Source organism: Nioella sp. MMSF_3534 (assembly GCF_030732985.1).
Lineage (GTDB): Bacteria > Pseudomonadota > Alphaproteobacteria > Rhodobacterales > Rhodobacteraceae > Nioella.
The window spans coordinates 1-52,640 of the sequence record NZ_JASHJX010000024.1 but is presented as its reverse complement, the minus strand read 5'-3'; the positions used below and the strand labels follow the sequence as shown (position 1 = coordinate 52,640).

The window sequence follows — 52,640 nt, the reverse complement described above, 5'->3', positions numbered from 1 at the left end:
CCCCGACAAAGCGGGGCAGGCGGATGACCTTGGGGCAATCGGGCGGATCGGCGGGGATCAGCCGTTCTGTTTATCCGCGACCGAGGCGTGGATGAACTTCTTGTCGCAATAGCCGCATTCGACCTCGCCGGTGTCACGGTCCAGCGACAGCCACACGCGCGGGTGACCCAAAGCGCCTTCGCCGCCGTCGCAGGCCACGCGCCAGCTGGTCACAACTTCTGTTTCGGGGGCGTCAATGGTCATGGCTGGCGATCCTTCGCAACAAACGGGGGCTTGCAACGTTTCGACATATGGCAAATCGGCCCGCCCCCGGCAAGGCCGATCACAGTCCCCGCGTCAGTCCGCCTTTTTCACCATCCGGCCAAGGGGGCGACCGCTGAGGATGTGCATGTGATAATGCGGCACCTCCTGCACGCCGGTCTCACCCGCGTTGGAGATCAGGCGATAGCCCTCGCCGCCCTCACCCGGCTGGATGCCAAGCCCCGCGCAGATGGCACCGACAACGCGGGTGAAATCAGCAATCTCGGCGTCGCTGGCCTCTGCCGCGAAATGATCGTGGGTCACATACGGCCCCTTGGGAATGACCAGCACATGATGCGGGGCCTGCGGGGCGATGTCGTTGAAGGCGAGCGTATGCTCGGTTTCCATCACGGTGCTGTTGGGGATCTCGCCGCGCAGGATTTTGGCGAAGATGTTCTGATCGTCATAGGCGTAGGCCATGCGGATATTCCTCAGTCGTCAAACAGATAGGGGGTATTGGCGATTTCTCGGGCGGCGTCCATGTCTAGGTTGAAGAACTCCGCCAGAACGGCGGCGTTGTCCTCGGGGCTGCGATCCTGATGGATGCGGAAATGGTTGCCGAAACCGGCTTCGCGGATACGAACGCCTTCATAGTCGAATTCATGGCGCAGCGTGGGCAGCAGATGTTCCACCACCTCTGGCGGGGTTTCCTCACGCGCCAAGCCGACGCGATGCGCGTGGCCGATCAGGTAGTCATCATCGAAGGTGCACTGGATTTCGAGAATCCGGTTGTTCGACTTGTCCGACATGAAATCGCGCATCAGGTCGACATTGTTGGGGTCAAGGCAGATCATCAGCCGGTCCACCCCGTAATAGTCGAAGAGCAGCTTCATGACGGCGCGGCGGTGACGGTTGCGTTTGTCCAGCGTGCGTTCCAGCCCGCCCAGATGCGGGATCTCGCAGCTGGCTTCGTCGAACATGTATTCCAGCCCGCGGGTGCGGGTAACCCGTTTCGCAGCGGTCAGAAGACGCTTGGCGACATGCCATTTCTTGCAGACCAGCATCAGCAATTCGCGATCCTGCCCAAGCGTGCTTTCGCTTTCCCAAAAGCGCGGCGCGAAGCGGCGGCCAATGCGGCCCCGGCCCGACAGGAATTCAAAGAGCTTCTTGCCCTCGTCCGAGATCGCGAAGTCGCGCCGGTCCGAGGCCCATAGCTCGCCAAGCCGTTCTTTCAGTTCGGTCGACTCGGGGCTGATCTTGCGGGCGAACAGGAAATCCTGGCTCAGCAGCAGGTCGAAATGGTCGTTGTAGAAGGTGACCGGCATCCCGTAATCGGTGAACATCAGGAAGGTCAGCGTGCGCGTCTCGATCTCCCGCACCGCGACCACATGGTTCACGAGGGTCTGGAAAAAGGTCTCATCCGGGATCCATGTGGTGCGAAAGAAGCGGATCACATCGGGGCGGTCCTTGCAGAATTGCAGGATCTTTTCGATCGTTGACCGCCGCAGGCACCACCACTGGCTGCCGATCATGATCTGCACGTCGTCGGGGATCGCGCGCTCCAGGCGCAGCCGCTTCTGCATATCCATCAGCCAGTAGAACAGGCGCTTGTGCTTCCGTTCATTGACGAGGTGGCGATAGACCAGCCGTTCGCCCCGCATGCCGGTCTTGATCCAGCCCGAGGTGAAGAAATCGAAGCTCTCGATATAGTCCTTGTCATGCTGGTCGAGGAAATCATGGGCATAGGCCGCAGATTTGATCGAGTTGCAGTCCCCCGACAGCATGTAGAAATGTGTGGCGTCCGGAAAGGCCTCCACCGCCGCCTGCACCGCGTTCAGCGTCGCCTGAACCAGCGACCACTCCCCCCAACCGCATTTGACCCGGCGTTTGGCGAAGGTGACGGATGGGTTCTGGTCCAGCGCCTCCCGGATGCGGGCATAGCTGTCGGCCCCGGCGCGGGCGTCGAAATGGATGGAAATGCAGTCCCCCGCCGCCGTCAGACGACGCGCCTGCAGGATGATCGCCTCAGGGTCTTTGTGACACAACAGAATGAAGGCAATTTTTGCCATTTGCGAAACAGACGCCTCAAACTTTCCTTATTGTTGTGCCATTACTAGTTGATAGCAGGTAAAGACAGCCTAGAGTTTCATAAAAGCCCGATCAATCCGTGGTTCGGGCAAAAAACCGTCGGAGGAAAGGCAGTATGGGTTTCCCTGGGACCTGGATGACAGAGAGCGAAAGCGTCGTCTATCGGGTGGTTCCGAAATGTGCCTGCTCAACCATCGGGCAGATCATGTATTATTCGGACAACGGTCGGTTTTTTGATGGCGATATTCACGATGCCAAGGATGGCATGCACAAATGGGCCTTCGACGCGTCACAGCCGCTGATCGAGGCCAATGTGCGTGGACATGGCTCCTATGCCTTCACCTGCGTGCGCAACCCCTACACCCGCATCCTCAGCAGCTTTTTCGACAAGATCTGCGGCATTCAGAGGAACGGCAAACGCTATCGCGGCAACCTCGTGCCGCTTCTGATCCAGAAATACGGAATCGAAGTGGGTGGCGATGACGGCAAGCAGGATTTTGACCAGATCGCCAGCTTCCGCCGCTTCCTGCTGTTTGCCCGCGACACCATCCGCTGGCGCCGCCCGATGGACCCGGACATTCACTGGTCGGCCATGTCGGGCCATATCTCGACCTTCATCGTGAACGGCGGGCGCTACGACAAGATCTTCTGGACCGAAAGCTTCAACGACGGGATGCAACAGGTGCTGGACAATATCGAGACGAAGCATTCGCTCGACCTGGCCACGATCCCGCGCTTCAACGAATCCGAGGGTCACGGCCCAAAGCGCGCGCATCCGGTCGAAGACTATTTCGACGACCTGTCGATGCATCTAGTCTACGAAATCTACAAGAAGGACTTCCAGCTCTTCAAATACGATTTCGAGAACCCTGGGAACAAGATGCCGGTAGGTGAGATCGACCTGGACGAGGTTCATGCAAAACTGGGCGACTAGGGCGCTGCTTGCGGTGCTTTTGGTCGGGGCGCTGCCGGTCATGGCAACGCCGCCCCGCACGATCGAGATCCGAGACCGCCTGTTCGCACGCAATGCCGATACGCTGTTTCTGATCCGCGAAACGCGGGACAATCACGGCCTGCACGGGGTGACGCAGACCGATACGCTGCTGGTCTTCCGCAACCTTGCAGGCGGGGACGACCGGGGGTTTCAGGGCGTGGCCCGGGTAGTCGATCTGGGGCCGGACGCCGAACAGCGGGCAGAGGTGTTGCCCCTGTCCTCACGGATCAATCCCTATGACCTGTTCGCCGATTTCGACGCCTGGCCGCTGAATGCCCCGCGCTATGGCGATCCCTCTGCCGTGTCGCTGTCCGGCGACGGGCTGGCGCTGGACGGGTTCGGGTTTTCAGGCCCGGCACGCTATGCCCTGTCGCTGGAAGAGTTGAACCAGCGCATGCGGGACACGCTGATAGCAAGCCTTCAGGTACTGCCGCCCCATACGGTCGGCGGGGGCAGCATTGGTCCGCACCCGTTCGACCCCGTCGCCATCGACATCGACATCGACATCGACATCGACATTTTGCGCGACTGTGTGGTCAGCAACAACATGGTGCCGCGTCATGCCGACAGCGACCCCGCCCTTGTGCAGCTGACTTGTGAAATCGAGGACGGGCTTGGGGGCGTGCAACTTTGGCTCGTCGTACCGCAAGTCTAGCCCCATCTGCTTGGCCCCCGCGCAAGGCTGCGCTAAGACGCGGCAAAACCCCTAGCGGAGCATCCCCATGAAAGCGCGCGTCAAATGGGCCGAGAACCGGACCTTCATCGGCAAATCCGGCACCGGCCACAATTTCGTCTTCGGCACCAAGGAAGAGGACGGCACCACCCCCGGCCCCAGCCCGATGGAGCTGGTGCTGATCGGGACGGGGGGCTGTTCGGCCTATGACGTGGTCTCGATCCTCGAAAAGGGGCGCGAACCCATTGAGGATGTGGTTGTCGAACTGGATGCCGACCGCGCCGAAGGCACCCCCGCCGTCTTCACCCGCATCCACATGCATTTCATCGTGACGGGCCGGGGCGTGAACCCGGTGAAGGTCGAGCGTGCCATTCAGCTGTCGGTGGAGAAATACTGCTCGGCCTCGGCCATGATGGCCAAGACCGCAGAGGTTACCCATGATTTCGAGGTGGTGGACAGCGCCGCCTGAGCGGGCTCAGATCAGCCCCTGTTCCGCGAACACGACTTTCAGCGGGCGCTTGGGACGGGGGCCGATATGGCCGATCACCTCGGCGGCGGCGGCAACGCCCATCTGACCGCAGGTCTTCAGATCCTGACCGGTGGCCAGCCCATAGATGAACCCGGCGGCGAACTGATCGCCCGCGCCGGTAGCATCGACCGGGGTGACTTCCGTGACCGGAACGTGGATTTCCTGATCGTCCGAGCGGATCACGACGGGGTGGCCCGACCGGGTGCACACCACCAGCGGGCAGACCATCGCGGCCTCTTGCAAGGCGGTGGCAAGGTCCTTGGTTTCGTAAAGCGACAGCCACTCTTCCTCGTTCCCGAACACGAAATCCATCTCGTCCTCGATCAGCTGGCGGAAGCTTTCCCGGTGCCGGTCCACGCAGAACGGGTCCGACAGGGTCAGCCCGGCCTGCCCCCCCGCGTGACGGCAGGCGGCGGCAGCGGCGCGGAAGGCGGTCTTGCCCTTGTCCTTGTCGAAGAGATATCCCTCGAGGAACAGGTAACGGGTGTTTTCCATCACCTCCGGGTCCACGTCGTCGGACGAAAACTCCGCCCCCGCGCCCAGATAGGTGTTCATCGACCGCTCACCATCGGGGCTGACGAAGATCATCGAGCGAGAGGTGGGCAGCGGGTCGTCATCCGTGGGCGGGTTCGGGAAGGCGGTGCCTTCCTCGACCATCTGTTCGGCATAGAACTGGCCAAGCGGGTCGTTCTTGACCCGGCCCACGAAGGCCGTTTCCAGCCCAAGCGTGCCGATCCCCGCCAGCGTATTGCCGACCGACCCGCCGGGGGCCTGAACCCGGTCACGCATCGCGGAATAGAGCAGTTCCGCCCGTTCCCGTTCGATCAGCTGCATGATGCCCTTGGTGATGCCCATATTGGCCAGAAAATCGTCGTTGCCGTGGGAAATCACGTCGACAATCGCGTTGCCGATGCCGACCACGTCGTAGGTTTTGCTCATTCGGTTTTGTCCTCGTAGGCGCAAAGGTCATTGATCAGGCAGGTCGCGCAGCCGGGTTTGCGCGCCTTGCATTTATAACGGCCGTGCAGGATCAGCCAGTGATGGGCGTGCTGCTGGAATTCCACCGGGATATTGTCCTCGATGGCGCGTTCCACAGCGTCCACATCCTTGCCGGGGCAGATGCCCGACCGGTTGCCGACACGGAAAATATGGGTGTCTACGGCCTGCGCCGGATATCGCCACCACATGTTCAGCACCACATTGGCGGTCTTGCGCCCCACGCCGGGCAGGCTGACCAAAGCCGCGCGCGAGGACGGGACGACACCGCCATATTCCTCCACCAGGATGCGGCTCAGCTTCATCACGTTCCTGGCCTTGTTGCGGAAAAGGCCGATGGTCTTGATATGCTCGATCAGCCCCTCTTCGCCCAGATCCAGCATCTTCTGGGGCGTATCCGCGATCTCGAACAGCTTTGCTGTGGCCTTGTTCACCCCCACATCCGTCGCCTGCGCCGACAGCGCAACCGCCACCACCAGCGTATAGGCGTTGGTGTGGTTGAGCTCCCCGTCCGGTTCCGGCTCGGCGGCCTGAAACCGGGTGAAGATCTCGTGGATCGTGTGATAGGGCAGTTGCTTGGCCATGAACGCTTAATGCCCGCCATGATCAGAAGGGTAAAGCCCTTCAAAGACGCCTTGCCGCAAACAGATGGGCTTTCTGAGGAACCGCATATCCCTCATCGCTCAGGTATGGGGACAGGCGGTGTTCAATATCAGCAAAGACGATATCGGCCCGTTTCTCGCCCATGGCAGTAATATCCTTGCCCGCTGGCAGCGACATGACCTGATCCTTGGGATTGTCGAACCGACGATGAAGTTCGACCGAGTCCCGCCGTTCCACTACGAAACCCGCCTCTTCCAGCAGGGCCGCAATCATATCCCCGTCGCGAAACGAAAAAGGGGCCCGCGCCTTCCCTGCGGCATCTGCCGCGCCGGCGGCCTCCAGCGCGTCTGCGATTGAACCGTTGAAGGGCGATATCTCGGCCCAACAGGTGATGTAGAGCAGCCCGCCCGGCTTCAAAACGCGTGCGATTTCGGCAAGGGCCGCAGGCTTGTCTGGGAAGAATTGCAGCCCCTGTTGAACGAACGCGATATCAAAGGACTGCGAATCGCAGGGCATATCCACCACATCCGCCGCAAACCAGGTAAACTCATGATGGGCACCGGATGGTTCAGACTGCTTTGCCACCTGGACCATGGCCTCGCTGATATCCGTCCCGACGATACGCCCCGCGCCCGGCAAGTGCTCGGCGATGATACGTGCTGCCACACCCGTCCCACAGGCAATGTCGATCACATGCGCCCCATCAGGCAAGTCTATCCTTGCCATCGTCGCGCGTGCGAGCGGTTCGAACATCGCCGGAACGGCCTTGTTCTGATAGTCGGCGGCAGCCGCAGGGGTGATGTCGAAATTTTTGTTCTGAGCCAAAATGCACATTCCCTATCGTCCGGGCCTCGACGGCAATCCTTGCATGGCATGCTCACCATGGCCAGCTCGGAGAATTGGTCCATCACCCTCAGAACTCAGGGCACTGGAACTCCGGCGGCGGCATATCGGGCAGGTCGCAGCCGCAATGGCCCGCGGGCAGGGTGATCCGGTCCACGTCGATCCCGAGCGCGCGGATCTCGCGGGCGAGGTCGCGCAGCGTGACCGCCTGTTCGGAATACAATGCGTCGATCATCCGGTCATAGGCATCGTAGTACGGGCCTTCCCAGCTATAGGGTTCGTCAATGGCGATCCCCTGTCGGCTGGTGCATTCGACAAGGACAGATCTGGCCTCGGTCTGCCCGTCAACGACGCGTTGCTCGGTAAAATGGACGGCCCCGGCATTGTATCCGTTGAGAAAGGCGATACCGCCGTCGTCCAGAGAACAGTCCGGCAAGGGGATCACGCAGGCAGAGGCCGGTATGGCAGAGCACGCCAGAAGAATCTGGGCACAAAAGGCGGCCACGCGGGGCTGGGTCATGATTGGGTTCCTCCTGCTGAAATACCACATTTTCACTTCGTGACACTGCCCGCCGCGAAGACCTCGGGGGCAATGGAAATGATGATGGTCCTGTCCGTGGCCTCAAGCCCAAGCTTGGTACAGAGTCTTTCGGACAGGGCATTCCCTTCCCTTATCCCGGTAAAGAAGCCGGTCATCCCGTGCCCGTCCACCATTCTCAGCATCGATTCCGCCCCGAGCACCAGCGCAAGCCCCTGACCGCGACAACGATCATCCGTCGCCAGCATCCCCCACCAGAACTCTTTGCCCCTGGGGCTATCCGGGTGGAACTGCGCCACGGCAGCGGATGTGGCCACCACCTCGCCATCATCCGTCTGCGCATAGACGCAAACAGCCGGGCGGGCGATCCCACGCATGAATTGCCCCATGGGAAGCAGCACCTCGCAGGAGGCGGTAACCCGGTCCAGTTGCTGCATGACCTCGGCAGGGGTATCAGCATCGACCTGCCCGATGGACAGGCCCGCAGGCAGGGACCGGCTGGCCAGCACCTCGCGCGCGGCCCGCACCGCCTCGTCCCCGCCTGCCCAACTGACATATTCGTCGAGCGAGAGCCCCGCAGCCTGCAGCGCGTCGCGGCGCGCGGCAACGTCTTGCTCTGACACACCTTCGCAGGACGAAACGCCTTGGAGACGCGCCAGCGAGATCTGTTGTGCAAGAGAGTCCGGTGACGGATCGGTCACGCCGACGGCCCGGCCATGGCAGCAATAGGCGGGATCATCACCAAGCAGCGCCCACATCGCGGCAGCACGCCGTTGAAGCCCCTGTTGAGCGGGCGAACCGAAAAATTCGTCGAGCATATCTGCGTCCTGGAAATGTGAAACTGAGCGATGCTAGCAAGTCCCATCCCCTCTGTCGCGCATCAAAGCAGGAGAGGCCGGGGCAGGCGCAGAAAGATGCGCAAGAAACGGGTCGCGGGGATGTAAGGGGCGCAGTACATCTGGGGACAGGAGATGACCCAGATGACCCCACCCGACGACAGTGCCTACCATTTCAACGTTATCCGCCGCGCGCTCGACGTGATCGACGCGGCCCCGGCGCCCGGCCCCTCGCTGGAGGAGCTGGCCAAGGGCCTCGGGATGAGCCCCGCCCATCTGCAACGGGTGTTTTCGAGGTGGGTCGGCGTCAGCCCCAAGCGCTATCAGCAATACCTGACGCTCGATCACGCAAGGCATCTGCTGCGCGACCGGTTCACCACGCTCGCCACGGCGGACGAGGTTGGGCTGTCCGGGTCTGGCCGGTTGCATGACCTTTTCGTGACATGGGAGGCGATGAGCCCCGGTGACTATGCGCGTGGCGGCGAGGGGCTGGAGATCCACTGGGGCTGGTACGAAAGCCCCTTCGGCCCGGCCCTGATCATGGGCACCGACAAGGGCATCTGCGGCATCGCCTTCGCTGCCGAAACAGGGGCGGAGGCCGCCATGGAGGACATGCTGTCCCGCTGGCCAAACGCCCGGTTCACCGAGGACCCTATGGCGCTGAAACCCTGGGCCGATGCGGCCTTTGGCGCGGCGGGGGGCGAGGCGCGGCTCTACCTCATCGGCGCGCCCTTCCAGATCAAGGTGTGGGAGGCTCTGCTGCGTATCCCCTCGGGCCATGTCACCACCTATTCCGAGATCGCGGGCGCCGTGGGCAACCCCAAGGCCGTGCGCGCCGTGGGCACCGCCGTGGGGCGCAACCCGATCAGCTGGCTGATCCCCTGCCATCGCGCGCTGCGCAAATCGGGCGGACTTGGCGGCTATCACTGGGGCCTGCCGGTGAAACGCGCCATGCTGGCCTGGGAAGCGGCGGAAGAGGACGCCCGCGAAAGCGCCTAGGCGTCGGGCTTGCGCGCAGCGATCGAGAAATAGGTCATTGCAAAGAAGAACCGCCCCTCGGCGGCCAGCCTTCGCTGCTCCTCGGCCCAGGCTTTGGCCATGTCTTCGGCGCCGGGCTCTGTCTGGATCGCATAATTCGTCATCAGGATGATCATCATGTTCGCCAGCCCGTCCGGGCGCAGGGTGGTATCCGCAAAGGTGATGGGCCGCACCGTGTCCACATTGTATCCCACATCGGCCAGGATGGCGGGCAGCCGCGACGGAACGATCCGATCCGCCAGATGACGATCCCAGATCTCCTGCATCCGTGCCATGCGTTCGGGCTGGTCGCTGTACCACGCCAGCATATCCCAATGCGCATCGCCAACCACCAGCCGCCCGCCGGGGCGCAGCACGCGAAGCAGCTCGGCAGATACGCCGGGCAGATCGCTGAGATATTCGAAGACCTGAACCGACACGGCCTTGTCAAAGCTTGCGTCCGCAAACGGCAGGCTTTCCGCTGCGCCATCCCGGAAGGTGACGTTCTGGTGATCGGAACAGCGGCTGAGCGCAAGGGCGCGCATGTCTTCGCTCGGGTCCAGACCTGTCACATGCCCCTCTGGACCGACGGCCCGCGCCAGTTCCTGCGTCAGCAGCCCATTTCCACAACCCAGATCGAGCACGTGATCCCCGCCAATCGGCGCGAGATCGTCGAAGATGGCCCTTCGCCGTTTGGTGACGTCAGCCCCCTGATAGGCGGTTTCGAGCACCTTGGCTGTCTCCGTGTCGAAGTTGAGCATATGGCATCCTCCCGGGCACAACCATAGCGCGAACTGCTCAAAACGAAACCCCTTGTGCTATCCGCCCTCCCTGATCCGGGCCATCTCGGCGCTCAGCGCCTGTTCGAATTCCTCCCGGAATTCGGCCACCCGCGCGATATATTCCTCGTTTTCATGCGGGGGCACGTCCAGCCGGTGGACGTCAGCGACACGGATCATCGCCTCGCGGTCCTGGGCGTTGAACGCCGCAATCATCGCTTCGGACCGCTCTCGGTCGGTCCCGAAGGCTTCGATCATCGAGCGGCCCATGCGCAGGCTGCTGTCATAGGTTTCGCGGATGATATCGCGGCAGCCATGCTGCCAGAGGTCATAGACATGGTCGCGGTCGGTCGCCCGCGCAATCACATGGACATTGGGATAGGTCGAGGTGACATGGTGGACGATCTGGGTGATCCCCTCGCGGTCATCAATGGCCACCACCAGCACCCTGGCCTCGGCGATCCCCGCCGCGTGCAGCAGGTCGGGCCGGGTCGCATCGCCATAGAAAATCCGCGCGCCAAAGCGGGCCATGATGTCGAGCCTGCGGGACGAATAGTCGATCACCGTCGTCTGATAGCCCGCCGCCCGCGCGATCCGGTCCACAAGCCCGCCGATCCGGCCCGCGCCCGCGATGATGACGTTGGAGCCTTCGGGCATCTCGTCCGCGTCCCGTTCGGCTTCATGGGTAAAACGGGGACGGATCACCTTGTCGTAAAGGATGAAAAGCGCCGGGGTCAGCAGCATCGACAGCGCCACCACCAGCAGCAGCTGATCGGCCAGCGGTCCGGGAATGACCGCATTGGCCACGGTGAAGGACAGCAGGACAAAGCCGAACTCCCCCGCCTGCGCCAGCCCGAGCGCGAAGAGCCATTTGTCCGCACCCCGCAGCTTGAAAAGATAGGCCAAAACCAGCAGCACAGCCACTTTCAACGCCATCAGCCCGAGTGTCAGGGCGACCGTGGTGCCGAGGTTCTCCGCCAGCAGAGCAAAATTGATCCCCGCCCCCACGGTCATGAAGAAGAGGCCAAGCAGCAGGCCCCGGAACGGGTCGATATCGCTTTCCAGCTCGTGCCGGTAAGGCGAATTGGCCAGAACAACGCCCGCAAGGAAGGTGCCAAGCGCCGGTGACAGCCCGACCAGCGACATCAGCAGCGCGATGCCGATCACCATCATCAGGGCGGTTGCCGTGAACAGCTCCCGCAGATTGGCGACCGAGATGAAGCGGAAAATCGGCGTGGTCAGGTAGTTGCCGCCCACCACCACCGCCCCGATCGCCCCAAGGGTCACAAGCGCCGTCTGCCAGCCCGAAAGCCCGTCAACAAGGCTGAGGCCCGGACCGTGGCCGTCTTCTGCCCCGTGTCCGGCCCCGTGGCTCAGCGCCTCGACCAGCTCTGGCATCGCCAGCAGCGGGATGAACGCCAGCATGGGGATCACCGCGATATCCTGCGTCAGCAGCACCGCGAAAGAGGATTGCCCGCCATCGGACCGCATCAGCCCCTTTTCGTTCAGCGTTTGCAGAACGATCGCGGTGGAGGACAGCGCGAAGACCAGCCCGATTGCCAGCGCCACCGACCAGGGTTGCCCGAAGGCCAATGCCACGGCCATCACCGCGACCGTCGTCAGCCCGACCTGCCCGCCACCAAGCCCCAGAAGCTGCGCGCGCATGGACCAGAGGTTCTTCGGCTCCAGCTCCAGCCCGACGAGGAACAGCATCATCACCACGCCGAATTCCGCGAAATGCTGGATCGAGATCACATCCACATGCAGCAGCGCCAGAACCGGGCTGATGACGATCCCCGCAATCAGGTAGCCCAGAACCGACCCAAGCCCGAGCCGCGACGCAATGGGAACGGCGACGACACCGGCCACAAGGAAGATGAAGGCGAGAAGCAGAAAATCGGTCATGGAGGTTCCCCGTCTGACGACTCCCACGTTAGGGCCACCCTGAGCGAATGCAACTGGCGACTGCCGATTCCATCATTCGTATCCAGCCAGATCGAACCGCCAGATGTGCGCGGGTTTCCGCCACACGGCAGTTTAGCGCTGCCACGGCGAAAAACCGCTGCTATAGTCTTGCCGAAACCCCGCATCAGACCGGGTCCGACCTATTGGGAAAGGCAGCCATATGAACACCCCCTTCCGCATTCTCACTCTCAGCCTTGTATCGGCCATGGGCCTAGCCGCCTGTGAACCGGCCTATCTTCAGGACCCGAACCAGAACCGCACCCGTGACGGGGCCATCATCGGCGGGATGCTGGGGGCCTTTCTCGGGGCGGCGGCGGATGATGACAACCGGGGCCGCAATGCCGTGCTCGGCGCTGCGGCGGGGGCGGCTCTCGGCGGGGCAATCGGCTATTCGCTGGATCAGCAGGCCGCCGATCTGCGCGCCTCGATGGCCAATGAGAACATCGTCATCGACAACCGGGGCGATCACCTGATGGTCACCATGCCCGATGGTATCCTCTTTGACACCGACAGCGCCGCGATCCGGGCGGGCCTTCAGGCCGACCTGCGCGCCATGGCCCGCAACCTGCAGCAATACCCCGCCTCGACCGTGGACGTGATCGGCCATACCGACAACACCGGGTCCGCCGAATACAACCAGGATCTTTCGGCCCGCCGCGCCAGCGCCGTGGCCGGGGTGCTTCTGGAACAGGGCGTCGATCCGGCCCGCGTGCGCAGCTTTGGCCGGGGCGAGAACGAACCGGTGGCGACGAACCTGACACCCGAGGGCCGTCAGCAGAACCGCCGGGTCGAGATCATCATCCGCCCGACCAGCTAAGCAGACGCTTTTTCTGGACTTCCCTCGATCTGGTCATTTAACCTGACCAATCAGAGGGAGGTCCACCATGCCATTCCAGCGCATCGACGCAGAGAAGCTGTCGCAATCCGTTGTTCGCCAGATCGAGCAGCTGATCCTGCGGGGTATCCTGCGCCCCGGTGAACGCCTGCCATCCGAGCGGGAACTGTCGGAACGGCTCGGCGTGTCGCGCCCCAGTCTGCGCGAGGCGATTGCCGAATTGCAGGACCGTGGCCTGCTGGCGACCCGTGCCGGGGCTGGCATCTATGTGGCCGATGTTCTGGGCAGCGCCTTCTCCCCCGCCCTGATCCGCCTCTTCGCGTCCCATGATCAGGCGGTTCTGGACTATATCGGCTTCCGCCGCGACCTGGAGGGTGTCGCCGCCGCCCGCGCCGCCGAGGCGGGCACCGATACCGATCTCAAGGTCATCGACACGATCTTTCATAAGATGGAACAGGCCCACAGCAAGCGGAACCCGTCCGACGAGGCCGAATTGGATGCGCAGTTCCACCTCGCCATCATCGAGGCCAGCCATAACGTGATCATGCTGCACATGATGCGGTCTATGTTCGACCTGCTGAAAGAGGGCGTGTTCTACAACCGGCAGGTCATGTTCAAACAGCGCAACACCCGCGATATCCTGCTGGAACACCACCGCGCCATCAACGACGCCATCCAGGCCCGCGACCCCGACGCCGCGCGAGAGGCGGTGAACATCCACCTGACCTTTGTCGAAGACGCGCTGGACCTGCAAAACAAGATCGCCAAGAACGAAGAAATCGCCAAACTGCGCTACGCGCATGAAAAGGATCGGTAGGGCCAGCGACAGTTTGGTGGCGAGACCCTCGAAACGTGGAGTCGGAGAGGTAACAAGTGACTTGGGTTTTTAATCGTTCCGTGAACGATAATGTGTTGATTGCCGGTGGTTTTTTTGAGGCAAGGAAGCCTCATCCGGATTGGTTAAGATATAACAAAGTTTCCATTGTTCTCGGCGAAGGTTCCCGGCCACTTTCCGAAGAAGAAATGCCACGACAATTTCGCATCGAAGAAAAACGCGAGCTTCCCGACATGTTTATGGCCAGTAGCGGGAAATGGGTTGTGTCAGATGCCGCCCGCCAGATCATCGAAGAGCTCGACCCAGGGCTTCACCAGTTCTTTTCCATCGATGTCCAGTTCCGGGATGGAACCGCACCCGACGGCGCGTGGTACGCGATGAATATCACCACGCTCAAGAAGGAAATGATCGATTCGGAGTCGGCGATCAAGCACATCGTCACAAAAGATCAAACATTCACGAGCAAGAGCGGAGTCACCAAGACCTACAAGGGCCATGAGATGTTTCTCGTAGACTTCGACGCCAAACGCATCACCGTTGGACCAGACGCTGATGACGGCGCAAATCTATGGCGGGAGAAGGGTCATCAGAGAGACCTCATCCTGTTTTCAGACAAGCTTTACGATGCCTTGCAAGAGGCCGGCCTGACGACAGCAAAGAAATTCCGCGCGCGGCTCTCCTCCGAACCCTGAAGCGGTCTCCGGTGCCCCACGCCAGCGAACTGCCCGCATATTCGCTCCCCTTCAGCCCGTCGCAGGACTTGGCGCGGGCGAACGCCTCGTCCCTCTCGTGAAGCCTCGCGAACGGAAGCGAACCTGCATGACGCGTTTCAAGGGCGGTGGCGACGCGGTTTCGAAACCGCGTAAAAAGGGCTTTCGAAAGGGGTCTATATACTTAACTAGCCAAAAAGCACTTGCGCCACGTGGCTAGTTAAGCTACAAGGGTTTTGCAAGGAGCGAAGCCCATGACCAAAGACAAGCCTGAAACCATTTCCACTTTCGAGTTCTTCCAGAAGTTCCCGAATGAGGAAGCCGCCCGCAAGTTCTTCGAGGGCAAGCGTTGGGGCGAAGAGCCTGTTTGCGGTCATTGCGGTTCGGCCAACGCGGTTGAGTGCAAAGACCACAAGCCCATGCCCTACCGCTGCAAGGACTGTCGGAAGCATTTCAGCGTCCGCACGGGCACCGTTCTTGCAGAAAGCCGCCTTCCCCTGCAGAAATGGCTTCTGGCGATCTACATGCTCACCAGCGCCCGCAAGGGCATCCCCAGCACTCAGATGGCCCGCGAATTGGGTGTAACCCAGAAAACCGCATGGTTTCTTGCACAGCGCATCCGCGAAACTTGGCTCAAGGATCGTGACGACCACATGGATGGTCAGATGCAGGTTGATGAAACCTATGTCGGTGGCAAGGAGAAGAACCGCCACGCCAGCAAGAAACTCAAGGCTGGCCGTGGTACGGCTGGCAAAACTGCGGTTGTAGGCGCGCGGTCTGAGAGTGGAGAGGTTCGCGCCAAAGTAATTCAGGACACCAAGGCAGTTACGCTACAGGGCTTCATTCAAGAACACGCTGAACCCGGCGCGACCGTTGTCACCGATTGGAATGGTGGCTACATCGGGCTTGAACGCCACGGCTTTGAGCATATCCGCGTCAATCATTCGGCTGGCGAGTACATCAAAGACATGGCGCACACCAACGGCATCGAAAGCTTCTGGTCGCTCCTGAAGCGCGGCTACGTCGGCATCTATCACTACATGAGCGTGAAGCACCTGCATCGCTATGTGAAGGAATACCAGTTCCGCCACAACACCGCCCACGTGGGCACCATGGACTTCATCGGAATGACTATCGAGCGCATGGCCGAAAAACGCCTGACCTACAAAGGACTGATCAATGGCTGACAAGAAAGACACAGTCCACCCTATCGACGCGACCTTTGACGAGGTTGCCGATGCGGTAATTTCCCCATCTGAGGTAACGATACCTCGACACGATTTGCCGTTCGCAAAGTGGAGAGGGAAGATAGACCTCGGCGGTGATGAACTGGATGTGTACGTTCTTAATACCGAAGACCGTGTGTTGGCGCTTCGTAGTGCGGTCAAATCAATAGCAAATGCCGACAGCGGTGACCTGGCCAAATTCACGGGGGTTTCAAGCCTAAAACCATATATTAACAACGACTTAATCCTGGCCGAACTTAGGGAATTTTCGATACCTGGGACGCAGTTTACTGGTCGGGGAATGACCACGGAACATTTTGAGATGATTGTTCGCGGTTACGTGCAGGCATTGTACGAGGGCGCCAATTTAACGGATCGCCAAAGGGAGATCGCTATCAAGTGCGCAGTTCTCACCGCAGGCCTTACCAGAACGGGTTTAGATGCCCTTATAGACGAAGCCACCGGCTACCAATACGAACGCGCAGAAGACGCCCTGCAGGTCAAACTCAGGGCCTTCATCGCCGATGAGTTGCGGGATTGGGAAAAGACATTCCCCGACGAGCTTTGGGAAGAATTTGGTCGCCTGACTGGCTGGGAAACCCCCCTTCAATCTCGGCCAAAATGGTGGGGCAAATTGGTCATCGAAATGATATATGACACTCTTGATCCAGACGTTGCAGAGTACTTGAAAGAAAACAAACCACCACCGGGCATTCACTGGCACCGCCAACTGACCGAGAATATTGGTGTAAGGCAGCTTGTGTCGCGTTGTTGGGAGGTCATTGGTATGGCAAAGACTTGTGACGACATTCACGAATTGCGCCAGCGCGTTGCCCAACACTATGGAAAAAAGCCGATGCAGTATGTGATGTACTTGAAGCCGCCGCAGGGCTGAGAGGGATTCGACTGTTTTGGCAAAGAAATACCTTTTTGCGGATGAGGCCGGATGCTTCACGTTTAAGCGCGGCCCGAACATATCCGACTACTTTATCATCTGCACCGTCACTTTATCCGATCTGAGTGTCGCTGCGGACTTGGTTAAATTGCGGCGCAAGATGGTATGGGGCAAGGAACCTGTCTCAGATTATTTCCACGCCACCACAGACAAGCAGGAAGTCCGAGATCAGGTATTCGATGTGATCATGGGGCATGACGTAAGGATACAAGCTACAATATGTGAAAAGGCCAAAGCGCAGCCGAAAATCACAACCAGCAAATCGCGATTTTACAAGTACCCATGGTTCTACCAGTTCAAGCACGCCATTGCCCCGCACCTAAGCAGCGGTGATGATCTTCTTGTTACAGCGGCATCCATCGGCACGAAGAAAGAGCGGATGACATTCTGCAAGGAGCTAGACGATGTGATGTCGCAGACCGTCAGAGCGAACTGGGCGGTAGATTTCAGGCCATCCCAGTGTGACCCATGCCTCCAGGTTGCTGACTACTGCGCATGGGCCATACAGAGGAAATGGGAGCGCGGCGACACTCGGTCTTACGACCTGATTAAGCATCAGATCACATATGAGTACGATCTGTGGAAGAAAGGCACGACTAAGTACTATTAAGGTGAGCAGCCCGCCATATCGGCGATCTTGGCTATCACGAGGAGGCCCAGGGGCCGTTCACCAAGCAAGGGCTGCACACGTGAGGTAGCACGTCAGTGTTACCTTTTCAAGAATCCTCGTGCTGGCTAGCTAAGTATATAGGCCCCTTTCGAAAGCCCTTCCCCGCGCCTCCGGCGACCCGCCCGCAAAGCCGCTGCCGGTCTGCCAATCGCAAGGCGCGCCCTTCAGGTCCAGCTACAGCCCGGTGCGGTCGCGGCAAGGGGCGCGGGAGAGGCCCTTGAACTGGGTCGCCCGCCCGGCCCCGCCTTCTCGGCAACAGAGCCGATCCTCCCAGAGCCGCGCGAGCAGGCCCTCTTGCCTATCGGGCCCGCCTGTTGCGCAGGAATTCCCCGAACCAGCGAAGGGCATCGCGGGCCTCTTCCATCGGGCCGACCGGGGCGGACAGGGCATATCCCATGCGCGCCATGAACCGGTGCAGCCTGCGTTCGATGCAGCGCTGATCCTCTGCCGACAACTGGTCCCGCGCGATAGCGCTGTTGCGGAACACGCGGTCTTTCACAACCCCGCGCGAGGAGTTTCCAAGCCACGGCTGGCCGTTCTTCGTCGGCTCCAGCATAGACGCATGAAAGGGGACGCCGATGAACTCCGCCAACTGCTGCATCACCGCCTCGGTATCCGCCGTCAACCTGTCATAATCCAGAACGAACAACTGATCCGCCGGGTAAATCGCCCACAGGCGCAGCCGCTTGCGGACAGTGCGCGCGAAGGCCCCCGCGGATTGCGGCCTGTGGTCATACATCCGGGCGACATTCAGAAGCGACAGGTAATGTTCCATCGGGTCACGGGTGCACTGGATGAACCGCCCCCGCGGGCCAAGCATCCGGCGCCATTTTCGCGCGAACCGTTCATTATGCGGGGCCTTGCAGACGAAGTGGAGCCGCCCCTCCGGGATCGCCCGGCCCATGGCCAGCAGATAGGCGCCGATCACGACCCGAAACCGGGACAACGGCACCGAATGGGCGGCAAACCCATCGACGATCAGCCGTTCGAACAGGTCCCAGTCGAACATGGAATAATCCATGCTGCCAAATCCGGTGCCGCCATGCGCGGTATAGTCGGTCAGGCTGTAATCGGTCTTGCCGCTGGCCAGCCGCCGGGTGTTTTCATTGTCCAGGAACTTGCGGGCCGCGCGGGCTGCATCCCGCCTGTCGGCCTTCATGTGGAAAAAGCGCAGCTCCTCCGGGAAGGTCACCAGATCGGGGTGGCCGTCCAGCAGGGTCAGCGGCAGGGTGGTGCCGGTCTTGGCCATGCCGCCGATCACGGTCGCCATCAGATCGACGGAAAAGATCGGCTCCAGCAGTTCGAGGCTGGATCTTGCGTGATCCTGTGGCGGCAAAACAGGCCCTCCCGATCGGTGTCCGGTCATGGTTCGGCCTCGACCTAGCAGAGGCCAGAGGGCCGGGCTAGCCCGGAAATCCGGGGGCAACCGGGCCTTGCCATCGCAGCCTTCGCAACCTTGCGGCGAAAAGGAAGCCGGGGCCGCGGCGGATCGCAGCGTGGGAAACAGGCCCCGGACGCCGGGCGTTCCCGACGGACCGAGGCAGGCAACCCGCCTGTCCGAAGGGGCCGTTCCCGCCGCCCGCGAACCCTGCTACCATCCCGCCATGCGTGCCCTGATCCTCCTCGCTCTTCTCACCTCTCCCGCCCATGCCTGGCAGGCGGGCAGCGAGGGGGCGATCTGTACGCTCCGCCATTCCGGTCCCGCCGCCGATGTCCGGCTCACCTATGACCCTGACGGGCCACTCTATTCCATCACCGTGACCACGCCCGCGCCATGGCCCGACGCGCCCGTCTTCGGCCTGCAGTTCGACGGGTCCCGCCCCAACATCATTACCACAACCCGGCACGAGCGGGACGAGACGGGCCACAGCCTGACGGTTACCGACAGCGGCTTCGGCAACGTGCTCGACGGGCTGGAATTCAATCGGACCGCCATCGCCTTCGCCGGACAGGGCCTTGCGCGGATCGACCTGACCGGGGCCGCGCCCGAGGTGCAGATCTTTCGTGCCTGCACCACCAGCCCCTCGGTCTAAACGAAAATTGAACCGCCGCGCCCGGTGCCGCGACCCATGGTCAGGAACCAAGGGAAGCCAACCATGCGCCGGATCGCCAGCCTTTTCTGCACCGCCCTCAATCTGGGCCTGACCGGCCCCGCCATCGCCCATACCGACGGCCCGGTTCTGGATGCCCCCGCCCCCGCAAGCCTCCACCTGCCCGCCGCGCTGGCCCAGGACACCCCCGCCTGTCACAGCGCCGTGTTTCGCGCGGGCCAGTATCCTGCCGATCCGCTGACCGTGGACAGCATCACCTGCCTCGATACCAGCTGCGACACCCGTGAAATCATCCTCTGCACCCTGACGGACTGACCGAGCCATGACCATGCAAGCCAATCCCCCCGCCCCCCTGCCCTGCTACGGCCAGATGATGCGCCGGATCATCTATGCGCTCTCTGCCCTGCAGGCTGTTTTGCTGGCCGTGGCGGTTCTGGTCTCGCATCGCTTCGCCATCGTGATGGCCGGACAGCCTTTGCCGCTTTGGATGGCCCTGGTGGCTGGCTTGGCGCTGTCGGCTCTGCTTGTGCCCGCACTTGCGCTTGCGCATTCCCGCGCCCACCAGCATCTGGGCATGGCTATGGCCCTGACCCCGCTGGCCGGTATGGCGGCCCTATCGGTCTATCTGAATTGACAGTCACAAATATAAGGAGCTTGCGTTAGTATTTCTGTAACGACTCGGCCCCATGCCGGTCGATTCCATCGGGCCCGGACCTGCCGCCGGGCCTGCACACGAGTTAATTGACGAGGTTATCATGCGCATCAAACTTGCCGCCCTTGCCCTTCTTCTGTCGGCCCCCGCCGCGCTGGCAGACCAGTTCATCGCCACATTTTCCAACCCGAGCCATCCGCGAAACCTGCGAATCGCAATCACTCAGCTCAATGCCAGCGGTGGCACGATCAGCACTGACAACCGCCGCCTTGCACGGGTCGGGCCGGACCGGTCCACCTGGGCCGTGATCCTAGATGGCAACGCCGCGCGCGTCTGCGTCACCCTGCGCGGCAATGAAACCGCGACCGATGCGACTGCGATGCTCTCTGGAGGTCGCTCGGAATCCGTCGCGATCACCAATAACGGTCGCCAGATGTGCCCGAATGCCGATCCCGGCGATATCGAGATCCTGCTGGTGAGTTTCGAGTAAGTCCTTGGGCCCGCGCACCGGTCGGGGCGCGGACCATGCCGCCTATTGCGCCAGCCCGAGCGTCTCCAGATGCGCGACGCTTTCCTCCACCCGGTCGAAATCGTTGATCTCGACGATCAGATGTGGCGCGGATTTGATGTTGCGCAGCGCCTGAAACACCGCCTCCCACACGATATTGCCACGCCCGATGGGCCAGTGGCGGTCGGCATAGCCGTCGGTATCCTGCAAATGGACATGGCCGAGGTGGTCCCCCGCCGCCGAAATATACCGATCCGCCGGTGGCGCACCGCAAACCCAATGCGCCCAGTGGGCGTGTCCGGTATCGACCGAGAGGCGCAGCGCGGGCGTGTCCGCCGCCGCGATCACCGCCGCCCGGTCGCGCGGGTCGGTGTCCTTGATGTTCTCCATCACCATCTCGACGCCCAGATCCTCGGCCCGTGCAATGGACGGTTTCAGCGTGTCCAGCACGGCGGCGACCCGGCGTTCCCGATCCTTCGGCCCGTTGTCCACATTGCAGGCATCCCACCCGTCATAGGGCGAGTGAATGACCATCTGCCGGGCATCCAGCGCCGCGCAGACATCCAGCGCCTGATCCAGCCGCTTTTGCACCACGGCGCGGATATCGCGGTCCTTCACGTCCAGCTCGAATCCGGCAAACGGCCCGTGAATACCAAGCCGCCCGGTCCAGCCATCCAGCTTGGCCTTGGCCATGTCGATGAATGGCTGCGCGTTGGCCAGAATATCGGCGAGGCAGAACTCCGGCAGTTCCAGGTCTCGGTTCTTCTCGAACAGCCAATCGCGGTGTTTGTCGAGGTCGAGCACGCTCAGCTGCGCGCCGACGATAGGCAGATCGGTCATGTCACCTCCCGTGTGGTTTGCCGGAAGTGTGGCAAAGAAAAGGGCGGCTGTCTGCCGCCCGTTTCATCAGAAGTCGAAGATATCGCCCAGGAACGACCCGATGCCGTCCTTCTTCTTGCGCCGATCGCCACTGTCGCGGTCGCGGTCGCGGTCGCGGTCGCGGTCGCGGTCGCGGTCGCGGTCGCTGCGGCTGCCACGCGCCGGGGCCTCACGCCAATGGCCTTCACGGTTGTCGACCAGCGCGCTGCGCTCGATGATCTTGTCCAACTCGCCCCGATCCAGCCAGACCCCCCGGCATGTGGGGCAATAGTCGATCTCGACCCCGCTGCGTTCGGTGATCACAAGGGCGGTTCCGTCAATCGGGCATTGCATGGGCGCGGGTCTCCTCCGGCGGGTTGATGTCCCCTTTCAGATAGGAACAAACCCGCCCGAAACAACGGGCATCCTGACGATTTCCGTCGGATTCAGCCACCCGCGACCGTCAGCCCCAACATCCGCCAGCCCTGCATGCCGGGGCGGTAATAGTGGATGCGCTCGGCCGGGTAGCCTGCCTCGATCATGCGGCGGATGGCGGTCGGCGACTGCCCGCACCACGGCCCGTTACAAAACAGCGCCACGTCGCGCGCACCCTCGCAATCCCAGCCATCGAAGTCGATTTCGCAGCCCAGTTCCCCAAGCCGATCCACCATCTCAGTGTAGGGCATGTTGACCGCGCCGGGGATGGTGCCCGCCTGGAACCAATCCGGCGTGCGGCTGTCGACCACGGTCATGCCGGGGTTCTGCAATGCCTCCAGCAGCTCCAGTTCGCCAATCGGGCTGACGCCGGGCGCCGGAATCATCGGCTGGATGCAGAAATTCGGACAGGGGCGAGAGGTGCGGCCCCACTCATCCTCGATCACGTGATCCGTGTCCTGAATACGGGATATCTCGCGCGGGCCGGATGCGGTTTCCACCGTGACGGACATCACATCCGGGGTGATCCCCACGGCATCCTGTGCCAGTACCGGGGCGGAAAGGGTCAATCCGATGATCAGGGCGGGAAGCAAACCGGGGCGCATGGGCGATCTCCATTTCAAATGCAATGATTTGAATATGAGGCTACGCGCGCACCCGCCCGGGCGCAAGCCCCGGCTCAGCGTCCGGCGGTGATCTCATCGGCGATCCGGGCCGCCCATTCGCCGATCACCGGGATGAAATCCACCTGGCTCAGCGAATAGACCACCGCCGACACCAGAAACGATGCCCCGATGACCGACCCAAGCCCGAAGGCCAGCCCGCGTCCGAAACTCAGCGCCAGCATCCGCCCCACCGTGCTCTGCGAGGTGAACAACCGGTGCCGGTTGATCACCGCCACTTCTTCGCGCAACTGCCGCAATTCGGTGCTGAGCGCGTCGTCGTCCTCGCTCAATTGAAGCTCTCCGCCACGTCATACATCACCGGCTCGAAGCTTTTGCACAGCTCGTTGATGGCGCGGTTCCTCTTGCGCATCTCGTCGCTGCGCAGCATCGCCTGAAAATCCTCTCGCCGCGTCCACTGGGAATAGTTGGCCACGCGCGTCTGCGCGTCATTCACATGCAGCCCCGCCGCGATGAAACCGGGCTGGTGAGAGATGAACTCCGAATAGGCCGAGGTCAGCGCATCCAGCAGATCCTGGCAGGTGCCCGGCGTGGTCTCGAAGGTGGTGATGACGGTCTGTAGGGCGGCGCCCTTGGTGATGGTCGGCATGGGAGATCCTCCTGTGACACCAGCCTAACAAGCGCGCCTTTCCGCGCCTAGGCCTTGATCGGGGTCAATCACCGGGCCATGGGCAGGAAAAAGGGGCCGCGCCTTGCGACACGACCCCCGGGGCAGAGCTACCCCCCAGGGTAGTCCAGACCTTCCTAACCGCACGGTTGGGCGCGGTCATGAAGGAATCACGCTGTTTTCATGGCGGGGACGCCGCGTCCATGAACCGGGCCCGGATCTCGGCGGCACGCAGGTTGCCATCGGGCACGGGAAGGCCACGCCGCGACATCTCTTCTTCGACGATCATCAGGAAATCAGCCCCGATCCGCGCATTCACCTCGCCAAGGGCCACGGCATACTGCGCCGCATAGGCCGCCAGCAGCACGTCATCCCCCGCTTCGGCGTAGTAGGCGGCCTGATCCCGCCGCCAGACCTCGTCGAAATAGGGATAGAGCGGCGCGGTCTCGGGCGCGGATCGCTCGATTGCCGTTTGCGGGGCCGGTGGCCGCTCATCCAGATCGGCGGTGAAGACCGAGTAGACCGCCAGCCCGAGGCCAAACACGCCCACAGCCAGAATCACCCAATCAAAGGTTGCTGCCCCGCTTTCGCGCGCAGCGAACCCGTCGGAACGCTTCGAAACCATTTACTCATACCCGTTCTAGGTCACTACCCGCCCAGCGTGGCGCAGCGATGGGGCAAGGCCTTGATCGGATTGTGGTTCTTTGCGGCTGTTTCGGGGAAAGGTCTGGCTGCTTCAGGGCAGCCCGCCACAGGGGTTAATCGTTTCTTAACGGGTGAATTGCCCGCGCAACGCCTGATAGACCACCGCTGTCGCCGCATTGGCGAGGTTGAGTGACCGGATATGCGGGCTGCGCATCGGCAGGTGGAAAATGCGATCCTCCATGCCTTGCAGGATCTCCGGTTGCAGCCCCTTGGTTTCGCGCCCGAAGATCAGATAGGCGTCGTCGGGATAGTCCGGCTCGTAAACGCTGCCAGCGCCGTGCTCCTCGAAGAAGAACAGCTTTTCGCGCGGCGGGGCGCGGTCATCCATGAACGCCTGCCAGCTGTCATATTCGCTCAGCCTCACATGTTTCCAGTAATCCAGCCCGGCGCGGCGCACAGCCTTGTCGTCGATGGAAAACCCGTAAGGCCGGATCAGGATCAGCTCCAGATCCAGCGCCACGCAGGTGCGCCCGATGGTGCCGGTATTGCCGGGGATCTCAGGCGTCACCAGCACCAGTTTCATGCGATTGTCTGTCACCGGTTTGTCCCGCCTTCATGTGCCGCGCCCGTCACTATCCGAAACCCTGCCGGTTTGGCCATGGCCCTCATCCTTTGACCGCATAGCGCAGAGAACCCGATTGGGGCGCGTTAGGGATACATTAACCAGATTGCGCGAGGCTTCTCTTATGCGCCCCGTGGTCATCCTAACCCTGCTCTTCTCGTGCCTTACGTCTGCGGTACAGGCAGGGGCATGGGCCCGACCACGCGGCGAGGTCTTCCTGTCCTTTTCCAGCAACCTCCATTCCAGCATCGAGGCATTGGCGGACGGCGTCGATGCGATGAGCCGCCATGATTCCGCCTATCTTGAATACGGCCTCGGCCGCCGATTGACATTCAGTGCCGAGATCGGACGCGGGCAGCATTCCCGCGAGTCCATGGGCCTTTTGCGCTACACGCTGACCCAACCAGACGCCCGGCTTCAGGTCGCCCTGGACTTTGGCGCCGGTCAGCGCAGCGCTGATGGTCAGGACAACAGCACGTTTGCCCGGCTTGGGTTGTCCCTCGGATACGGCTACGGGATCACACCGCCCGACTGGATGCCGATGGATCTTCAGGGGGGATGGATTGCGCTGGACGCCCATGCGGTCCGTGACTTGATCCGGCAGGAGGATCGCTGGAAGGTCGAGGCCACCTTCGGCCTGACTCTCTCGGAACGCTCCCGCTTCATGCTTCAGCTGGTGGCCGAGGAATGGGCCGGGCTTGACGTCACCTATGCGCTGAACCCCTCCTTCGTCTACCAGATCCGTGGCGGAACATCTGTAGAGCTTGGGATTAGAGCAATTCAGGGGGAGGATTTACAGCTCGGCTTGGAACTGGGATTCTGGCATCACTTCTGAACTTATGGCCATGTTTATTCAGAACCGCGCCGGTGGTATTCCCCTTGCAGGAGGGGCCCCCAACATGTCGAAACCCAAGCGGATGCTGCGTGAAACCGATGACGAGGCGCGCGCCGTCGGTCAGGACCTGCTGCGTAGGGCGCGGTTCGGTTCGCTCGGGGTGATCTGCCCCGACACGCAAAGCCCGATGGTTACCCGCGTCTCCGTCGGCACCGATGGCGATGGCACGCCGGTGACCCTGATTTCCGAACTGTCCCTGCATAGCCGGGCCCTTTTTCTCAACAATAACTGTTCCCTGCTGGTTGGCGAGCCGGGGCAGCGGGGCGATCCGCTGATCCATCCGCGCCTGACGCTGCAATGCCGGGCCGAGCCCGCAGACAAGAACGACCTCAAACCGCTCTACCTGTCGCAACACCCCAAGGCGACGCTCTACTACGACTTCAGTGATTTCCTGATGCTCCGTCTTCGCGTGACCGCCGCCCACCTCAATGGCGGGTTCGGCAAAGCCTATTGTTTGTCACCTTCTGACCTAAGACTTGTCTAAAAGGACAGGTTTTGTTGCCAAGGTAAGGTAAACGGTGCATCATATTGGTTAACGGCACCGTCATAAGGCCAGGATAATGAGCCACGCGGCAATCGACCCCGAACTTCCCGGCATCTGGATCATTCCGGGTGAGCAGACGACCTATGAAATCGATCAGGATGGCAATTATCACATTGCCGATCCCGCGCAGCCCCTGACCGTGGCCGCCGATGGCGCCGCGATGATCTGGGGCCGGACCCGGTTCGACCGGATCGGCGGGGACAGCGATGCCCCCATCGGGGCGTGGCACGACCGGGATCACGGGGACGAATGGCTGTTCCGCGAGGACGGGACCTACCTGCAACGCTGGTCCGACGGCGAACGCACCACCGGCATCTGGGTTCTGGATTCCGCAAACGGCACGCTCTGGACACGCGAATACCGGGGCCATCTGGAAACCGATGGCGCCCGGGTGAAGTTCCTTCTGCCCTCCGAGACCGCAGTTACTTACGGCTACACGGTCGATGCCGGGGCGTGGGCGTTGCTCGATCCGAACAGCTGGGAAAAGCTGGTGGAATACCGTCGCCCGCAGGATGAAGGGCCCGCGGCCCGCACCAGAAGCGGGGCCGCGGGCTGAGCCGTCAGACCGTATCGCAGCGCGCGGTCAGCTGGACCGAGCCATGCACCGGCTGCGACCAGTTCAGCCGCACCGACCCGCGCCCGACCCCATGCCGCGTCGTGGCATAGGGCATCGTGTAAACGGCCACGTTCGACACCGACCGCACCGCGCCCTCGGGCATCACCGCCACCGCCACGCGCGCCTCGGTCTCGAACGGCAGCCAGTCGCGCAGGTCGATTTCCCACACGTCGAGATCGCTGTTTTCCGTCACCTTCACCGTCACCGGGTTTTGCGAATTCTTGGTGATCCCGTGATAGACATTGCCCGTCATCAGGAAATTCGCGGTCCGGCTGCCATCGAGCGGCGCAATCGAGTCGTCCACGTCATCGACCGAATCCAGCGCCCCGCCATTGAGGTGCTTGAACACGTTGTCACAGATCGACAGTCCGTTGATGTAATGCCCCGGCCCGTGCGGCCGGATCAGGATGAAGTTCGACCAGCTGGCAATCCCGTTCGCGGTGAAGATATTGCCGTTGATCGTCAGGCCGCCAAAGGAAAACTCCCCCGACAGTTCCGGCGCCGGATCATGCTCATTGGCCCATTCGATATAGCTGTTGTCCACGTAGTTGCCGATGATCGTGGTCTTGACGTTGGTATTGGTCAGCACGATCCCGGCACTGATCTGGCCATCGGGCTCGTTATCCCCCTGGAACCAGTGATTTCCGGTGATCAGGTTGCCATTACCGCCGAACACTCCGAAATGGCGGAACTTCACCGCCCGGTTGTCGCGGATCTTGGTGTCGTTGGCATTGGTGTTGAAGGCAATGGTCGTTCGGTCCTGCACCCGCAACACCTGCTCGTTCGACAGGAACTGACAGCGGTCGATCAGCATCCCCGCGCAACCCTGGTCGCAAGAGGTAATCCCGCGATCCTTGGGGCCGGTGAAGAAACAGTCCTTCACATGGAAGATCAGCCCGCCACGCGGCAGCATGATGCCACTGGCCGCCCCGGCACACAGGAACTCGACGTCCTCCAGCACGAAGCGTTGCAGGTTCTCGAACCCCACGAAATCCATGATGTATTGGAACCGGGTGAAGGTATAGGTCTGGCTCGATGGCGGCACGCCCAGAGGCGAAGACAGGAACACCTGGTTGTTGGCGGCATTCACGTCACGCACATAGATCTCGCGCCCCACGCCCTGCGCAGCCGTCACCAGCGCGCCAATGGGGATCGACCCCGCATTGGTCACATTGTCCAGCCGGTCAGGGTTGGCCACGGTCCAGGTGCCCGTTGCGGTGTGCACCTCGTCATCCCAGTTGGCGCTCGGCAGGCAGCTGAACTGCCCGTTGCGGATCACCCGCCTGTTGGCATAGCTCACCTTGTTGCCCACAACGGCGGCCATGTCGATCGGCCCGTCCAGCTGCACCCGGCGCCCCATCATGTCCAGGCTTTCGTGGTCGCCATGGTTCAGCATCGCCTGAAAGGCCTTCTTGAACCCCTGCAACTCGTCGCCCCCGAACGCATCCGCATAGGCAGGCAGGTTGAAACTGCCGGCCAGCACCAGCCGGGCGCTGTCGGGCATGTCCAACTGGCCCTGAAAGCGCACCGGCGATTGCAGCGTCAGGTTCGACGCGATCCGATAGGTGCCCTCGCTGACCAACAACTCGCGCCCGGCCGCAGCTGTATCGGCGGCGGCAAAGGCTCCGGTGTCATCGGTCACGCCATCGCCCGCCGCGCCGAAATCCTTCACATCCACCCAGTCCATCATCTTGCGCAGGAAGACGTGGGTCACATCCTCGATCTTGACCGACTCGATTCGGATGGTGCCCCCGTTGCCGCCGGTCAGGTCCAGCCCGAAATGCCCATAGGCGGCATCCTCGCCCCAGGCCATGTCGACGCCGCCGCGATCCCCGATGCCGACAATCGCAGAGACGGTCACCACCTCACCATAGGCGGTCATCGCCGTTGTCGGCCCGACCTCCGTCACCCCCGCGACATGGGCGTTGTTGGCCTGCCCGGCCCACCCCGCGATCCGCACGGACGGGATGGCACCCGACAGCGACTTCACCCGTGCCGATATGCGCAGATAGAGCCCCGGCAGTATCGGCGTTTCCGCCATGTAGCGGATGCGCGTGGTCGTTTCGGTCTTCAGGATCTCCAGACAGGTGCCGAAATCCTGATCCGCCGGCACCAGCACGCCAAAGCCGGATGTGGCCCAGGTATCGGTGCCGGGTGTGCCGTCCTCCCGGCTCCAGACAGAGAGCCCCTCGGAAAATGCCGGCGGCATCAGGTTCAGCCCGTCGGTGATCACTTGGTTCATGTCAAACCCCTTTTGCGCATGCATGGGCAGAACCCACGCCTTCGACCCCTGCGGGCGGTGTCTGGCCCGAGGGATGTCTCGATTGTTCACGATATTCAGAGAGAAGCGCCGGGCGCTCCTTCAGGCCCGGTTGATGCCCAGACTTACAGGGCCAGGGTTAAAATGCGGTTAATCTTGCGGCAGGTTTCAGGCACCCAGATACTGCCCGCGCAGCACGGTCACACCCGCGATGCGCCAGCGCCCGTCGATCTGCACCATCTCGTAGTCCAGAACATGCGCGCCTCCGGCCGGGTCCAGAATCTGCACCCGCTGGACCAGCCTGTCGCCCTCCTCCCGCAATCCCAGGAAGGTCGTTTCCCCCGGCTGCCAGACCATCGGATAGCCGCGTTCCACCATCGCGCCGAAATACATGGGGTGCTGGAACATCTGCTGAATCGTCGGGCTGGCAAAGGTCCAGGCGGTAAAGACGTTGCCGGTTGAAAACGCATCCAGCTGGCTCTGGATGGTGCTCTCGATCTCCGGGTTCGCGGGCAGCCGCTCCTGCGCCGCCGCGCCAAGGGGCATCAGCATGAACATCACGGTGATAAGGAACATGCGCATGGTCGGCCTCCCGCCGGTTGTCCCACTCCTCTGCAAAGACCTAGCACGCAGCCCCGCCGCGTCCAGCGCCACACGCACACCCGCTTTCCGCGACCATGGCTTCTCCTTGCGAAAATACTCCCGCCGGAGGCAGACCACCGGTGCCACCTGCGCCCGGATCGGCTCTGATGCACCGCGCCCGCAACCCGTTCGTGGCAACGCGGCCCGAGGAGGGCCCCGCAAGGGCTTGACGAGGGCCGCTTCCCGGTCGACGCCGGCAGGCGGCGAAACCGTTTTCCGTATGCACGGGGGGTGTACGGGGGGTGTACAGGGGGTGTACGCATGGCGCCCCCGGATCGGGCCCTAGGCTTGCGACATAAATTGTCCAGAAATTATTCCCACACGAATTATTCTTGCGCTGCACCTGCAAAATGAATATCACCCTTGCAGCAAAACGACCGGAGAGATTCCATGCCGCATGACGGAGCGCCCATGCCCACAGATTCGCCCGAGGCCATCCTGCTGCCCGACCTGCTCACCCTGACTGCTGCCGCCATCGCGCCGGTCGAAACCCTGCTGGATGTCGCGACCACCAGACTGCGCGGGAAGGTCAGTCAAGACGGGCGTGTCTCTGGCAGAAAACTTGAGGAAAATCAGGTTGCTGCCCATGGTCTGGCCTGGCTCGCCACCTATGTGGAGGCGCTGCGCCAGATGCAGGCCTGGGCCGAGCGGCTCACCGCTGACGGCACATTCGGAGAGACCGAGGCGCTGCTGCATCAGATCGCATTCGGCGAATATCTCTGGCAGATCTATGGCGGCATCCCGATGAGCCAGGGCGAAATGCTGCGACCGCAAGATATCGGCCTCACCCAGGACGACCAGCGCGCCCTGATGACGCCCGAGATCATGACCCTGACCCAGTCCGGCAACACCCAGGCCGCACGCACGAAACTCGTTGAAATCATGCAGGAAATTGCGGGTTCGGACACGGTTGGCACGACCGGTCTCGACGATGAACTGGAAATGATCCGCGACCAGTTTTCCCGCTACGCCCGCGAACGCGTTGAACCCAATGCCCATGACTGGCACCTCAAGGATGAACTCATCCCGATGGAAATCATCGAGGAGCTGGCAGAGATGGGCGTATTCGGCCTGACCATCCCCGAGGAATACGGCGGTTTCGGCCTCTCCAAAGCCTCCATGGTCGTGGTCTCCGAGGAACTCAGCCGCGGCTATATCGGGGTCGGCTCGCTCGGGACACGGTCCGAAATCGCGGCGGAACTCATCATCTGTGGCGGCACGGAAGAGCAGAAAAATCAATGGCTTCCCAAGATCGCCAGCGGGGAGATTCTGCCCACGGCGGTGTTTACCGAACCCAATACCGGGTCCGATCTCGGGTCCTTGCGCACCCGCGCGGTCAAGACCGACGAAGGCTGGGAAATCACCGGCAACAAGACCTGGATCACCCACGCCGCGCGCACCCATGTGATGACGCTTCTGGCCCGCACCGACCCCGACACCACGGACCACCGGGGCCTCTCCATGTTCCTCGCCGAAAAGACCCCCGGCACAGACGAAAACCCCTTCCCGACCGAGGGCATGACAGGGGGCGAGATCGAAGTGCTCGGCTATCGCGGCATGAAGGAATACGAGCTTGGCTTCGACGGCTTCAAGGTGAAGGAAGAAAACCTTCTGGGTGGCCAGACCGGGCAGGGCTTCAAGCAGCTCATGCAGACGTTTGAGTCCGCCCGCATCCAGACCGCCGCCCGCGCCATTGGCGTCGCTCAGGCCGCGCTCGATGTGGCGATGCAGTATGCGCAGGACCGCAAGCAGTTCGGGAAGTCGCTGATCGAGTTTCCCCGCGTCTCCGGCAAGCTGGCCATGATGGCGGTGGAGATCATGATCGCCCGGCAACTGACCTATTATTCCGCCTGGCAGAAGGACCACGACAAGCGTTGTGACCTGGAGGCCGGGATGGCCAAGCTGCTCGGCGCCCGCGTGGCATGGGCGGCGGCGGATAACGGGCTACAAATCCATGGCGGCAACGGCTTTGCGCTGGAATACAAGATTTCCCGCATCCTCTGCGACGCGCGTATCCTCAATATCTTCGAGGGGGCTGCCGAAATTCAGGCGCAGGTGATCGCCCGCAGGCTTCTGGGCTGATCCTCACCCGATTGGCTCAAAGACGGCCCGCCCCTCACCCGGCGGGCCGTTTTCTTTTCAGGGCGTCACTCCGGCTGACAGATTTCGCCCGCCGTGATCGCCCTGATCGTGCGCAAGACCAGCCCGGCGATGATCACCACCAGCACCACCAGCAGCACGGTTCCGATGGTCTTATGCGCCGCAGACCCTGCCGCGCCCGCATAGACGAAACTGGCGATGGTGACGGCGGCAAAGGGGAAGCTCAGCGCCCAGAAGGACAAGGCGAAAGGCAGGCGGATGATACGGGGCAGCTGCATGGCAACCAGCAGGGTAAAGAAATAGGCCGCATTGAGCAGGATCAGCCCGAAAGGCCCGGCATCACCCGTCAGCCGCACCCAGGCCACGAAGGCCACGGCGGGCGGGGCAATCAGGATCACCAGCGTCGGCTGCAACCGGCCCGGCAGCGGATCGTGGAACACCAGCCGGTTGATCACCAGCGTCAGCAGCACGATCCAGAAGATCAGCCCGACCGACATGAAGTACCAGCTGAGGTGCACATAGCCCAGTTGCACCCCTGCAATCGGCACGATCACATTGCCCACGGCAGGGATGAACCACGCCGGCGACAATTGCCCATGCATGAAGGATCGCGTGCCGATCCAGCCGGACACAACCGCCAGCGTCAGCACCGCCTGCAAGGCCGCGCCAGCGAGCCACAGCGCTTGCGCCAGCGCCTCCGACCGGCTGAGGGACGCGGTTGCCAGCAGCAGCAGAGAGATCGAGATCGCCGGGAAAAAGGCCAGCTTTACCGGGTGATTCCATTCCGCCCGCACCGCCCCGCCGTGCCGCATCGCCTTGGCCGCGTAGAACATGGCGATGATCACGAACACCGCGATGGTCCCGAAATAGGCGATGTCAGAGGCCAGCGAGGACAGCCCGTAAGCCGTTTCCGCCGCATGCAGCGCCAATGCCAGACCGGACAGTCCCATGACGATGGCGAAGAAGGTGACGTGGAAATGCTCCAGCCGGGTGGCAGAGGGTGCGGTGGCATCGGACATGGGCGGGCTCCTGCGGGCAATGTTGCCTGTGTCAATTACATCGGAGCCATGGCGCAGGCCTTGACCCAAGTCAACCGCGACACCGAGGCCGAAACGCAACCCGGCGCAGTCCCTTTAGCAGGGGCTGCGCCGGATTCTGTTTTCAGTCTGCCGGTCAGCAGGGGCGCACGTCCACCCGGCCATCGGCCCGTTTGTAGGCGCATTGGCCGGTCTGGTTGTTGCGGGCAACTTCCGCGCCAATGGCAGCACCTGCCAGAGAAAGACCGACGGTCCAGCCGGTATTCGCGTCCAGCAGTTCCGCCATGGCGAAACCACCAAGCGCGCCAAGCGCCGCGCCGCCGTAAATCTGTTCTTCGGGGGTGCAGGCAGCACCAGCCAGCAGCGCAACAACCGCGGTAATGGTCAAATACTTCCGCATGAGAAATCTCCTTCCCAGGTTAGGCATTGCCTATCGAATGCCCAACAAAGACTATCAGGCTCACGAAATCCTGTCTTGATCTGGCGCAAACCCCTGTCAATCTGGCGAGGACCTGCCGAAAGCCCCGATCGCATGAACCCCGTCCTGCGCAAACCCTTGCCGCTGCTTTTCTTTTTACTGACCCTTGCGGGTTGCCTGAGGGATGAGAGCGTGACCGGCTACGCAGCCGGGATCTGGGAACTGGAGACGGACGAGGCGGTGCGGATCACGCTCGACCTGACGGCGCGCGGTCGGATCTCGGGCCATGGACCGTGCAACCGCTATTCGGCCCCGCAGACAGCCCCCTACCCCTGGTTCGAACCCGGCCCGTTGGCCAGCACCCGCGCCATTTGCCCCGACCTGGCAGCCGAGCAGAGGTTCCTTGCGGCGCTGTCTGGCATGACCCTGGCAGAAGTGTCGGGCCCCGTTCTGATCCTGTCCAACGACTCAGACGACACGCTGGAATTTCGCTTGATCTCACCGGATTGAAGACACGGCCTTGACCTGGACCGCTCCGAAGCCGGGGCCAAATCGAAAAGGAATCCACATGCCTACAGTTCTGGTCACCGGCGCATCGGGCTATATTGCCAAGCACATCGTCCTGCGCCTGTTGCGCGCCGGGTATCATGTGCGCGGCTCCGTCCGGGATGCCGCCAAGGCGCAGGCCCTGCGCGACGCGCTTGCCGCCCATCTGCCCGATGGTCAGGCCGATACCCATCTTTCCACCGTCACGCTCGACCTTTTACACGACGATGGCTGGACCGAGGCGGCCACCGGGACCGACGCCGTCCTGCACACGGCCTCGCCCTTTCCCATGGTCCAGCCCAAAGACCCGCAAGAGCTGATCGCCCCGGCGGTCGAAGGCGCGCGGCGGGCGATCCGTGCCGCGCGCGATGCAGGTGTGACGCGGGTGATCCTGACCTCCTCGGTCGCGGCGGTGTCGGGCTGCGACCTGCCGCCGGACCGCGCCACCTATGACGAGCGCGACTGGTCCGATCCCACCTATCCGGGCATCACGCCCTATTCCGTTTCCAAGACGCTCGCCGAAAAAGCCGCGTGGGACATGGTGGCCTCTGACGCGCCCGGAATCGGGCTGACCACCATCAATCCGGGCTTCGTGGTCGGCGCACCGCTTGACGGCCATTACGGAACCTCGCTGGCCGTGATCGAGCGCCTCCTGGCGGCGCGGGATCCGATGCTGCCGTATTTCGGCTTCACCACGGTCGATGTGGGCGACATCGCCGAAATGCATCTGCGCGCCTTGCAGCGCGACGAAACCATCGGGCAGCGGCTGATCGGGGTTGCCGATTTCCTCTGGTTCACGGAAATGGCCGAGCATCTGGCCCGCGCGTTCCCGGACCGAAAGATCGTGACCCGCCGCGCTCCGAATGTCGTCGTCCGTGTCCTCGGACTGTTCGACCCGGCGATCCGGTCGATCGTGCCTGCACTCGGGGTCCGCACCGATGTCGATGCCAGCCGCGCGCGGGACATGTTGGACATGACTTTCCGCGATCCCCGCGACAGCCTGTCTGACACCGCCCAATGGCTTTTGGATCAGGGCCGCGTCTGACCCCGCGCCAGCCGGTCCACAAACCGTTGCCGCGCGGCAGGCAGCGGCTTTTCGCCAAGCGCCCTGGCCAGATGCCCGGACAGGAAATGCCCGGTGACGGACAGACCACTCAGGACATCCTCCGCCCCCGCATCCGAACGCCCCAACAGGCTGGCGGGCAAGGGCAACAGCCGGTCGGCCCAATCCCCCGCCCCCGTCCGGGTCACGGCCCGGCCGGTGCGCGGCGAGATATAGGCGAGATCGTCATTCTTTCCGGTGACCGCGCAAGCGCTGAGGTCGAGCCCAAACCCCATCTCATCGAGCAGTGCCAGTTCCCACCTGAGATAGGCATAGCCCCATTGCGCGGCACCAAGCGCGTCCAGCAGGGCGATGGACCTGGCGTATAGCTCCGGGTGCGGTTCCCGCTCCGGCAGGCAGAAGGTCAGCAGGCTGCAAACGGCGGTCAGCCCCGCCAAGGCCAGCGGGTCGCCCATGACCTCGGCCGCCCGCCCTTGCAAGGGTTCGACCGTATAGGCCCCCAGATGATCTTCCAGCCGCGCCCGCCAGGCCACGTCCAATTGCGCGCCGGGTTGCAGAACGGGCGCCATCCGACGCCCTGCGCCCCCGCGCACAACGCCCGCATGCCGCCCACGGGACGGGGTGAAAACCTCGATGATCGCGGCGCTCTCGCCATGCTTGCGCACCGCCAGAAGAACGCCCTCGTCGCGCCAATCCATGGGGCCGATCCTATCGGGCTGGCGGATTTGTCCAAGCGCTAAATACGGCAGACCTGAGCCCGCCACCTGTCCATGGCAATGCGGGTCGACGAGGCCTCCGGCGCAAGCCGGGGGTTGAGGAGGCGCGCTCCCGGGTCGACGCCGGAGGCGGCGAAACCGCTTAGGTCAGGCCCGGCTCGTCCAGCAGATGCCGCCCGGCCCGGTCCTCCAGCTCGATCACCCACAGATCCGGGTCCATATCCCGTTGCCGCCGGATCGAGCCATCCACATCGGCCTCGCCGCCCTCGGTCAGAACGATCCAGGCCCGCTCGCCGGTCATCAGGTCGAAACTGCGCTGGAAAAGCCGCGCCTTCCCGTCCAGAGTCGCCAGTTTCACCAGCACCGCGCCGCCGGTATCGTCCCCATGGGCCACCACATAGGCGGGAATATCGGCAAGCCGCAGCCGCGCCAGATAGGCTTTGACCCAGAATTCCGTTGTCAATCGCATCTTTCTGCGCCTCGCTTTGAACCGAACCGGGCGCCGCGCCGACCCATGCTCATGTAACTGTTACAGGGAAGGTCCAGTCCAATGAATTTCACTTTGTCCAAGCGCTCCTGGGGATTGCTGGCCGCAATGTTCCTGCTCAATCTCGCTGTCATGTCCGGTACGGTCACGGGCATCATTCCCGATCTTCTGCGCATGCTGGCTGCCGTCGGGGCCCTTGTCTCCATCGGTGTGGACTGGCGGCAATCGCGGCTTGGCTAGGCCCGGTCAGTTCCCGTCGCGGAAATCGAGCCCCATCTCCGAGTAGCGCTCGGCCTCGTCCAGCCAGCCGGGGCGCACCTTGACCTGCAGGAACAGGTGCACCTTGCGGCCCAGGAACTCCTCCAGTTCCGCCCGTGCGGCCTGGCTGACGGCCTTGATCGTCTCGCCCTTCTTGCCAAGAAGGATGCCCTTGTGCCCGTCGCGGGCGACATAGATCACCTGGTCGATCCGGGCCGAGCCATCCTTGCGCTCTTCCCAGTTTTCCGTCTCGACGGTCAGCTGATAGGGCAGTTCCTGGTGCAGCCTCAGCGTCAGTTTCTCGCGCGTCATTTCCGCCGCGATCATCCGCATCGGCAAGTCTGCGATCTGATCCTCGGGGTAGAGCCAGGGGCCTTCGGGCAGGTTCTGGGCCAGCCACATGCGCAGGTCGTCCACCCCATGCCCCTTCTCGGCAGAGATCAGGAAGGTCTTCTCGAACGGGAAAGCCTCGTTCATCTTCTGCGTCAGGGCCAGAAGGTCCTCGGCCTTGACCCGGTCGATCTTGTTGATGGCCAGCGCCACGCGCCGCCCCTCGGCCCGCTCTGACAATCCGTCCAGAATGGCCTGCGCGCCATGAGTCAGCCCGCGATGCGCCTCGATCAACAGCACCACCAGGTCGGCATCCGCCGCCCCGGTCCAGGCCGCCGCGACCATCGCGCGATCCAGCCTGCGGCGCGGACGGAACAGGCCGGGCGTGTCCACAAACACGATCTGGCTGTCACCTTCCAAAGCCACGCCCCGAATGCGCGCCCGCGTCGTCTGCACCTTATGCGTCACGATCGAGACCTTGGCCCCGACCATCCGGTTCAAAAGAGTGGACTTGCCCGCATTGGGTTCCCCGATCAGGGCGACAAAGCCCGCGCGTGTGGTCATGATCTCTCGCATCCTTCAACAGTCATGGCCGCGTTTAGCGGGTTTCCCCCCGCCTGACCAGTTCTCTGACGGCCAATGGGCGGAGCGGCGGAAGGCTCTTGCAAGAGCCTTTTTCGCGGCCCGTCAGGGCCGCGCGGGTCGACGTGCCGAAGGCACGGCGAAATCCCTGACCGCATCACTGGTTGGCAAGCCGCGCCAGCATCGCCCGGGCCGCCGCCTGTTCGGCCTGGCGCTTGGACCCGGCCTCGGCCCGAGCCGTTTCGCCCTGCTCCATCCGCACCTCGACGACGAAAACCGGCGCGTGGTCGGGCCCCGACCGGGCAATCTCCACATAGGTCGGCGGAACCATGCGCCGGGCTTGCGCCCATTCCTGCAGACTGGTCTTGGGGTCGCGGGAATCGGCCTCGACCGTCGCCACGCGATCCCCCCAAAGCCGCAGGATCATGTCCCGCGCCACCTCGTAGCCCGCATCGCGATAGACGGCGGCAATCACCGCCTCCATCGCGTCGCCAAGCAGCGCGTTCTTGCGCCGCCCGCCTGTCTTCATCTCGGACTTGCCCAGTTTCAGCACCGCGCCAAGGTCGATCTCGCGCGCCACGTCGGCGCAGGTTTCCTTGCGCACCAGCGCGTTGAACCGTGGGGCCAGCTGACCTTCGGGCGCGTGTTTGTCCTGGTCCAGCACCGCCTCGGCCAACACCAGCCCAAGCACCCGGTCGCCCAGGAACTCCAGCCGCTGGTTGTCGGGCCGCGTGGGCGAGGACAGCGAGGAATGGGTGAGCGCCCGGATCAAGAGATCAGGGCGCTCGAACTCATGACCAAGCCGGTCGCAAAAGGCTATGAGATCCTTGGCCAGCTTCACTCGATCGCCCGGAAGAAACGGTCGGACCGCCAGGTCCAGAAATAGACCATCCGTTCGCCCGCAGACGAGAACATGATCCGGTCGGCGCGGCCGATAATGTTTTCATAGGGCACCATGCCGACACCGCCGATGGATTGCGGGAAGCGGCTGTCCTGGCTGTTGTCGCGGTTGTCGCCCATCACGAAGTAATGGCCCTCGGGCACGGTGAAGACAGGGGTGTTGTCGCCGAAGCTGCCATCCTCGATGTTCAGCACCGAATGGCTGACGCCGCCCGGCAGGGTCTCGGTAAAGCGTTCCTTCTCGCAATCGCCGCCAAGCCCCACGGGCGCGTTGGCACAGCGCGGGCGGTGTTGGACCGGGCCTTGCGGCTCGAACGTCTCGATGAACGGATCCTGCGGTTCCAGCGCGGCGGCGACCCAATCGGCATTGGTGCCGGTTTCCGCATCGTATTCGCTGATATAGAGCACCCCGTCGCGCATCTGGATGCGGTCGCCGGGCAGGCCCACGACGCGCTTGATGAAGTCGGTGCCATTGACCGGATGGCGGAACACCACCACGTCGCCACGCTCAGGCTCCGACCCGAAGATACGGCCCGAGAAGGGACACATCGCAAAGGGGCAGGAATAGCGCGAATAGCCATAGGCCATCTTGTTGACGAACAGGAAATCGCCGATCAGCAGCGTGTCCTTCATCGACCCCGAGGGGATCCAGAAGGGTTGGAAGAACAGGGTGCGGAAGACCCCTGCGATCAGAAGGGCATAGATGACCGTTTTCACGGTTTCCCAGATGCCGTCCTTCTTCGTGGCTGCTGCTGCCATGGGTCCTGCCTTTTTCTACGCGACTTTACGGGGTTTTGACATGAGGGCTTGGCGGGAAAGAGTCAAGCAAGCGACCGTCCCGGCGGCGTTGGCGGCGCCGGTTGCCAGGCCATGCCCTCGGGATAGGCATAAATCACCACGAAGGCCTGCGCCCAGGGCATGTCGTCGGTCAGGCTGACATGGATGGCGGCCTCCATCCCCTCGGGTGTCATGGCGTCCAGCCGTTCGCGCGCCCATCCCGTGACATGCATGATCGGCTGGCCGGTGCGCAGGTTCGTGACCGCCATATCCTTCCACGCGATCCCCATGCGCAGACCGGTCCCGAGCGCCTTGGAACAAGCCTCTTTCGCGGCCCATCTCTTGGCATAGGTGGCGGCGGGGGTCTGCGTGCGTTCGGCGCGGCGCTGTTCCGTTTCGGTGAACACGCGATTGCGGAACCGGTCGCCATGGCGATCCAGCACGCCCTGAATGCGCTCGATATTGGCCAGGTCGGTGCCGACGCCAAGGATCATCTCAGTCCCTCTCGATATCGTAAACGGTAATGCGGTCCGCCCCGCCGCACAGCGCCACAAGGCGTGCGCCAAGCACCTGATGACGGGGGTCGGCAGCGTAGCGGGCCAATGCGTCCCGATCCTCGAACCGTGCAATGAAGCCATAGGGATAGCCCGGCGACTTGCCTTCCATGTCGATATTCACGCCGTGACTCAGGCCGAGAAATCCGGGGATCTCCGCCGTCAGGCGTTCAAGCCCCTCCATCACATCCCGACACTCGCTCAGATCGGAGGCATCCCTCAGCCCCAACATGACCACATGCTCGATCATGCCAGCCGCGCCGTCAGGATCTTGATTGCCGCTGCCCCGAACAGCGCCGCGAAGGCCAGTTCGAACCAGCGGCGGGCAGCGGTGTAGGCCCGCACGACCCCACGCCCCGAGAACAGCACACCATAGCCCAGGAAGATCACCGCAGAGACCGTGGACAAGGCCGCGAAGGTGCCCAGAAGCGTGACAAGCGGCGCGCCGGGCGGCACAACCACGGCATAGACCGCGCCCCAGGCCAGGATCGCCTTTGGGTTGGTCAGATGCACAAGGAAACCGCGCCGGAAATGGCCCGTTGCCCCGGCGTCCCTCAATGACAGCCCCTTACCCCGCGTCAGAGCCGACCGCAGGGATTTCGCAGCTAGAAACAGCAGGTAGCCCGCCCCGATATAGCGCAAGACCTCGGCCATCCAGGCATTGGCGAGCATCAGCGCCCCCATCCCGGCCATGGCCGCCAGACCCCATAGCGCAGACCCGGTCCAGACACCCGCCCCGGTCAACACGCCCGCGCGGCGCCCCTGCCCCATGGCTGTGCCCGCAATGGTCAGCGTGGCGGGTCCGGGACTGCCGCCCGCCAGCCCCCAAGCCAGCAGAAGCGCTGCGAATTCATAGCCGGTCATTTGCTGCCCGTCGGTGCAGGGGCCGGTGCGTTGCCGCTCAGCACCGGGGTGACGGTGCCCGTGGCCTGATTGACGGTGATGGTCAAAATCTGGTCCCAACTGGCCACGCCGCTGACGGTTTCAATGGGGATCGTCACGCTCAGGCCAATTGCCGCGTCATAGCTGGCTTCAACCTCGGCCATGTTCAGCCAGCCGAAGCCGATATTGTTCTCGCTCGAAATCAGCGCGCAGTGCTGCCAGGGGTCTTCCGGGTGCGGATAGGTCACCATGACATGGAAGCTCCCGCCCGCCGGTTCGCCGACATCCAGAGCAATCACCCGGATCGCGCCATTGGCAAATTCGCGGATCGTTTCCTCGTAGGGGCCATAGGTGTTGCGGGCATTGGCCTCGAACGTATCGCAATCGCGCATGGTCTGCGCGGCGAGCGGTGTGGCGACAAGAATGGCGGCTGTGGTCAGGCAGGCAAGCCTCATGCGCGGGCCTCCTCGATCAGGCGCTGCATTTCATGGATCGCGGGGGTGAGACCGCGGAAGATGGCCTCGCCGATCAGGAAATGGCCGATATTGAGCTCCATCACCTCGGGGAAGGCCGCGACCGGCTGCACGGTGTCATAGGTCAGCCCGTGGCCCGCATGCACCTCCAGCCCGAGGGAATTGGCGAAGGCGGACATCTCGCGCAACGCCTCCAGCTCCCGGTCGCGGTCGTCAAAACGGCCCTCGGCATGGGCGTCGCAATAGGCGCCCGTGTGCAGTTCGATCACCTCGGCCCCGATCCGGTGCGCGGCCTCGATCTGGCGCATATCGGCGGCGATGAAGATCGACACCCGGCAGCCTGCCTCACGCAAGGGCGCGATGTAATGGGCCAGCCGGTTTTCCTCGCGCGCCACTTCCAGCCCGCCCTCGGTCGTCCTCTCCTCGCGCTTTTCGGGCACGATGCAAACCGCATGGGGTTTGTGGCGCAGCGCGATCTTCTGCATCTCGTCCGTCGCCGCCATCTCGAAATTCAGGGGCACGGTCAGCGCCGCCATCAGCCGCTCGATATCGTCATCCGAGATATGCCGCCGATCCTCGCGCAGATGCGCGGTGATCCCGTCGGCCCCGGCCTGTTCCGCCAACAGGGCAGCGCGCACCGGGTCCGGCACATCGCCGCCGCGTGCGTTCCGAACAGTTGCCACATGGTCGATATTCACCCCGAGCCGGGGACGGCTGGTCATGGTCATTCTCCTACAAGACGCGCCCCGAAGGGCTCAGTCGGCCCGGTTCTCGGCCTGCCTGCGCATCTTGTTCATCTTCGAGCGCAGCTTGGCAAGGCGTCGCTGCTGATATGCGCGGATCACGGGGACCGAAAGGTAATAGCAGACCGTGCCGCAGATCAGCCCGGGAATGATGCCACCGACCATGAACGGAAAGAACAGATCATTGTAGAAGGACAGCAACTCGTCCCAATGGGCACGCTCGGGCGTGAACATGGCCAGGAAGTTGTGCTTCAGATCGCGCCAGGCCCCTGCGAAGGCATGGCCGATATTGCCGCCGATTCCCCCCGCCTCGGTGCCAAGCAGGAAATGCCCGGTATGGATCGAGATCAGCGCAATCGGCAGATAGGTCAGCGGATTGCCGATGAAGGTCGCCAGCAGCGCGGCCAGGATGTTTCCGCGCATGAGCCGGGCAATCAGGGCCGCAATGATGAAATGCAGGCCGAAGAACGGGGTGAATACCGTGAACGCCCCGGCAAACACGCCGCGCGCGATGGTCTCGGGGGTGCCGGGCAGGCGATGAAGGCGATACTTGATATACTGGATGGCCCGGCCCCACCCGCCCCGCGGGTAGAACCAGTGCGCGACCACTGTCATCCAGTGGCGGGAATCTCTGCGCTTGAACACCATGGGGTGTTCGCCCTCCAAAGCTCTTCCCGCGTCAGGGCCGCCGGTCCAGGTTCCGGAAGCGCTCCAACGTGGCAACATCACTGTCGGCCTCAACGGCCATCATCACGGCGTGCAAATGCTCGGCGTCTCTTACTTCTATATCGATAAGGAGGCGGAAAAAGTCCGGTTTCCTGTCAATGAAGTGCAAGTCCGAGATATTGGCGTTCTGTTCGCCGATCAATGTGCAGATTCGCCCCAGGACACCCTGATCGTTGCTGATCGTGACATTGATGGTGACGTTGTGAACGGCAGCGTGGCGGCCTTCGGTCCAGTGCACATCCATCCAGTTGTCGGCCATGGCATCGAGATCGGCCAAGGCCGGGCAGTCAATCGCATGCAGAATCGGCCCGCGCCCCTTGTAGGGCACCCCCACGATCCGTTCCCCCGGCACCGGCTGGCAGCACTGGGCCCGGTTCATCTCGGCCCCGCTTGGCAGGCCGATCACCGGGCGACCAACGGTTTCTTGCGACTCCGGCTTGCCTACGAGTTCGGGGTAGAGCTTGGCCACCACCTCGCGCGCCGACAGTTCCGCGGCCCCGATTCGGGCCAGAACCTCGTCGGCACTGGCGATGTGCATGGTCTTCGCAGCGGTTTCGAGCGCCTTGTCCGTGGCCTTCTTGCCCACATGCTCGAACGCCACGCGCGCCAGTTCCTGCCCAAGCCGAATATAGCGACCCCGGTCCTCCTCGCGCAGCAGCCGCCGGATCGCGGCCTTGGCGCGGCCCGTGGTCACGATGTCGATCCATGTGGCCTGCGGGCTCTGGCCCTCGGCGGTCATGATCTCGACGGACTGGCCGTTCTTCAACCGGGTCCACAGCGGCACGCGGATGCCATCGACCTTGGCCCCCACACAGCTATGCCCGATCCGCGTGTGGATCGCATAGGCGAAATCCAGCGGCGTCGCGCCCTTGGGCAGCTTGACCACATCGCCCTTGGGCGTGAAGCAGAAGACCTGGTCGGAATACATCTCCAGCTTCACATGTTCGAGGAACTCATCGTGATCCTCGGCCATCTCGAAGCGTTCGGTCAGCCCGGCCAGCCATTTCGCGGGATCGACGGCAAAGGGGTTCTCGGCCCGCACCCCATCCTTGTAAGACCAATGCGCCGCAACCCCCGCCTCGGCCACCTCGTGCATCTGGCGGGTGCGGATCTGCACCTCGACCCGCTTGCCGTCGCGGCCTGACACGGTGGTGTGGATCGAGCGATAGCCGTTCGATTTGGGTTGGCTGATATAGTCCTTGAACCGCCCCGGCACCGATTTCCAGCGCTGATGAATAGCCCCGAGCACACGGTAGCAATCGTCCTCGCTATTGGTGATCACGCGAAACCCGTAGATGTCCGACAAGCGCGAGAAGGCCAGATCCTTCTCCTGCATCTTGCGCCAGATCGAGAAGGGCTTCTTCGCGCGGCCGAGTACGTCACCGGTGACACCGTGCTTCTCCATCTCCAGCTCGATATCGTCGGTAATCTTGGGGATGACGTTGCCCGATTCCTTCTGCAACGTCACGAAGCGGCGCATGATCGACTTGCGCGCATCCGGGTTCAGAACGGCGAAGGACAGGTCCTCCAGCTCGTCCCGCATCCACTGCATCCCCATGCGGCCCGCAAGCGGCGCATAGATATCCATCGTCTCGCGCGCCTTCTGGGCCTGCTTTTCCGGGCGCATATGCTTGATGGTGCGCATATTGTGCAGCCGGTCGGCCAGCTTCACCAGGATCACCCGCAGATCCTTGGACATCGCCATGAACAGCTTGCGGAAGTTCTCGGCCTGCTTGGTCTCGCGGCTGGAAAGCTCCAGATTGGTCAGCTTGGTGACACCATCGACCAGTTCCGCCACATCCGCGCCGAACCGACCGGCGATCTCGGTATAGGTGCCCTTGGTGTCCTCGATCGTGTCGTGCAGCAGAGCGGTGGCGATGGTGGCGTCGTCCAGCCGCTGCTCGGTCAGGATCGCGGCCACCTCGACCGGGTGCGTGAAATAGGGCTCACCCGACCGGCGATACTGCCCCTCATGCATGTCCTTGGCATAGGCATAGGCCCCGCGCAGTAGGGCCTCGTTGCATTTCGGGTTGTAATTGCGGACCAGGCTCAGAAGGTCTTCGACGTCGATCATGCCTGTCCTGTTCCGATCAGAAGCCTCAGCGCTGGCCCTGCGCTTCCATCAGCTGCCGCAGCATCTGCTCTTCCGACATGTCGTCGGCGGCGGGGCGGTCGGCTTCGACGCCCTGCAGCAGGGCCATCGCGTCCTCTTCCGGCTCATCGACCTCGATCTGGGTCTGGTTCGACTCGATCAGGCGTTCGCGCAGGTCATCGGCGAGCTGGGTTTCCTCGGCGATCTCGCGCAGGGACACGACCGGGTTCTTGTCGTTGTCACGATCCACGGTGATCGGGCTGCCAGCCGAGATCTCACGCGCCCGGTGGGCGGCGAGCATCACCAGTTCGAACCGGTTCGGAACCTTGTCAACGCAGTCTTCAACCGTCACGCGGGCCATATCATTCTCCGGAATGTGTTGCAGGAGGGGGGCGCAAGGTCCCTACTTATCCACCGCTCCCCGGAAAGACAAGGCCCGAATCCCCTTCAATCGGGCGGATTTCGGCCAGGTCTTCCGCCGGTAGCGCCGCCAGCATCTGTGTCACGGTCCGCCCTGTCAGCGGATGCCGCCAGTCGGGGGCAATATCTGCCATGGGCACCAGCACGAACCCCCGTTCCTGCAATCGCGGATGGGGCAGAATCAACTGGTCAGGCGCGCGGGTCGCGGCCTGTTCAAGCGGCAGAGTGCGCCAATCGGTCTGGGTTGCCGCATCGGGGCGGACGCAATCACCGAACGCCACAAGATCGAGATCCAACACCCGCGCTTCCCAACGGTGGGTACGGGTGCGGCCTGCCTCTGCCTCGACCCGGTGCAGTAGCGCCAGCAGCGCTTCGGGCGTCCCCGACCAGTCGATTGAGAACGCCGCATTCACGAAATCCGGCCCTGATCCGGCGGGGAAAGCCGGGGTTCGGTAGAATCGTGACACCAGCGGATTCCCACCCGCCAGCCGCACAACATCAGAAATCGCTTTGGAAACTATACCTTCGGATATATTGTCCATATCCGATAGGTTAGACCCCGCCGCAATTACGGCGTTTGTGAAAGAAATGTTACGGTCTGGTCGTTGCAAAGCGCGCCCGATCACTTATTCTCGATGTTCATTGTTGATCGTGATTCAGGCCATTTCATTTCACATACACCGGTCGCGGTCGACGATTATCACTCACGGGACCAGAAATCATGTTTTATCGGGACGAACGGTTGGCGCTCTTCATAGACGGCTCCAACCTGTACGCAGCAGCAAAGGCGCTCGCCTTTGACATTGACTACAAACTTCTCAGGCAGGAGTTCATGCAGCGGGGCAAGCTGCTCCGGGCCTTCTACTACACCGCGCTTCTGGAGAATGACGACTATTCTCCGATCCGGCCGCTGGTGGACTGGCTGCATTACAACGGCTTCACCATGGTGACCAAGCCCGCGAAGGAATTCGTGGACAGTCAGGGCCGCCGCAAGGTCAAGGGCAACATGGATATCGAACTGACGGTCGATGCCATGGAGATTGCCCCCCATGTCGATCACATCGTGCTGTTCTCCGGCGATGGCGACTTCCGCCCGCTGGTAGAGGCGTTGCAGCGCAAGGGCGTTCGGGTGTCGGTCGTGTCCACGATTCGCAGCCAGCCACCGATGATCGCGGATGACCTGCGCCGCCAGGCGGACAATTTCATCGAGCTGGATGAGCTCAAAGAGGTTGTCGGCCGCCCCCCGCGCGAACCGCGGATAAACGAGCGGTCCGACTACGAGACCGCCGACAACTGATCGGACAGAGACCCCGGCCATCGCGCCGGGGTTTTTCTTTGTCGGGGTTTGGCACTCGGTCAGCCCGTGCCGGCCCGCTTCTGAAAGACGGTGTATTGAAACCGCTGCTCCGCCCCGCCGGGGGTGGTGTGAGCGAAGCGGCCGGTCTCCCTCACCGTGAACAGTCCGGGCAACAGCCGCTCGATCTCCGCCACCAGGTCCTCGGGCGCATAGCGCTGCACCGGCAGGCCCGAGCATTTTTCCGGCCCGTCATCGGCAAAACTCATGATTATCGCGGTTCCCCCCGGCACCAAGGCGGAATTCAGCGCCCGCGCATAGGCGGCCCGGTCCCCGGCATCGGTCAAGAAATGGAACACCGCCCGGTCATGCCACAGGTCATAGCGCCGGGCGGGCTGCCAGCGCGTGACATCGGCCACCTGCCAGTCCACCGCCGCGGCCCGGTCGCCAAGCCGCGCGCGGGACATGGCCAGCGCCTCGGCAGAGAGGTCCAGCACCGTGATATCCTTGTAGCCCGCCTCAAGCAGCGCATCAGGTATGCGGGAGGCTCCGCCGCCCATGTCGATCACCGACGCCTCCGGTCCTGCTGCCTGCCCGATCAGCCTGAGCGACAGGGCGGGCGCGGCCTCGAACCAGCTCAGGCTTTGCGGCTCCGCCCCCGCATAGCGGTTGTCCCAATGGGTGGTTCTGTCATCGGTCATCCGGCGCGCACTCCTCTTCTGGTAAGGCAAGAATAGCACGGGCATACGCACCCGTTCTGTGACCCTGTCACAAAGACCCTACCCCCCCGCTTGCGCATTGATCCCGTCATGGATCTCGATCACCCGTTCGGGCCAGGTGCTTTTGATATAGGCCAGCACGTCGAGGATCTCCTGCTCGCTCAGCACCTCGCCGAACCCCATCATGTTGCTGCGGTAATCACCGCCGATCAGCGCCTCGGTGCCGTGGGTGGTGATGGCGATCAGAACCTCGTCAGGGTGATGCCAGGTGTGGCCGGTTTCGTCATGGGGCGGGGCGGGCAGATAACCATCCGCATCCCGCACCCGCCAATCCACACCCTCTTGCCCCGACAGGTCAGCTCCGTGGCAGCTCGCACAGGTTTCGGCGTAGATCGCTTCACCGCGCGCCACAGCGTCCGGGTGATCATAGGGCAACAGGCCGGGGCCGTCGTCATGGCTGGCCCACACCGCAGCCCCGGCCATGGTGGCAAGGCCTGCGGCAACAGCAAGAAGGGTGGCAGGTTTCAAGGGGTTGGTCCTTTTTCATCGGTTCTGTGAAACCTCTTTCGCGGCTTCCCCCGCTGGAAGGTCAAGTCACCGGATCGTGAGCGGACCCCCCCCTCGATGCGCTAGCCCCTGCGGGCGGCGATCATGCGCATCACAAGTGCACCGATGGCCACCCAAGCGGTCACGACCGCTGGCCAGATCAGCGGAAAGGCCGGGTCGATCACCTTGTGCGGCCCGAAAGAGACCAGCGACAGCAGGATCGCCAGCACGGTCAGACCCCGCCCGGCCCGGCTTTCCACGGCACCGGACATCATCGCCGCCGCAAGGGCCGAGACGGTCGCAGCAAAGAACGGGGCCAGCCCGAACAGCGGGATCTGCGCCGGCGGATGCGGGGCAACGCCGGCCAGAAGCGTGGCCAGCATGAACAGGTGAAGAATGATCAGAACGGCCAGCGCCGCCTGAGAGGAACGGGAAGATTGGGTCATGATGCCTCCTTGGCGTATTTTAAATTACGGTTATTGACGTAATCCGTAATTAGAATTACGGTAGCCGTCAACAGCAAAGGACAGGAAATGCGGGAAGACGCACGGGAAGCTCGGGCCAAACAGATCGAAGACGCTGCCTATCGCGTGCTGGACGCCAAGGGATTCGAAGGGTTGTCGATGCTGGCCGTGGCGAAAGAGGCCAAGGCCTCGAACGAAACGCTCTATCGCTGGTATGGCGACAAGACCGGGCTGTTTGCCGCGCTGATCACCCGCAATACGGAGATTGTCCGAACCGTGATGGAAGACACCCGGTCCGATGATCCGATCCTTGAGCTTTCCAGCCTCGGCCCGGCGCTTCTGACGATGCTGACCAGCCCGCGCGCCGTCGCACTGAACCGGGCGGCTGCGGCTGACAAGACCGGAACGCTTGGCCAGACGCTCGGCAAGGTCGGACGAGAGCGGGTCTTTCCCTGGATCATCGGCGTCATGGACCGCGCCTGCGCCGCCGGGCAACTGGCGGGCAGCCCCGGCGATATCGCCGAAACCTACCTGTCGCTTCTGGTGGGTGACTGGCAGGTACGCCGGGTCACCGGGGCCATGCCGCCCCCATCAGCGGGCCAGATCGACGCACGCGCCAGGGTCGCCCTGACACGGCTGACAACGCTGTTCCGGGGGTAGGCCGGATGCGTTCACAGATCCCCGGTATATTCCCCCCGCGCCGGATAATTGTTGGCGATGGCGAAATCCACCGCGCCAAGCAGTTCCCGGAAATGCGGTCGGACAAAGGGCATGGTCTGCACCGACATGTAATACAGCGTCCGGTCCGGGTTGATCAGGAACAGGCCGGGCTCCGCGAACAGGGCCGGTTCCTCGATCCCGATAGAGGTCGTGCCGCGAGAGGTCGAGATGAACAGCCCCCAATCGTCGCGCGCCGTGGCAAGCGGCAGATCATAAGCATAGCTCAGCCCTTCGCCGCCCACTTTTTCCTGCATCGCGCGGGCGCGGTCTTCGCCGTCGGAACTGACGGCCACCGCGCCCACGCCGCGTTCGGCGAATTCCGGAAGCAATCGGGTCAGTTCGGTCAGGTAGGTCGCGCAGAGCGGGCAATGCAGACCTCGATAGAAACAGACAATGGTCCCGCGCGCATTCGACTCGGCAGACAGGGTAAACCCCGCGCCGTCGGTGGTGGGCAAGCTCAAATCCGGGGTCTTCTGGCGGGGCATCAGCATGGGGTTGGTCCTTTCCTCAGGTCACGCCTGACCATAACGGACGATCCCACCGCCGGGTGCAATCACCTGCCCGGTCACCTTTGCGTGGGCTGGACGCGCTCGGTCCATGGCCTTACCTGTTGGCCCAAGCGAAGGAGCCACCGATGACCAAACCGCCCCTCACCCTCTACCTCGCCGCCCCGCGCGGTTTCTGCGCCGGTGTCGACCGGGCGATCAAGATCGTGGAAATGGCGATCGAGAAATGGGGCGCGCCGGTCTATGTCCGGCATGAAATCGTGCATAACAAATTCGTCGTGGACGACCTGCGCGCGAAGGGCGCTATCTTCGTGGAGGAGTTGGAGGATTGCCCCGATGATCGCCCGGTGATCTTTTCCGCCCATGGCGTACCCAAATCCGTGCCCGCCGCCGCCGAAGCCCGCCAGATGGTCTATGTCGATGCCACCTGCCCGCTGGTCAGCAAGGTCCATATCGAGGCCGAACGCCACCACGCCAACGGGTTGCAGATGGTCATGATCGGCCATGCAGGCCACCCCGAAACCATCGGCACCATGGGCCAGCTGCCCGAGGGCGAGGTGCTGCTGGTGGAAACCGAGGCCGACGTGGCGGGCCTTGTCCCGCGCGATCCCGAACGACTCGCCTTCATCACCCAGACCACCCTGTCGGTCGATGATACGGCGGGCATCGTCGCCGCCCTTCAGGCGCGCTTCCCCTCCATCGTCGGCCCCCACAAGGAAGACATCTGCTACGCCACCACCAACCGGCAGGCAGCGGTCAAGGCCATCGCGCCCAAGGCCGATGCGATCCTTGTCGTCGGGGCGCCCAATTCCTCCAACTCCCGCAGACTGGTCGAGGTCGGGGCGAAAGCGGGCTGCTCCTATTCCCAGCTTGTGCAACGGGCCGAAAACATCGACTGGCGCGCGTTGGAGGGCATCGGGTCCGTGGGCGTCACCGCCGGGGCCTCCGCGCCGGAGATTCTTGTAGAAGAAGTTATCGACGCCTTCCGCGCCCGCTATGACGTGACCGTCGAGGAGGTCGAGACCGCGACCGAGAACGTGGAATTCAAGGTCCCGCGCGTGTTGCGGCAACCGGCCTGACCGATGCCCACGCCCTTCGACCCAGAGGATATCCTGCACCTGCCGCTCATGGCCAATCTTGCCACGCTGGCAGAGGACGGCGCGCCAAGGAATGCTCCGGTCTGGTTTCACTGGGAAGATGGTGCGCTCCACATGCTGTCGGACGAAACCGCCAGCTCCGCGCGACGCATCGCCCGCGATCCGCGTGTCGCGGTCGAGATCGTGCATTATGACAACGCGGGCGGCATCCTGCGCCATCTGGGGTTACGGGGCCGCGCCACGATCGACCCGATGGACCCGGCGCTCTTCCGCCGTCTTCTGGCGCGCTATCTTGGCCCGGACGAGGCCGCGTGGAACCCGTGGTTCATCGACACCGTGGCGAAGATCGAGGACCCGTCGGGCCGCCTGATCCGCCTTGTTCCCGACAGCATCTTCACCAACGATGTCAGCTTCTTTCGCAGCGGGCCGGCCCTTGCAACGGCTTGACCCACCCCTCCAAGGCCCCCCACCATGGCCGACAGGACAGGGAGGGACAGTCATGAAGGCCGTCATCATCGGCGCAGGCCCCGCAGGGCTTGCCGCTGCCGCCTGCCTGAAGGCCGAAGGGATCACACCGGTGATCCTCGACCGCGCCGATACCATCGCCAGCAGCTGGCACAGCCACTATGACTGCCTGCATCTGCACACGGTGCGCGGGCGCTCCACCCTGCCCGGCCTCGACTATCCCAAGGGCGTCGGCAAATACCCGAGCCGCGCCGACGTCATCGCGTATCTGGAGGCTTATGCGGCCCATCACGGCCTGTCCCCGCGCCTCGGCTGCGCGGTTGAAAAGGTCGAGAAGACAGGCGAGGGCTGGCAAGTCACCCATTCGCACGGCACGGAAACGGCGGATATCGTCGTGATGGCCACGGGCGTCAACGGCACCCCGCGCCAGCCCGACTGGCCGGGCAGCTTCGACGGCCTGATCCTGCATTCAAGCCGCTACCGCAACCCCGCCACTTTCACAGGCCAGCGCGTTCTGGTCGTGGGCTTCGGCAATTCCGGCGGCGACATCGCGCTGGATCTGGCCCGCGCGGGCATCAACGTCACCCTGTCCGTGCGCGGGCCGGTCAATATCCTGCCCAAGCAGCTTTTCGGCATCCCCATCACGTCTTTCGGGCTGATGACCAAGGCGCTCGGCTACAAGCTGGCCGATGCCCTGACCGCGCCTGTCCTGCGCCTTGCGGTCGGGCGGCCCGAGGATTACGGCCTGCGCTCCATGGCCAAAGGTCCCGCCGCGCTGGTGCATGAAGATGACCGCATTCCGCTGATCGACACCGGCACGCTAAGCGCGATCAAGGCGGGCCGTATCGCGGTGACACCCGGTATCGAGCGGTTGGACGGGGCGGAGGTCCGGTTCGCAGACGGCACCGCCGCCCCCGTCGAGACGATCATCGCCGCCATCGGCTACACCGTCGATCTGCGCCCGCTTCTCGGCCCCGATTGCGCCGCGCTCGATGCCACGGGCCACCCCCTGGCCAGCGGCGCCCCTACCCCCGAACCGGGGCTCTATTTCTGCTCCTACAAAGTGTCACCCGACGGTCAGCTTTACGCCACATCGCGGGAAGCCATCGCCATCGCACAACATGCCAAGACCCTGACCCGAAAGGCCCTTTCATGATTTCCGCACAGTTCCTTCTGACCGCCCTCGTCGTCGTGCTCGCCCCCGGCACCGGCGTCGTCTACACACTGGCCCTCGGGCTGGGACAAGGCCGCCGCGCCGCCATTTGGGCGGCCCTTGGCTGCACCTTCGGGATCGTCCCCCATATCACGGCGGCGGCGCTCGGGCTGGCTGCGGTGATGCACAGCTCGGCTCTGATCTTCAACCTCGTGAAATGGGCGGGCGTCGCCTACCTGCTGTGGCTGGCCTATAGCGCGCTCCGCGAAGGCGGGGCGCTGAGGGTTGAGGCCACGCAGACGGTGGAGAACGGCCCGCGCATCGCCACGCGCGGCGCGCTGATCAACATACTCAACCCCAAGCTGTCGATCTTCTTCCTCGCCCTGCTGCCGCCCTTCCTGTCGGGCAATCCCGCCTCGGCCACCGCCGAAATGGCGCTGCTTGGCGGTATCTTCATGGCGATGACCTTCGTTGTCTTCGCGCTTTACGGAACCTTCGCCGCCTTCGCCCGCAAGGCCATTCTCGGCAGCGAGCGCGCCATGCGCTGGATGAGCCGCAGCTTCGCCGCCGTTTTCGCCGGGCTCGGCCTGCGGCTGGCACTGGAAAGGGCCTGACATGGCAGACCGGGAAACCCTCGACACCTACACGAAGAAAGCCGCCGACTACGCCGCGCTTGAGTTCAGCGAGGGCGAGAAGCAGGCGCTCGACGGCTTCCTGTCCATGCTGCCCAAGGGCGGCGCAATCCTCGATCTGGGCTGCGGGCCGGGGCTGCATGCCGCCCGGATGGCCGCTGAGGGGTTCACCGTCAGCGCCATCGACGCCACCCCCGCCTTTGTCGAGGCCGCACGGAAGAAGGGCGTTGCCGCAAGGCTCGGCAGTTTCGACGACCTGACCGAAACGGCGGCCTATGATGGTATCTGGGCCAGCTTCTCGCTGCTGCACGCCCCGAAAGCGGACTTCCCCCGCCACCTCGCCGCCATCCACCGGGCGCTGAGACCCGGCGGCACGCTCTATCTGGGCCTGAAACTGGGAACGGGCGAACACCGCGACAGCCTGGGCCGGTTCTACGCCTATTACGAGGAACCGGAACTGCGCGACCGGCTCGCACAGGCTGGATTTGCCGGTATCCGCGCTACATCCGGGGAAGGTGCGGGGCTGGCCGGCACGGTCGACCGCTTTATCCTGCTGACCGCGCACAGGGGCTGAGCCGCAGGGCTTGCCC

General features: G+C 63.1%; 69 protein-coding genes and 1 pseudogene. 29 read left to right on the top strand and 41 right to left on the bottom strand.

Annotation, left to right across the window (positions count from 1 at the left end; all coding sequences use genetic code 11):
• Window positions 1-57: 57 nt before the first annotated feature.
• From RBB16_RS11685 to RBB16_RS11675, 3 genes are all read right to left on the bottom strand, one after another.
• Window positions 58-243 carry a zinc-finger domain-containing protein gene (locus RBB16_RS11685; protein ID WP_071688984.1) on the bottom strand — a complete coding sequence of 62 codons (186 nt, stop codon included), beginning with the start codon at window positions 241-243 and terminating at the stop codon, window positions 58-60.
• Between the two features lie 93 nt (window positions 244-336).
• Window positions 337-720 carry an HIT domain-containing protein gene (locus tag RBB16_RS11680; protein WP_127556954.1) on the bottom strand — a complete coding sequence of 128 codons (384 nt, stop codon included), beginning with the start codon at window positions 718-720 and terminating at the stop codon, window positions 337-339.
• An 11-nt stretch (window positions 721-731) separates the two neighbouring features.
• On the bottom strand, window positions 732-2,309 hold the full coding sequence (locus RBB16_RS11675) for a DUF5928 domain-containing protein (protein WP_306046341.1): 1,578 nt from the start codon (window positions 2,307-2,309) through the stop codon (window positions 732-734).
• A gap of 134 nt (window positions 2,310-2,443) precedes the next feature.
• Between RBB16_RS11675 and RBB16_RS11670 the strand changes: the two genes are divergently transcribed.
• From RBB16_RS11670 to RBB16_RS11660, 3 genes are all read left to right on the top strand, one after another.
• Complete coding sequence (locus RBB16_RS11670; RefSeq protein ID WP_306046340.1) at window positions 2,444-3,262, top strand: sulfotransferase family protein; 819 nt, start codon at window positions 2,444-2,446, stop codon at window positions 3,260-3,262.
• The gene (locus RBB16_RS11665) at window positions 3,243-3,977 is read left to right on the top strand and encodes a hypothetical protein (protein ID WP_306046339.1); all 735 of its coding nucleotides are present in this window, start codon (window positions 3,243-3,245) and stop codon (window positions 3,975-3,977) included. Before RBB16_RS11670 ends, RBB16_RS11665 begins: the two co-directional genes overlap by 20 nt.
• 67 nt (window positions 3,978-4,044) lie before the next feature.
• Entirely contained in the window at window positions 4,045-4,464 is a 420-nt protein-coding gene (locus tag RBB16_RS11660) for an OsmC family protein (RefSeq protein ID WP_306046338.1), read from the top strand.
• A 6-nt stretch (window positions 4,465-4,470) separates the two neighbouring features.
• Here RBB16_RS11660 and RBB16_RS11655 read toward each other — a convergent pair whose 3' ends face one another.
• The 5 genes from RBB16_RS11655 to RBB16_RS11635 form a co-directional block, all read right to left on the bottom strand.
• Window positions 4,471-5,463: an adenosine kinase gene (locus RBB16_RS11655; RefSeq protein WP_306046337.1), complete on the bottom strand. Its 993-nt coding sequence runs from the start codon at window positions 5,461-5,463 to the stop codon at window positions 4,471-4,473.
• Entirely contained in the window at window positions 5,460-6,104 is a 645-nt protein-coding gene (nth, locus tag RBB16_RS11650; protein WP_306046336.1) for an endonuclease III, read from the bottom strand. The genes RBB16_RS11655 and nth overlap by 4 nt, the downstream gene beginning before the upstream one ends.
• 40 nt (window positions 6,105-6,144) lie before the next feature.
• Window positions 6,145-6,948: a methyltransferase domain-containing protein gene (locus RBB16_RS11645; protein ID WP_306046335.1), complete on the bottom strand. Its 804-nt coding sequence runs from the start codon at window positions 6,946-6,948 to the stop codon at window positions 6,145-6,147.
• Between the two features lie 88 nt (window positions 6,949-7,036).
• A complete protein-coding gene (locus tag RBB16_RS11640; RefSeq protein ID WP_306046334.1) occupies window positions 7,037-7,486 on the bottom strand; it encodes a hypothetical protein in 450 nt (149 codons plus the stop codon).
• A 32-nt stretch (window positions 7,487-7,518) separates the two neighbouring features.
• On the bottom strand, window positions 7,519-8,322 hold the full coding sequence (locus RBB16_RS11635; protein ID WP_306046333.1) for a hypothetical protein: 804 nt from the start codon (window positions 8,320-8,322) through the stop codon (window positions 7,519-7,521).
• A gap of 162 nt (window positions 8,323-8,484) precedes the next feature.
• Here RBB16_RS11635 and RBB16_RS11630 point away from each other — a divergent pair, with 162 nt between their 5' ends.
• The gene (locus RBB16_RS11630; RefSeq protein WP_306046332.1) at window positions 8,485-9,339 is read left to right on the top strand and encodes a bifunctional helix-turn-helix domain-containing protein/methylated-DNA--[protein]-cysteine S-methyltransferase; all 855 of its coding nucleotides are present in this window, start codon (window positions 8,485-8,487) and stop codon (window positions 9,337-9,339) included.
• Here the strand turns inward: RBB16_RS11630 and RBB16_RS11625 are convergent.
• The gene (locus RBB16_RS11625) at window positions 9,336-10,118 is read right to left on the bottom strand and encodes a methyltransferase domain-containing protein (protein ID WP_306046331.1); all 783 of its coding nucleotides are present in this window, start codon (window positions 10,116-10,118) and stop codon (window positions 9,336-9,338) included. The genes RBB16_RS11630 and RBB16_RS11625 overlap by 4 nt on opposite strands.
• Window positions 10,119-10,175: 57 nt before the next feature.
• Window positions 10,176-12,041, bottom strand: coding sequence for a cation:proton antiporter (locus RBB16_RS11620; protein WP_306046330.1), 1,866 nt, complete (start codon window positions 12,039-12,041; stop codon window positions 10,176-10,178).
• A gap of 220 nt (window positions 12,042-12,261) precedes the next feature.
• Between RBB16_RS11620 and RBB16_RS11615 the strand changes: the two genes are divergently transcribed.
• Window positions 12,262-12,918, top strand: a complete 657-nt coding sequence (locus RBB16_RS11615; protein WP_306046329.1) for an OmpA family protein — start codon at window positions 12,262-12,264, stop codon at window positions 12,916-12,918.
• Between the two features lie 67 nt (window positions 12,919-12,985).
• Window positions 12,986-13,195 (top strand): annotated as a pseudogene (locus tag RBB16_RS20690) (FadR/GntR family transcriptional regulator); the annotation flags it as partial.
• Between the two features lie 5 nt (window positions 13,196-13,200).
• Here the strand turns inward: RBB16_RS20690 and RBB16_RS20685 are convergent.
• Complete coding sequence (locus RBB16_RS20685) at window positions 13,201-13,245, bottom strand: LPKTxAVK-anchored surface protein (RefSeq protein ID WP_227434910.1); 45 nt, start codon at window positions 13,243-13,245, stop codon at window positions 13,201-13,203.
• Between RBB16_RS20685 and RBB16_RS11610 the strand changes: the two genes are divergently transcribed.
• The 5 genes from RBB16_RS11610 to RBB16_RS11590 all read left to right on the top strand — a co-directional run bounded on the left by RBB16_RS11610 (window position 13,241) and on the right by RBB16_RS11590 (window position 17,272).
• Window positions 13,241-13,753: an FCD domain-containing protein gene (locus RBB16_RS11610; protein ID WP_371931241.1), complete on the top strand. Its 513-nt coding sequence runs from the start codon at window positions 13,241-13,243 to the stop codon at window positions 13,751-13,753. The genes RBB16_RS20685 and RBB16_RS11610 overlap by 5 nt on opposite strands.
• Window positions 13,754-13,809: 56 nt before the next feature.
• Window positions 13,810-14,463 (top strand): imm11 family protein, encoded by a 654-nt coding sequence (locus RBB16_RS11605; protein ID WP_306046327.1) that lies wholly within the window; start codon window positions 13,810-13,812, stop codon window positions 14,461-14,463.
• Between the two features lie 272 nt (window positions 14,464-14,735).
• On the top strand, window positions 14,736-15,668 hold the full coding sequence (locus RBB16_RS11600; protein ID WP_306046326.1) for an IS1595 family transposase: 933 nt from the start codon (window positions 14,736-14,738) through the stop codon (window positions 15,666-15,668).
• Window positions 15,661-16,602 carry a P63C domain-containing protein gene (locus RBB16_RS11595; protein ID WP_306046325.1) on the top strand — a complete coding sequence of 314 codons (942 nt, stop codon included), beginning with the start codon at window positions 15,661-15,663 and terminating at the stop codon, window positions 16,600-16,602. The genes RBB16_RS11600 and RBB16_RS11595 overlap by 8 nt, the downstream gene beginning before the upstream one ends.
• A gap of 16 nt (window positions 16,603-16,618) precedes the next feature.
• Window positions 16,619-17,272, top strand: coding sequence for a DUF3800 domain-containing protein (locus tag RBB16_RS11590; RefSeq protein WP_306046324.1), 654 nt, complete (start codon window positions 16,619-16,621; stop codon window positions 17,270-17,272).
• A 358-nt stretch (window positions 17,273-17,630) separates the two neighbouring features.
• On the opposite strand, the gene RBB16_RS11585 is transcribed toward RBB16_RS11590, so the two are convergent.
• Window positions 17,631-18,668 carry a sulfotransferase gene (locus RBB16_RS11585; protein ID WP_306046323.1) on the bottom strand — a complete coding sequence of 346 codons (1,038 nt, stop codon included), beginning with the start codon at window positions 18,666-18,668 and terminating at the stop codon, window positions 17,631-17,633.
• A gap of 160 nt (window positions 18,669-18,828) precedes the next feature.
• Between RBB16_RS11585 and RBB16_RS11580 the strand changes: the two genes are divergently transcribed.
• The 4 genes from RBB16_RS11580 (at window position 18,829) to RBB16_RS11565 (ending at window position 20,525) form a co-directional block, all read left to right on the top strand.
• A complete protein-coding gene (locus RBB16_RS11580; RefSeq protein WP_306046322.1) occupies window positions 18,829-19,365 on the top strand; it encodes a hypothetical protein in 537 nt (178 codons plus the stop codon).
• A 63-nt stretch (window positions 19,366-19,428) separates the two neighbouring features.
• Window positions 19,429-19,698: a hypothetical protein gene (locus RBB16_RS11575; RefSeq protein ID WP_306046321.1), complete on the top strand. Its 270-nt coding sequence runs from the start codon at window positions 19,429-19,431 to the stop codon at window positions 19,696-19,698.
• A 7-nt stretch (window positions 19,699-19,705) separates the two neighbouring features.
• On the top strand, window positions 19,706-20,017 hold the full coding sequence (locus RBB16_RS11570; protein ID WP_306046320.1) for a hypothetical protein: 312 nt from the start codon (window positions 19,706-19,708) through the stop codon (window positions 20,015-20,017).
• A gap of 121 nt (window positions 20,018-20,138) precedes the next feature.
• Entirely contained in the window at window positions 20,139-20,525 is a 387-nt protein-coding gene (locus tag RBB16_RS11565) for a hypothetical protein (protein WP_306046319.1), read from the top strand.
• A gap of 42 nt (window positions 20,526-20,567) precedes the next feature.
• Here RBB16_RS11565 and RBB16_RS11560 read toward each other — a convergent pair whose 3' ends face one another.
• The 7 genes from RBB16_RS11560 to RBB16_RS11530 all read right to left on the bottom strand — a co-directional run bounded on the left by RBB16_RS11560 (window position 20,568) and on the right by RBB16_RS11530 (window position 24,369).
• Window positions 20,568-21,383, bottom strand: a complete 816-nt coding sequence (locus RBB16_RS11560; RefSeq protein WP_306046318.1) for a sugar phosphate isomerase/epimerase family protein — start codon at window positions 21,381-21,383, stop codon at window positions 20,568-20,570.
• A gap of 66 nt (window positions 21,384-21,449) precedes the next feature.
• Window positions 21,450-21,755 (bottom strand): zf-TFIIB domain-containing protein, encoded by a 306-nt coding sequence (locus RBB16_RS11555; protein ID WP_306046317.1) that lies wholly within the window; start codon window positions 21,753-21,755, stop codon window positions 21,450-21,452.
• A 92-nt stretch (window positions 21,756-21,847) separates the two neighbouring features.
• A complete protein-coding gene (locus RBB16_RS11550; protein WP_306046316.1) occupies window positions 21,848-22,441 on the bottom strand; it encodes a rhodanese-like domain-containing protein in 594 nt (197 codons plus the stop codon).
• Between the two features lie 74 nt (window positions 22,442-22,515).
• Window positions 22,516-22,791 carry a DUF5665 domain-containing protein gene (locus RBB16_RS11545; RefSeq protein ID WP_306046315.1) on the bottom strand — a complete coding sequence of 92 codons (276 nt, stop codon included), beginning with the start codon at window positions 22,789-22,791 and terminating at the stop codon, window positions 22,516-22,518.
• Window positions 22,788-23,108, bottom strand: a complete 321-nt coding sequence (locus RBB16_RS11540; protein ID WP_071689007.1) for an antibiotic biosynthesis monooxygenase — start codon at window positions 23,106-23,108, stop codon at window positions 22,788-22,790. Before RBB16_RS11540 ends, RBB16_RS11545 begins: the two co-directional genes overlap by 4 nt.
• A 199-nt stretch (window positions 23,109-23,307) precedes the next feature.
• On the bottom strand, window positions 23,308-23,751 hold the full coding sequence (locus RBB16_RS11535) for a hypothetical protein (protein WP_306046314.1): 444 nt from the start codon (window positions 23,749-23,751) through the stop codon (window positions 23,308-23,310).
• A 144-nt stretch (window positions 23,752-23,895) separates the two neighbouring features.
• A complete protein-coding gene (locus RBB16_RS11530) occupies window positions 23,896-24,369 on the bottom strand; it encodes a tRNA (cytidine(34)-2'-O)-methyltransferase (protein WP_306046313.1) in 474 nt (157 codons plus the stop codon).
• A 148-nt stretch (window positions 24,370-24,517) separates the two neighbouring features.
• Here RBB16_RS11530 and RBB16_RS11525 point away from each other — a divergent pair, with 148 nt between their 5' ends.
• The 3 genes from RBB16_RS11525 to RBB16_RS11515 all read left to right on the top strand — a co-directional run bounded on the left by RBB16_RS11525 (window position 24,518) and on the right by RBB16_RS11515 (window position 26,388).
• Window positions 24,518-25,228 carry a hypothetical protein gene (locus tag RBB16_RS11525; protein WP_306046312.1) on the top strand — a complete coding sequence of 237 codons (711 nt, stop codon included), beginning with the start codon at window positions 24,518-24,520 and terminating at the stop codon, window positions 25,226-25,228.
• A 64-nt stretch (window positions 25,229-25,292) separates the two neighbouring features.
• Window positions 25,293-25,772, top strand: a complete 480-nt coding sequence (locus RBB16_RS11520) for a pyridoxamine 5-phosphate oxidase (protein ID WP_306046311.1) — start codon at window positions 25,293-25,295, stop codon at window positions 25,770-25,772.
• Between the two features lie 76 nt (window positions 25,773-25,848).
• On the top strand, window positions 25,849-26,388 hold the full coding sequence (locus tag RBB16_RS11515; protein ID WP_071689012.1) for a hypothetical protein: 540 nt from the start codon (window positions 25,849-25,851) through the stop codon (window positions 26,386-26,388).
• Window positions 26,389-26,392: 4 nt separating this feature from the next.
• Here RBB16_RS11515 and RBB16_RS11510 read toward each other — a convergent pair whose 3' ends face one another.
• Window positions 26,393-28,690, bottom strand: coding sequence for a glycosyl hydrolase family 28-related protein (locus tag RBB16_RS11510; protein ID WP_306046310.1), 2,298 nt, complete (start codon window positions 28,688-28,690; stop codon window positions 26,393-26,395).
• 186 nt (window positions 28,691-28,876) lie between these two features.
• The gene (locus RBB16_RS11505; protein WP_306046309.1) at window positions 28,877-29,290 is read right to left on the bottom strand and encodes a DUF4864 domain-containing protein; all 414 of its coding nucleotides are present in this window, start codon (window positions 29,288-29,290) and stop codon (window positions 28,877-28,879) included.
• Window positions 29,291-29,740: 450 nt separating this feature from the next.
• Between RBB16_RS11505 and RBB16_RS11500 the strand changes: the two genes are divergently transcribed.
• Entirely contained in the window at window positions 29,741-31,432 is a 1,692-nt protein-coding gene (locus RBB16_RS11500) for an acyl-CoA dehydrogenase family protein (protein WP_306046308.1), read from the top strand.
• Between the two features lie 65 nt (window positions 31,433-31,497).
• Here the strand turns inward: RBB16_RS11500 and RBB16_RS11495 are convergent, their stop codons facing one another.
• On the bottom strand, window positions 31,498-32,469 hold the full coding sequence (locus RBB16_RS11495) for an SLAC1 anion channel family protein (RefSeq protein WP_306046307.1): 972 nt from the start codon (window positions 32,467-32,469) through the stop codon (window positions 31,498-31,500).
• 154 nt (window positions 32,470-32,623) lie between these two features.
• Window positions 32,624-32,887, bottom strand: a complete 264-nt coding sequence (locus RBB16_RS11490; RefSeq protein WP_071689016.1) for a hypothetical protein — start codon at window positions 32,885-32,887, stop codon at window positions 32,624-32,626.
• A 210-nt stretch (window positions 32,888-33,097) separates the two neighbouring features.
• On the opposite strand from RBB16_RS11490, the gene RBB16_RS11485 reads away from it, so the two are divergent.
• Entirely contained in the window at window positions 33,098-33,415 is a 318-nt protein-coding gene (locus tag RBB16_RS11485; protein ID WP_306046306.1) for an META domain-containing protein, read from the top strand.
• A 58-nt stretch (window positions 33,416-33,473) separates the two neighbouring features.
• A complete protein-coding gene (locus RBB16_RS11480; RefSeq protein WP_306046305.1) occupies window positions 33,474-34,496 on the top strand; it encodes an NAD-dependent epimerase/dehydratase family protein in 1,023 nt (340 codons plus the stop codon).
• On the opposite strand, the gene recO is transcribed toward RBB16_RS11480, so the two are convergent.
• Both recO and RBB16_RS11470 read right to left on the bottom strand, forming a co-directional pair.
• Window positions 34,481-35,212, bottom strand: coding sequence for a DNA repair protein RecO (gene recO, locus RBB16_RS11475; protein WP_306046304.1), 732 nt, complete (start codon window positions 35,210-35,212; stop codon window positions 34,481-34,483). The two genes, RBB16_RS11480 and recO, sit on opposite strands and share 16 nt — an antisense overlap.
• Before the next feature lie 160 nt (window positions 35,213-35,372).
• Entirely contained in the window at window positions 35,373-35,699 is a 327-nt protein-coding gene (locus RBB16_RS11470; RefSeq protein WP_306046303.1) for a DUF1491 family protein, read from the bottom strand.
• Window positions 35,700-35,780: 81 nt separating this feature from the next.
• On the opposite strand from RBB16_RS11470, the gene RBB16_RS11465 reads away from it, so the two are divergent.
• Window positions 35,781-35,957 (top strand): hypothetical protein, encoded by a 177-nt coding sequence (locus tag RBB16_RS11465; RefSeq protein ID WP_306046302.1) that lies wholly within the window; start codon window positions 35,781-35,783, stop codon window positions 35,955-35,957.
• Window positions 35,958-35,963: 6 nt separating this feature from the next.
• Here RBB16_RS11465 and era read toward each other — a convergent pair whose 3' ends face one another.
• The 12 genes from era to folK all read right to left on the bottom strand — a co-directional run bounded on the left by era (window position 35,964) and on the right by folK (window position 45,080).
• Window positions 35,964-36,869, bottom strand: a complete 906-nt coding sequence (era, locus tag RBB16_RS11460; RefSeq protein WP_306046301.1) for a GTPase Era — start codon at window positions 36,867-36,869, stop codon at window positions 35,964-35,966.
• A gap of 175 nt (window positions 36,870-37,044) precedes the next feature.
• Entirely contained in the window at window positions 37,045-37,728 is a 684-nt protein-coding gene (gene rnc, locus RBB16_RS11455; protein ID WP_306046300.1) for a ribonuclease III, read from the bottom strand.
• Entirely contained in the window at window positions 37,725-38,546 is an 822-nt protein-coding gene (gene lepB, locus RBB16_RS11450) for a signal peptidase I (RefSeq protein ID WP_306046299.1), read from the bottom strand. Before lepB ends, rnc begins: the two co-directional genes overlap by 4 nt.
• A 62-nt stretch (window positions 38,547-38,608) precedes the next feature.
• Window positions 38,609-39,058 carry a holo-ACP synthase gene (gene acpS, locus RBB16_RS11445; RefSeq protein WP_306046298.1) on the bottom strand — a complete coding sequence of 150 codons (450 nt, stop codon included), beginning with the start codon at window positions 39,056-39,058 and terminating at the stop codon, window positions 38,609-38,611.
• Between the two features lies 1 nt (window position 39,059).
• Window positions 39,060-39,368 carry a Dabb family protein gene (locus RBB16_RS11440; protein WP_306046297.1) on the bottom strand — a complete coding sequence of 103 codons (309 nt, stop codon included), beginning with the start codon at window positions 39,366-39,368 and terminating at the stop codon, window positions 39,060-39,062.
• A complete protein-coding gene (locus tag RBB16_RS11435) occupies window positions 39,365-39,982 on the bottom strand; it encodes a LysE family translocator (RefSeq protein ID WP_306046296.1) in 618 nt (205 codons plus the stop codon). The genes RBB16_RS11440 and RBB16_RS11435 overlap by 4 nt, the downstream gene beginning before the upstream one ends.
• Window positions 39,979-40,455: a hypothetical protein gene (locus RBB16_RS11430; protein ID WP_306046295.1), complete on the bottom strand. Its 477-nt coding sequence runs from the start codon at window positions 40,453-40,455 to the stop codon at window positions 39,979-39,981. Before RBB16_RS11430 ends, RBB16_RS11435 begins: the two co-directional genes overlap by 4 nt.
• A complete protein-coding gene (locus RBB16_RS11425) occupies window positions 40,452-41,195 on the bottom strand; it encodes a pyridoxine 5'-phosphate synthase (protein WP_306046294.1) in 744 nt (247 codons plus the stop codon). The genes RBB16_RS11430 and RBB16_RS11425 overlap by 4 nt, the downstream gene beginning before the upstream one ends.
• 33 nt (window positions 41,196-41,228) lie before the next feature.
• Entirely contained in the window at window positions 41,229-41,831 is a 603-nt protein-coding gene (locus RBB16_RS11420; protein WP_371931240.1) for a DUF2062 domain-containing protein, read from the bottom strand.
• Window positions 41,832-41,895: 64 nt separating this feature from the next.
• Window positions 41,896-44,016, bottom strand: coding sequence for a bifunctional (p)ppGpp synthetase/guanosine-3',5'-bis(diphosphate) 3'-pyrophosphohydrolase (locus RBB16_RS11415; RefSeq protein WP_306046292.1), 2,121 nt, complete (start codon window positions 44,014-44,016; stop codon window positions 41,896-41,898).
• A 25-nt stretch (window positions 44,017-44,041) separates the two neighbouring features.
• Window positions 44,042-44,395, bottom strand: coding sequence for a DNA-directed RNA polymerase subunit omega (gene rpoZ / locus RBB16_RS11410; protein ID WP_071689033.1), 354 nt, complete (start codon window positions 44,393-44,395; stop codon window positions 44,042-44,044).
• 46 nt (window positions 44,396-44,441) lie between these two features.
• Window positions 44,442-45,080 carry a 2-amino-4-hydroxy-6-hydroxymethyldihydropteridine diphosphokinase gene (folK, locus tag RBB16_RS11405; protein ID WP_371931239.1) on the bottom strand — a complete coding sequence of 213 codons (639 nt, stop codon included), beginning with the start codon at window positions 45,078-45,080 and terminating at the stop codon, window positions 44,442-44,444.
• Window positions 45,081-45,175: 95 nt separating this feature from the next.
• Here folK and RBB16_RS11400 point away from each other — a divergent pair, with 95 nt between their 5' ends.
• Complete coding sequence (locus RBB16_RS11400) at window positions 45,176-45,751, top strand: NYN domain-containing protein (RefSeq protein ID WP_071689035.1); 576 nt, start codon at window positions 45,176-45,178, stop codon at window positions 45,749-45,751.
• Window positions 45,752-45,810: 59 nt separating this feature from the next.
• On the opposite strand, the gene RBB16_RS11395 is transcribed toward RBB16_RS11400, so the two are convergent.
• From RBB16_RS11395 to RBB16_RS11385, 3 genes are all read right to left on the bottom strand, one after another.
• Entirely contained in the window at window positions 45,811-46,449 is a 639-nt protein-coding gene (locus RBB16_RS11395; RefSeq protein WP_306046291.1) for a class I SAM-dependent methyltransferase, read from the bottom strand.
• Between the two features lie 78 nt (window positions 46,450-46,527).
• The gene (locus tag RBB16_RS11390) at window positions 46,528-46,995 is read right to left on the bottom strand and encodes a cytochrome c (RefSeq protein WP_306046290.1); all 468 of its coding nucleotides are present in this window, start codon (window positions 46,993-46,995) and stop codon (window positions 46,528-46,530) included.
• Between the two features lie 101 nt (window positions 46,996-47,096).
• The gene (locus RBB16_RS11385) at window positions 47,097-47,459 is read right to left on the bottom strand and encodes a hypothetical protein (protein WP_306046289.1); all 363 of its coding nucleotides are present in this window, start codon (window positions 47,457-47,459) and stop codon (window positions 47,097-47,099) included.
• An 87-nt stretch (window positions 47,460-47,546) separates the two neighbouring features.
• Between RBB16_RS11385 and RBB16_RS11380 the strand changes: the two genes are divergently transcribed.
• Entirely contained in the window at window positions 47,547-48,137 is a 591-nt protein-coding gene (locus RBB16_RS11380; RefSeq protein ID WP_306046288.1) for a TetR/AcrR family transcriptional regulator, read from the top strand.
• A gap of 11 nt (window positions 48,138-48,148) precedes the next feature.
• Here the strand turns inward: RBB16_RS11380 and RBB16_RS11375 are convergent, their stop codons facing one another.
• The gene (locus RBB16_RS11375; protein ID WP_306046287.1) at window positions 48,149-48,688 is read right to left on the bottom strand and encodes a peroxiredoxin-like family protein; all 540 of its coding nucleotides are present in this window, start codon (window positions 48,686-48,688) and stop codon (window positions 48,149-48,151) included.
• 143 nt (window positions 48,689-48,831) lie between these two features.
• Between RBB16_RS11375 and ispH the strand changes: the two genes are divergently transcribed.
• Genes ispH through RBB16_RS11350 form a run of 5 tightly spaced genes read left to right on the top strand, consistent with a single transcriptional unit; the run spans window position 48,832 to window position 52,624 of the window.
• Window positions 48,832-49,782, top strand: a complete 951-nt coding sequence (gene ispH / locus RBB16_RS11370; protein ID WP_306046286.1) for a 4-hydroxy-3-methylbut-2-enyl diphosphate reductase — start codon at window positions 48,832-48,834, stop codon at window positions 49,780-49,782.
• A 3-nt stretch (window positions 49,783-49,785) separates the two neighbouring features.
• Window positions 49,786-50,247, top strand: a complete 462-nt coding sequence (locus RBB16_RS11365) for a pyridoxamine 5'-phosphate oxidase family protein (protein ID WP_306046285.1) — start codon at window positions 49,786-49,788, stop codon at window positions 50,245-50,247.
• 52 nt (window positions 50,248-50,299) lie between these two features.
• Window positions 50,300-51,421 carry an NAD(P)/FAD-dependent oxidoreductase gene (locus RBB16_RS11360; protein ID WP_306046284.1) on the top strand — a complete coding sequence of 374 codons (1,122 nt, stop codon included), beginning with the start codon at window positions 50,300-50,302 and terminating at the stop codon, window positions 51,419-51,421.
• The gene (locus RBB16_RS11355) at window positions 51,418-52,032 is read left to right on the top strand and encodes a LysE family translocator (protein ID WP_306046283.1); all 615 of its coding nucleotides are present in this window, start codon (window positions 51,418-51,420) and stop codon (window positions 52,030-52,032) included. Before RBB16_RS11360 ends, RBB16_RS11355 begins: the two co-directional genes overlap by 4 nt.
• Window position 52,033: 1 nt before the next feature.
• The gene (locus RBB16_RS11350; RefSeq protein ID WP_306046282.1) at window positions 52,034-52,624 is read left to right on the top strand and encodes a class I SAM-dependent methyltransferase; all 591 of its coding nucleotides are present in this window, start codon (window positions 52,034-52,036) and stop codon (window positions 52,622-52,624) included.
• Window positions 52,625-52,640: the final 16 nt, after the last annotated feature.

Excerpts from the sequence above, each read along its gene's own strand:
- RBB16_RS11685 (WP_071688984.1), bottom strand. The coding sequence starts at position 243 with ATGACCATTGACGCCCCCGAAACAGAAGTTGTGACCAGCTGGCGCGTG.
- RBB16_RS11680 (WP_127556954.1), bottom strand. The coding sequence starts at position 720 with ATGGCCTACGCCTATGACGATCAGAACATCTTCGCCAAAATCCTGCGC.
- RBB16_RS11675 (WP_306046341.1), bottom strand. The coding sequence starts at position 2,309 with ATGGCAAAAATTGCCTTCATTCTGTTGTGTCACAAAGACCCTGAGGCG.
- RBB16_RS11670 (WP_306046340.1), top strand. The coding sequence starts at position 2,444 with ATGGGTTTCCCTGGGACCTGGATGACAGAGAGCGAAAGCGTCGTCTAT.
- RBB16_RS11665 (WP_306046339.1), top strand. The coding sequence starts at position 3,243 with ATGCAAAACTGGGCGACTAGGGCGCTGCTTGCGGTGCTTTTGGTCGGG.
- RBB16_RS11660 (WP_306046338.1), top strand. The coding sequence starts at position 4,045 with ATGAAAGCGCGCGTCAAATGGGCCGAGAACCGGACCTTCATCGGCAAA.
- RBB16_RS11655 (WP_306046337.1), bottom strand. The coding sequence starts at position 5,463 with ATGAGCAAAACCTACGACGTGGTCGGCATCGGCAACGCGATTGTCGAC.
- nth (WP_306046336.1), bottom strand. The coding sequence starts at position 6,104 with ATGGCCAAGCAACTGCCCTATCACACGATCCACGAGATCTTCACCCGG.
- RBB16_RS11640 (WP_306046334.1), bottom strand. The coding sequence starts at position 7,486 with ATGACCCAGCCCCGCGTGGCCGCCTTTTGTGCCCAGATTCTTCTGGCG.
- RBB16_RS11635 (WP_306046333.1), bottom strand. The coding sequence starts at position 8,322 with ATGCTCGACGAATTTTTCGGTTCGCCCGCTCAACAGGGGCTTCAACGG.
- RBB16_RS11630 (WP_306046332.1), top strand. The coding sequence starts at position 8,485 with ATGACCCCACCCGACGACAGTGCCTACCATTTCAACGTTATCCGCCGC.
- RBB16_RS11625 (WP_306046331.1), bottom strand. The coding sequence starts at position 10,118 with ATGCTCAACTTCGACACGGAGACAGCCAAGGTGCTCGAAACCGCCTAT.
- RBB16_RS11620 (WP_306046330.1), bottom strand. The coding sequence starts at position 12,041 with ATGACCGATTTTCTGCTTCTCGCCTTCATCTTCCTTGTGGCCGGTGTC.
- RBB16_RS11615 (WP_306046329.1), top strand. The coding sequence starts at position 12,262 with ATGAACACCCCCTTCCGCATTCTCACTCTCAGCCTTGTATCGGCCATG.
- RBB16_RS11600 (WP_306046326.1), top strand. The coding sequence starts at position 14,736 with ATGACCAAAGACAAGCCTGAAACCATTTCCACTTTCGAGTTCTTCCAG.
- RBB16_RS11595 (WP_306046325.1), top strand. The coding sequence starts at position 15,661 with ATGGCTGACAAGAAAGACACAGTCCACCCTATCGACGCGACCTTTGAC.
- RBB16_RS11575 (WP_306046321.1), top strand. The coding sequence starts at position 19,429 with ATGCGCCGGATCGCCAGCCTTTTCTGCACCGCCCTCAATCTGGGCCTG.
- RBB16_RS11570 (WP_306046320.1), top strand. The coding sequence starts at position 19,706 with ATGACCATGCAAGCCAATCCCCCCGCCCCCCTGCCCTGCTACGGCCAG.
- RBB16_RS11565 (WP_306046319.1), top strand. The coding sequence starts at position 20,139 with ATGCGCATCAAACTTGCCGCCCTTGCCCTTCTTCTGTCGGCCCCCGCC.
- RBB16_RS11560 (WP_306046318.1), bottom strand. The coding sequence starts at position 21,383 with ATGACCGATCTGCCTATCGTCGGCGCGCAGCTGAGCGTGCTCGACCTC.
- RBB16_RS11555 (WP_306046317.1), bottom strand. The coding sequence starts at position 21,755 with ATGCAATGCCCGATTGACGGAACCGCCCTTGTGATCACCGAACGCAGC.
- RBB16_RS11550 (WP_306046316.1), bottom strand. The coding sequence starts at position 22,441 with ATGCGCCCCGGTTTGCTTCCCGCCCTGATCATCGGATTGACCCTTTCC.
- RBB16_RS11540 (WP_071689007.1), bottom strand. The coding sequence starts at position 23,108 with ATGCCGACCATCACCAAGGGCGCCGCCCTACAGACCGTCATCACCACC.
- RBB16_RS11535 (WP_306046314.1), bottom strand. The coding sequence starts at position 23,751 with ATGGTTTCGAAGCGTTCCGACGGGTTCGCTGCGCGCGAAAGCGGGGCA.
- RBB16_RS11525 (WP_306046312.1), top strand. The coding sequence starts at position 24,518 with ATGCGCCCCGTGGTCATCCTAACCCTGCTCTTCTCGTGCCTTACGTCT.
- RBB16_RS11520 (WP_306046311.1), top strand. The coding sequence starts at position 25,293 with ATGTCGAAACCCAAGCGGATGCTGCGTGAAACCGATGACGAGGCGCGC.
- RBB16_RS11515 (WP_071689012.1), top strand. The coding sequence starts at position 25,849 with ATGAGCCACGCGGCAATCGACCCCGAACTTCCCGGCATCTGGATCATT.
- RBB16_RS11510 (WP_306046310.1), bottom strand. The coding sequence starts at position 28,690 with ATGAACCAAGTGATCACCGACGGGCTGAACCTGATGCCGCCGGCATTT.
- RBB16_RS11505 (WP_306046309.1), bottom strand. The coding sequence starts at position 29,290 with ATGCGCATGTTCCTTATCACCGTGATGTTCATGCTGATGCCCCTTGGC.
- RBB16_RS11500 (WP_306046308.1), top strand. The coding sequence starts at position 29,741 with ATGCCGCATGACGGAGCGCCCATGCCCACAGATTCGCCCGAGGCCATC.
- RBB16_RS11495 (WP_306046307.1), bottom strand. The coding sequence starts at position 32,469 with ATGTCCGATGCCACCGCACCCTCTGCCACCCGGCTGGAGCATTTCCAC.
- RBB16_RS11490 (WP_071689016.1), bottom strand. The coding sequence starts at position 32,887 with ATGCGGAAGTATTTGACCATTACCGCGGTTGTTGCGCTGCTGGCTGGT.
- RBB16_RS11480 (WP_306046305.1), top strand. The coding sequence starts at position 33,474 with ATGCCTACAGTTCTGGTCACCGGCGCATCGGGCTATATTGCCAAGCAC.
- recO (WP_306046304.1), bottom strand. The coding sequence starts at position 35,212 with ATGGATTGGCGCGACGAGGGCGTTCTTCTGGCGGTGCGCAAGCATGGC.
- RBB16_RS11470 (WP_306046303.1), bottom strand. The coding sequence starts at position 35,699 with ATGCGATTGACAACGGAATTCTGGGTCAAAGCCTATCTGGCGCGGCTG.
- RBB16_RS11465 (WP_306046302.1), top strand. The coding sequence starts at position 35,781 with ATGAATTTCACTTTGTCCAAGCGCTCCTGGGGATTGCTGGCCGCAATG.
- era (WP_306046301.1), bottom strand. The coding sequence starts at position 36,869 with ATGACCACACGCGCGGGCTTTGTCGCCCTGATCGGGGAACCCAATGCG.
- lepB (WP_306046299.1), bottom strand. The coding sequence starts at position 38,546 with ATGGCAGCAGCAGCCACGAAGAAGGACGGCATCTGGGAAACCGTGAAA.
- acpS (WP_306046298.1), bottom strand. The coding sequence starts at position 39,058 with ATGATCCTTGGCGTCGGCACCGACCTGGCCAATATCGAGCGCATTCAG.
- RBB16_RS11440 (WP_306046297.1), bottom strand. The coding sequence starts at position 39,368 with ATGATCGAGCATGTGGTCATGTTGGGGCTGAGGGATGCCTCCGATCTG.
- RBB16_RS11435 (WP_306046296.1), bottom strand. The coding sequence starts at position 39,982 with ATGACCGGCTATGAATTCGCAGCGCTTCTGCTGGCTTGGGGGCTGGCG.
- RBB16_RS11430 (WP_306046295.1), bottom strand. The coding sequence starts at position 40,455 with ATGAGGCTTGCCTGCCTGACCACAGCCGCCATTCTTGTCGCCACACCG.
- RBB16_RS11425 (WP_306046294.1), bottom strand. The coding sequence starts at position 41,195 with ATGACCAGCCGTCCCCGGCTCGGGGTGAATATCGACCATGTGGCAACT.
- RBB16_RS11420 (WP_371931240.1), bottom strand. The coding sequence starts at position 41,831 with ATGACAGTGGTCGCGCACTGGTTCTACCCGCGGGGCGGGTGGGGCCGG.
- RBB16_RS11415 (WP_306046292.1), bottom strand. The coding sequence starts at position 44,016 with ATGATCGACGTCGAAGACCTTCTGAGCCTGGTCCGCAATTACAACCCG.
- rpoZ (WP_071689033.1), bottom strand. The coding sequence starts at position 44,395 with ATGGCCCGCGTGACGGTTGAAGACTGCGTTGACAAGGTTCCGAACCGG.
- RBB16_RS11400 (WP_071689035.1), top strand. The coding sequence starts at position 45,176 with ATGTTTTATCGGGACGAACGGTTGGCGCTCTTCATAGACGGCTCCAAC.
- RBB16_RS11395 (WP_306046291.1), bottom strand. The coding sequence starts at position 46,449 with ATGACCGATGACAGAACCACCCATTGGGACAACCGCTATGCGGGGGCG.
- RBB16_RS11385 (WP_306046289.1), bottom strand. The coding sequence starts at position 47,459 with ATGACCCAATCTTCCCGTTCCTCTCAGGCGGCGCTGGCCGTTCTGATC.
- RBB16_RS11380 (WP_306046288.1), top strand. The coding sequence starts at position 47,547 with ATGCGGGAAGACGCACGGGAAGCTCGGGCCAAACAGATCGAAGACGCT.
- RBB16_RS11375 (WP_306046287.1), bottom strand. The coding sequence starts at position 48,688 with ATGCTGATGCCCCGCCAGAAGACCCCGGATTTGAGCTTGCCCACCACC.
- ispH (WP_306046286.1), top strand. The coding sequence starts at position 48,832 with ATGACCAAACCGCCCCTCACCCTCTACCTCGCCGCCCCGCGCGGTTTC.
- RBB16_RS11365 (WP_306046285.1), top strand. The coding sequence starts at position 49,786 with ATGCCCACGCCCTTCGACCCAGAGGATATCCTGCACCTGCCGCTCATG.
- RBB16_RS11360 (WP_306046284.1), top strand. The coding sequence starts at position 50,300 with ATGAAGGCCGTCATCATCGGCGCAGGCCCCGCAGGGCTTGCCGCTGCC.
- RBB16_RS11355 (WP_306046283.1), top strand. The coding sequence starts at position 51,418 with ATGATTTCCGCACAGTTCCTTCTGACCGCCCTCGTCGTCGTGCTCGCC.
- RBB16_RS11350 (WP_306046282.1), top strand. The coding sequence starts at position 52,034 with ATGGCAGACCGGGAAACCCTCGACACCTACACGAAGAAAGCCGCCGAC.